Here is a 55,379-nt window from a genome sequence, read left to right on the forward strand (position 1 = left end):
CACCCTCGGGTTGGTCAGCCGCACCGGAGTCGTCCCCATCTCCGCCGAGCAGGACACTGCTGGACCCATCGCCCGGCACGTCGTCGATGCGGCGCTGCTCGTGCAGGTCATCTCCGGGCCGGACCCCGCTGATCCAGCAACCCTGGCGGCTCCTGGGCGAGAACTCAGCGGTGCGGAGCCGGAGGTCGACGCGCTGGAAGGCGCGCGGATCGGCGTGCTGACGCTGACGCCCGAGGAGTCCGTGGCCGTCGACGACGCCACCGAGGCGGTCTTCGGGACCGCGATCAAGTCGATCGAGGCCGCGGGGGCCACGCCGATCCCGGTGCGGCTGGCAAGCCAGGCCGAGATCGACGAGGGCGAGTTCCCGGCGCTGTTGGCCGAGTTCCACCGCGACATCAACGCCTATCTCGCGGCCACCCCCGGCGATCACCCGGCCGATCTCGCCGGCCTCATCGCCTTCAACCGGCAGGACTCGCTCGAACTGGTCCCCTTCGACCAGGAGACCTTCGAGCAGGCGCAGGCGGCGGCCGTCCCGGCTGATGACCCGACAGTGCGCGAGCTGCGCGACACCATCCGCACGTCAGCCCGGGCTTCCATCGACGACGCTCTGGCCCAGGGGCCCGGGCCCGAGGACGACCTCGAGGCGATCGTGGCCCTGACGAACACGCCCGGCTGGGTCACCAGGTACGAGCACATCGACGGCATCGGTGACGCGTTCGGCTACGAGTCCTCCACCCCCGCGGCGGTTGCCGGCTACCCCAGCGTCACCGTCCCGGCCGGCTTCGCCGGCCCACAGGAGGCGCTGCCGATCGGGATCTCCTTCATCGGCAGCCGATGGGAGGACGCCGCCGTGCTGGACCTGGCCCTCGACTTCGAGTCCGAGGTCGGGGCACGCCGGGCTCCGGAGTTCCTCCCCACCGTCGGAGACTGAGATCCCGGACGGACGCGGGATGCGCCATCGTCCGGAGCAGGACCCGGCCCCGGGCGCGTCGTCCGCGGGAGGCGTGCGGTGCACGGGTGATCCCACTCGTCCGGCCATCCGCTCGCGGGAGCTCCTGCCGTGCATCCGGCGGCGCCGGTCTCCCGGAAGGACGCTGCGTGCGAAGTTCTCGCCCCAGCAACGTCGGGTCGTCCAGCCGCTGCTCGACGCCGGCCTCGGTGGGAAGCAGATCGGGACCCTGGTGTCTTGGCTCGCCGTCGACACCGTCGTCGCGGACGGGTACCGCGCCGTGACCGGCGTCGGCTCCCCGGTCCCGGGTACGGCGGTGGACGTCCGGTCGGCACGGCTCCGATCGATCGACCGGATGGTCGTGTCCACCGAGGACGCCGGCGACCTCACCCCGAGCCCGTGACCGGAGGGGACGTGGAACGACACGAGGTGCTCGTCGTCGGAGGCGGCAACGCCGGCATCTCCCTGGCGGCACGACTGGTCCGCGACGGCACCCCGGGCGTCACCGTGGTGGCCCCCCAGCCGGTGCACCGCTACAAGCCCCTGCTCAACTACGTCGGCGGTGGGCAGGCGACGATGGCGGACCTGGAACGGCCGATGGCCGACGTCGTCCCCGGCGGGTGCGCGTGGATCCGCGACGCCGTCGAGGGGGTCGACCCGGTAGCCCGGACCGTGCGCACGCGGGCGGGGCGCACCCTGCGGTACTCGACGCTCGTCCTGTGCCCCGGCCTGGTGGAGGACTGGGAGGCCACTCCGGGGCTGCAGGGGGCGTACCACGACGGGTGGGCCGCCTCCACCTACGTCCCGGGCAGCGCGCCGCAGGTCTGGCCGAGGCTGGCGCCGCTGCGCGCCGGCTCCGCGCTCTTCACCGTGCCGCCGGAGCCGGCGTCCTGCGGTCCGACCGCGCTCAAGCCGCTCTTCCTGGCCTGCGACCACTGGCGGCGCACCGGTGTCCTGCCCGACCTCGAGGTCCGGCTCGTCCTCCCCGAGCGGTCCGCCGTGGGCGTCCCTGAGGCCGACGAGGTCGTGGACCGGGCTCTGGCCACCTACGGCGTCGAGGTGCTGCGCGAGGCCCGCATCGAGCGCGTGGACCCGGATGCCCACGCCGTCACGGTCGCGACCCCCACCGGACGGCGGGTGATCGACGACGTCGACGTCGCCCACGCCGTCCCCCACTACCGAGCGCCACGCTGGATCGCCGACAGCGGCCTCGCGGCCGACCCGGCACCCGGCCTGGCCGCCGTCGACCCGTACACCCTGCGGCACCGCTCGCACGCGTCGATCTGGGGGCTCGGCGATGCCGCCGCCGTGGCGACGCGCCCCTCCGGCGGAGCGCTGCGCCGCCAGATCGCGGTCCTGGCCCACAACCTGGCGGCCGACCGGAACGGGGAACCGATGCAGCGGTACGACGGGTACACGGTCGCCCCGATCACGGTGGGCCGCCGGGCGCTGGTGCTCGCCGAGTTCACCCGCGACGGCCGGCCGGCCCCGTCCGTGCCCTTCGTCGACCCGATCAAGCCCCGGCGGGTGACGTGGTGGTTCGACCGCTACGCGCTCCCGCAGGTCTACTGGCGCCGCATCCTCCGCGGGCGGGTGTGACCGCGGACCACCCCGTCGGCGAGCGCTGCCCGCCTCCTCAGCGACGTGCCGTCCCCGTGGACATCTCGGTGTCCACATCTCGTGGGCACCGACCGACGGGCTCGTCGGCTCCCGCGAAGCCGTGTGCGTGGGTGTCGAATCACCCTCGGACGCATCCCCGCCGCCCGGATGCCTCCAGCCCGCGCATCCAGGCGTCCACCATCGAGCCTCGACCCACTCCCCCACCTCGGACCTGCGGATCTCCGCGCGCAGGACCGTGTCGGCGGAGTCGCCTGGCCGTGGCGGACCCACCCCCTGCACGACGGGTCAGCGAGAGGACGGATCGCAACGATGCACTTCTGCCACCTCGGGCTGCCGGTGCGCGACCGCGACCGCAGCTTGCACTTCTACGCGACCTACTTCGCGTTCGACCAGGCCTCGGCCAGGTCCTACTCGGACGGCACGACCATCGTGCGCGATCCGGACGGGTTCGACCTGGCTCTCCACCCCGTCGCGGCCCCCTCCGCGGCACCCCGCTTCTTCCACTTCGGCTTCCGGATGGCCGACGGAGAGGCGGTCCGGGAGCTGCGCCGCCGGATGGAGTCGAACGGGGTCCCGGTGGTCGAGGAGGACGACGAACCGGACCTGGTCTCCTTCAAGTGCCTGGACCCCGACGGCTGGCGGGTGGAGGTCTACTGGGAACGGTCCTGACCCGCCCGGCAGCGAGGCGGCTCCCCGGCACCCGTGACCGAGGCCCCGCGGTCGTCGACCGCGGGGCCTCGGTCCTGTGCCTGCGTGTCCGCCGGCAGCGGCCGGAGGCGTGGCCCCCTGGACGGCTACGGCTTGATCTCGTAGACGAGGTTGAAGGGGGTCTGCGCGGCCCGGCGGAGGTGGGTGAAGCCCGCCTCGGCCACGACCTCCCGGACCGCGGCCTCACCGGCCTGCGCACCAAGCGCGTGCCCACCCGACTGCGACAGCCCGTTCGGCACGCAGAGGAACGTCGAGCCGGCGTAGTAGAGCCGGCCCACCGGGTTGAGGTTGTCCTCGACCCGGTCGGAGGCGAAGGGCTCGACGAGCAGCCACGTGCCGTCGGGCGCGAGCGCCTCGTGGATCCGCCGGGCGGCCCCCACCGGGTCGCCCATGTCGTGCAGGGCGTCGAACATCGTCACCAGGTCGTAGTCCGTGCCGCCGAAGGTCTGCGCGGTCGCCACCTCGAAGGTGACCCGGTCGCCGACCCCGGCCTCGGCAGCGTTCTTGCGCGCCAGCTCGATCGACTGGGCGTGGTAGTCCGAGCCGACGACGCTGGTACGCGGAAAGGCCTGGGCCATCAGCACCGACGTCGAGCCCAGCCCACAGCCCAGGTCGGCGACCCGCGCCCCGGCGGTCAGCTTCGCCTCCACCCCCTCCAGCGCCGGGATCCACTCCGGCACCAGGGCGGCGACATAGCCGGGGCGGAAGAACGCGTCGACCCCCACGAAGACGTCGTCGTCGTGTCGATGCCAGCCGAAGCCCTCACCGGTGCGGAAGGCCTCGGTGATCTGCCGCTCGGCCCGCAGGTACCCGAGCACGGTGAGGAACGCGGCCGGGAGGTTCGGCCCGTTCGGGTCGGCCAGGCAGAACGCCTGCTCCTCGGTGAGCGAGAACTCCCCCGTCGCAGCGTCGTAGCTCACGTAGCCCCCGGCGGCCTGACCGCGCAGCCACTCGGCGAGGTACCTGCGGGCGTACCCGGTGCGCTCGGCGAACTGCTCGTCGGTCGCCGGCCCCTCGGCCAGGGCGCGATAGAGGCCGAGCCGGTGGCCGATCACCACCAGTCCGGCCGCGCCGGTGGCCCCGGCATCCGTGACGAACTGCCCCAGGAACGCCTCCACCTTGCTCTGGTCCATCTCTGCTCTCCTCCGCTGTCCTCCCGGCTCCTGCCGGTCACGACGGACTGTCGACGGGGCCGCTGTCACGGCGCTGGCGCGCCCGAGCAGCGCGCTGGCAGGGCAGCGGGGCTTCCCGTCCCGGCACGGACGCGAGCACGCTGGCCGCGGGAGGTGGCGATGGCGGTCGGACAGGTGCCGGTGCGGGTGGAGGTGCTCGGCCCCCTGCGGCTGCTCGTCGACGGCGCGGCGGTCGACGTCCGGGGCCCCAAGCGGCGGGCGGTGCTCGCCCTCCTGGCGCTGGCCGAGGGGCGGACCGTGCCGGTGGACTCGCTGGTCGGCGCGCTGTGGCCGGCGGAGGTCCCGGAGTCGGGCCGCCAGGCCCTGCACAGCCACGTGTCCCGGCTGCGCGGACACCTCGGCCCGGCCGCGGCCCGGCTGGAGACCGTCCCGGACGGCTACCGCCTCCTGCTCGGGGACGGCGGTCTGGACGTGGCGCGGGCGCGGACGCTGCTGGCGGCGGCGCGGACCCGCCTGCCGCAGGACCCGGCCGGTGCTCTCGGGCTGCTGCGCGAGGCCCGGTCGCTCTGGCGGGGGCCGGTGCTGGCCGACCTCGCCGACGTCGCGCCGATCGCGACCGCGGCCGAGGGGTGCGTCCGCCTGCACCGTGAGGTGACCGACGCGTTGATCGGCGCCGCGATCGCCGCGGGAGAGGCGGACCAGGTCCTCGGCCTGGCCGCGGCGTCCCTGGCTGACGACCCGCTGCGCGAGCCCGCGGTCCTGCAGCTGATGGGCGCGCTGGCGGCCACCGGGCAGGCACCCGAGGCGCTGCGCACGGCGCGCGAGTACCGGCACCGGCTGGCCGAGGAGACCGGCCTCGACCCGTCCCCCGAGCTGGGCCGGCTCGAACGGGACATCGCCGGGGGCGTCGCCGGCCCGGCCCCTCGTCCCGGGCGCGGCTCCCGGGGAACCACGCGGCCCACCACCCGGTTGATCGGCCGGGAAGCGGAGGTCGTGGCGCTGCACCGGCAGCTGGAGCGCGAGCGTCTGGTCACGCTCGCCGGACCCGGGGGGATCGGCAAGACCCGGGTCGCCCTGGAGGTCGCGCAGCGCGCCGAGACGGCGGCGGTGCTGCTGCTGGCCCCGGTCACCGACCCCACCGCGGTCCCGCACGCGCTCGCGGCGGCCCTCGACCTGGAGGCGGTCCAGGGCGACGTCCTCGCGGCCTGCCTCGCCGTCCTGGGCGACCGCCCGGGCCTGCTGGTGGTCGACAACTGCGAGCACCTGCTCGACGCGGCCCGGGAACTGGTGGACGCCGTCCTCTCCGCCTGCCCGCGGCTGACCGTCCTCGCCACGAGCCGCGAACCGCTCGGCGTGGCCGCCGAGTGCGTCGTCCGGCTGCCTCCCCTGCCGCTGCCGGCCGGCGAGCGGGACCTCGCCCGGGTCCCCTCCGTGGCGGTCTTCCTCGACCGGGCCGGCCGGGTCCGCCCCGGGTGCGCGCCGAACGCCGGGGAGCTGCGCACGATCGCCGACATCGTGCACCGGCTCGACGGGATGCCGCTGGCCATCGAGCTCGCCGCCGGGCGGCTGTCGACCTTCTCCCTGACCGACCTGCGCAGCCGGTTGGCCCGCTCGCTGGACCTGCTGGGCGGCGGCCGGCCCAGCGGGGACGCCCGGCACCGGACGCTGCGGGCGACGGTCGAGTGGTCCTACCGGCTGCTCGCCGACGACGAGCAACGCCTCTTCCGGCACCTGTCGGTCTTCGTCGACGGCGTCGACCTGGAGGACGCCGAGCGGCTCGCCGCCGACCTGGGCCTGGCCGGCGACCCCGGGAGCGTCCTCGCCCGCCTGGTCGACGCCTCGATGGTCGAGGCCGACCTCGGACACGGCACCCGGTACCGCATGCTGGAGACGCTGCGGGCCTACGGGCTCGACCGGCTGGCCGCGGCCGGCGAGCAGGCGGCTGCCACCGAGCGCATGCTGCGCTGGGCGGTGGAGGTGACCGCGGAGATCGCCGCCGTCCTGACCACCGAGCGGGAGCCGGAGGCGGACGCGAAGCTCCGCCGGGAGCGCGCCAACCTCCGGGCCGCCTGGCGGTCGGCCCGGAGCCGGGGAGCCCTCGACGAGGCCGCCGCGATGGTCACGGCGCTCTACGACGCGATGACCTACCGCGACCTCGTCGAGATCCGCACCTGGGCCGAGGAGCTGGCCGCCGACCCCGCCCTGGCCGGCCACCCGCACGAGGCGCGGGTGCTCGGCACCGCCGCCGAGGCCGCCTACCACCGCGGCGACCTCGACCGGTCCGAGCAGCTCGCGCGCGCCGGGCTCGCCCGCGCGACCGACACGGCCGGGACCTGGCTGTGCCTGTCGCCGCTGTCGGTGGTCGCGCTGGCCCGCGGCGCGTACGCCGAGTGCGTGGAGCACTCCCTGGCCGCAGCCGCGGTGGCTCCCGGGGCCCGCGAGAACCTCGGGATCGCCGCGCTGGCACTGGCCTACTCGGGCGACCCGGACCGGGCGCGGGCGCTCGACGAGCGAGGATCCGCCGGCGCGGTCTCACCCTCGATGCGCGCCTGGCACGCCTACGTCACGGGGGAGATCGAGACCGCCGTCGGCCGCCGGGACCTCGCCGAGCCGCACTACGTCCGGGCCGTCGAGCTGGCCCGGACGGCGGGGGCGACGTTCCTCGTCGGCGTCGCGTCGGTGGGGCTGCTCGCGGCGCGCGCCGACGCCGGCCGGGTGCGTGAGGCGTTCCTCGGCTACCGGGAGGTCGTGGACTACTTCGCGCGGACCGGCAACTGGACCCACGAGTGGACGACGCTGCGCAACCTCGCCGACCTCCTCCGACGACTCGGCGACGAGCAGACCGCCGACGTGCTCGACGCCGCCGCCGACCGGGCCCCGGACGCCCCCGCCCGGGGTTCCCCGCCGAGGCCGTCCCCCGAGGAGGTCCCCGGCCGGGCCGCCGTCCTCGACCTGGCCCGGCGGGCCATCGAGCGCCACCTCAACCGCGCGTGACCACCGCGGCCGGCCGCTCGACCACGGGCGCCGACCGCCCACCCGCCACGAACGACTCGTCCGCGACCCACGCGGTGTAGCGGTCGATGCCCATGGCGGCGATGAGCCCGGCGGTCTGGGTCGTCTGGGCGCTCAGCGCGCGGACCTTCCGCGCGAGCACGTCCGGGGGCAGCTCCAGCTCGACCGCCAGGCACTCGGGAGGCGTGGTGACCGGGTAGCCGGGGAGGTACACGCCGAGGCTGTCGTCCAGGTCCTTCCACCGGGGCACCCGCCACTCGGGGACCGCGGAGTACAGCAGCCGGGCCCCCTCCGGGGCCGCCCGGTCGAAGGCGGCGGTGGTCCAGGCCGACACCGTTCGGTGGTCGGGGTGACCGGTGATGCCGTCCGGGCCGAACGTCAGGACCGTGTCCGGGCGGACGGCGTCGATGACGTCGCACAGCCGCCCGACCGCGTCCGTTCCGGGTACGGCCGCGCACTCCCCGTCCCGGTAGCCGAGCCAGTGGTGCTCTGTGACGCCGAGCAACGCCAGGCAGCGCGCCAGCTCGGCGGTGCGCTCGGCGGCCAGCCGGTCCGGCGGCCACGTCTCCGGGTCGGGGGTACCGAGCTCTCCGCGGGTCGCGGTCACGCACACCACGCGCTGCCCGAACCCGGCGGCGAGGGCCATCAACCCCCCGGAGAGGTATGCCTCGTCGTCCGGGTGGGCCCACACCCCGAGCACCGTCCCCAGCCCGGAGACGTCGGCGGGTCGGCGGATCGCGGGAGAGGTGGCCGGCCGGGGTTCGACGGACGGGCCGTCGGCGCCTCGGGGACGCCGGTTGCGCAGGGTCGGGTCGGTCATCGTCGTCTCCTGTTCAGCGGGAGGGTTCGGAGACTCCTAACCGGCCTTGCCACCGCGCTGTCACGGCACGGGCACGCCTGCCGGCGGTCGAGCAGGAGCCTGACAGCGCGGTGCGGCAGCCGGGGTCCAGGCTCGGGCTCGACCGCATCCACGGGCCGCATCCCGGGCCTGGAGAGGAACTCCCGATGACCGCCGTCCGCCCGCCGGCAGACACCGATCCGGCGCACCCGGCGACCTCGCCCGACCACGCCCCTCCCGGGGCCGGCGCGGCGCCGTGGCTGGTCGCCGTGGCCGCCACCACCGCCCTGGCCGTCGTGCTCGGTGTCTTCGGCACGGTCGGCGTGCTCATCGACCCGCTGGCCGACGAGTTCGGCGCGCCCCGCGCCCACCTGGTCCTGCTCTTCCCCCTGGCACTGCTCGTGCACGCGGTCACCGCACCGGTGGCCGGTGCCGCGGTGGACCGCTGGGGACCACGGCCCCTGCTGGCCGTGGCCGGGCTGGGCACGGCGATCGGGCTCCTGGCGCCGGCCATCGCCTCGGAGCTGGAGGTCGCGGTCGTCGGCTACGGGCTCGGACTGGGTCTGGCCGCGGCCGCCACCTGGGTCGCCACCACGGTCAGCGTCAGCGCGGCGTTCGACCGACGCCGATCCGCCGCGCTCGGGCTCCTCCTGGCGGGACCCGCAGCGGGTGGCACCCTGCTCGCTCCGGCGCTGACCGCACTGGTCCAGGCCCAGGGACCGCGGGTGACGTGCGCGGTCCTCGCCGCCCTCGGGGCAGGGGTCTGCGCGGTCGCGGCCGTGCTCCTGCCCGACCGCCCGCCGGGGCGGGGGGCACGGACCGCCTCGTCCTCCGGCCGCAGGTCGCGATCCGCCGCGCCGGGCCTGCGCCGCTTCTACGCAGCCGCCCTGGTGATGAGCCTGGTGGTCTTCCTCCCCGTGGTGCACGTCGTCGGCAGCGCCGTGGACCTCGGGCTCTCCGCCGGCCGGGGTGCGGCCGTGCTGGCCGTCATCAGCACCACCAGCGCGCTGGCACGACTGGGCGGTGGCTGGTGGGCCACGCCGCGGCGGCTGCCCGCGCTGTACCGCGGCAGCCACCTCCTGATGGCCGCCGGGTTGGCCGTCTGGGCCGTCACCGATGGGGTCGGGACCTTCCCGATGCTGCTCGGCTTCGCCGTGCTGTTCGGCGCGGGCTACGGCGCCTGGCTGTCCCTCGGACCGGCGGTGCTGGCCGCCACGTGCCCTCCGCAGCAGCTCGGCCGCGCGCTGGGGCGCCTGGCCGCGGCCACGGGCGTCGGAGGGGTGGTCGGACCGCTGCTGAGCGCTCCCCTGCTGCCCGGGGCGCGACTGCCCGTGCTGGCAGGTGCCGCGGTCCTCGCACTCGGCGCCGCGTCGTTGCTGACGGACGGGAGGCCCCCTCACGTGCGCGGCTCACGCCCGACCGGCTGCCTCGGCTCGTCGAGCAACGGGGTGGGCGCGCGCAGCGGCACGCAGACGGGTGCGGTGGCCGTGACCGACAGCCGGGCGCCGTCCACGACGACGGTCACCGGATCCTCGCCGCGGAGCATCGTGACCGTGGTGCCCTCCTGCGTCGTCTCGACGCGCAGCAGCCTCCCGCGCCAGGTGACCCGGTAGGCGGTGCGCGAGAGCGAGGCCGGCAGCAGCGGCGCCAGCTCCAGGTCCTCGTGGTCCTCGCGCAGTCCGCCCAGACCGGCGACGAACGCCAGCCAGCCGCCGGCCACGGAGGCCATGTGCAGCCCGTCGGCGGTCCCGCCGGTGACGTTGCGCAGGTCCACGAGGGCGGCCTCGCGCAGGTAGCGCAGGGCGAGGTCGGGGTGCTGCGCCTGGGCGCACACGACCGCCTGGACGGCGGCCGAGAGTGAGGAGTCCCGGACGGTGCGGGCCTCGTAGTACTCGAGGTCGCGGGCCACCTCCTCGGCGGTGAACTCGTCCCGGCACCACCACAGCGCCTGCACGAGGTCGGCCTGCTTGAGCACCTGCCGCCGGTAGAACGTGGCGTAGTGCTGGTGCTCCTGGACCGGGTAGGCGTCGCGCTGGTCCTCGAACGGCCACTCCCGGTAGGTGGTGAAGTTCGCGTTCGACGGGTGCACTCGCAGGCCCTCGTCCCACGGCACGTGCACGGCGTCCGCCGCGGCCCGCCAGGCGGAGGTCTCGGTGGAGTCCACCCCGAGCTCCGCGGCGCGCTCCTGGTGTCGCCGGCACGCGTCGGCGGCGCGCCGGAGGTTGGCCCGGGCCATGAGGTTGGTGAAGACGTTGTCGTCGACCACCCCGGTGTACTCGTCCGGCCCGGTCATGCCGAACAGGTGCCAGCCGCCGGCCGCGTCCTCGTGGCCGATCGACATCCACAACCGGGCCGTCTCGACGAGCACCGCCAGACCTCCCACGGAGGCGAGGTCCCGGCCCGTGACGTTCTGGTAGAGCCAGAAGGCGCGGGAGATGTCGGCGTTGACGTGCATCGCCGCCGTGCTCGCCGGCCAGTACGCGGAGACCTCGGGCCCGCTGATCGTGCGCCACGCGAAGGCGGCCCCCGCCAGTCCCAGCGTCGCGGCGCGCTCCCGGGCGGAGTCGAGCGTGCCGGAGCGCCACCGCAGGAGGCGGGCCGCCGCGTCCGGGCGCAGCAGCGTCAGGGCGGGCAGGACGAACCCCTCGACGTCCCAGAAGGTGTGGCCGCTGTAGCCCATGCCGGTCAGGCCCTTGGCGCCGATGGGGGCCTGCGAGATGCACGCGGCGGAGCAGAACAGCTGGAAGACGGCGTAGCGCAGCGCCTGCTGGAGCTCGGGATCGTCGTCGACCTCCACGTCCGCCGTCGTCCACAGCTCGTCGAGCGCGGCACGCTGGGCGGCGAGCAGTCCGTCCCACCCCAGGTCGAGGGCGGAGCTCACGGCTGCCGAGGCCTCCGCGAGGACGGAGTCGGACCCGGCGTCGTAGGACCAGCTGTACCCGAGGGCCTTGACGATCGTGAGGCTCTGCCCGGGGAGCAGGTCGGCCGCGGCCGTGACGACGACGTGCTGTTCGTCGACGGAGGAGGTGACCCGCCCGCCGTCGACCTCGTGGCCGACCGCGGCGGCGATCGTGATGCCTGATCGGCGCGTCCGTTCCACCAGGGCGCCACCGTGCTCGGAGCGGATCTGGGCGCGCGGCTCGAAGGCGTCGTCCAGGCACTCCGCGACGCGCGGGTCGTCGTTCTCCACGCCCGTGGGGGTGACCTCCCCCGCGGCGAGCTCGGACCGCACGACGACGTGCGCGGGCCCGTCCACCGCGCGGACCTCGTACCGCACCGCGCACACCGACCGCTCGACGAGGGAGACGAGCCGCTGCGAGGACACCTCCATCGTCGTGCCCGACAGCGCGGTCCAGCGCACGCGGCGGTCGAGCGTGCCGGCGCGCAGGTCGAGCGTGCGCTCGTGGACCTGCGGCCGGACCTCGCGCACGTCGAGCGGCAGACCGTCGACCAGCAGGCGCAGCGGCGTGCCGTCGGCGACGGTGAGCAGCGCCTGCCCCTCCTGGGGGTGCCCGTAGCCGCCCTCGGGATAGGACAGCGGATGGGTCTCGTGCACCCCGGACAGGTAGGTGCCGCGCATGCCGGAGGGCTCGACCTCGTCGAGCGTCCCCCGGATCCCGAGGTAGCCGTTGCAGAGGCTGAAGAGGGACTCGGTGACGGCGAGCGTCCCGGGATCCACGTGCGGCTCGCGGACCAGCCACGGAGCGGTGTCCAGTCTCGGGGCGGTCACCGAGGCCCTCCCTTCGTCGCAGATGGGTCAGGCCGCCCGCGGCGTCCCGCTCCCCCGTCCTACCGGTCGGGACGCCGCGGCGCGATCCGTGAGGGGTGTCGGGACGCCGGCGGGCCCGCCGTGCCAGGGTCGGGACGTGAGCTCCGCAGACGTGGCCACCCGCCGGGCGCAGGCGGTCGCGGCCGCGGTCGCTGCGGGGCGCCAGGCAGGCCTCGACGTCATCGAGCCGCGGCGTCCTCCACGACGTCTTCTCCGTCGTCGTGCACCTGGCACCGGCGCCCGTGGTGGTGCGGGTGCCCACCGTGCTGCCCCGCACCGTCCGCGCCGACCCTGCCGGTCAGGTGACGCAGATGGCCACCGAGCTCGGCCGTCGCCGGTTGGCTGGCCGAGCGGGGCTTCCCGGTGGTGCGCCCGGCCGTGGGTGCACCAGGGGCAGGCGATGACCGCGTGGCAGTTCGTGGAGGTGGTCCTCCTGCCCACGGCCGGCGGACCGGTGGCCGCCGACCTCCAGCACGTGCACCTCGGGCTGCGCGAGTGGGACCTCACCGGGGCGCCCCCGGCCGTGCGCACGGGGTACGTCACCGAGGCGGAGCGGCTGGGGCTGCCGCCGCTGGACGAGGCGCTCACCGCCGTCGCCGAGCGGGGCCGTGACCTGCAACTGCTCGCCGTCCTGCCGCTGGACGTCGAGCTGACCGGCCCGCTCGACGGCCTGACCCCGCTGGTGGAGGCCTGGCGGGCCAAGCCACCGCTGCCTGAGCGCCGGCCTCCGCGCCGGCGGGTACGGTCCCGGGCTGCACCAGCGCAGCGGGGAACGTCCGACCCGCTGCCGGTCGCGGACCCGACGGAGGGCTCAGCGGCCGGGTGACCCGAGGAAGCGGATCACCGGCTGCAGCCAGTCGCTGAGCCCCTGGTCGGTCTCCACTGCGCTCGCCCCCACCCGGATCCACCCCTCACCCATGGAGCGCCCCGTTCCCATCTCGGCACGGGAGGCATGGGGACGCTCGAGCAGTGTGGCGTCCTCCGCCGGGTCGACCCGGACGAGCAGGCTGCCGTCGCGGTGCACGGCAACCGCCATCGCGTCGTCCGCCATGACCGCGGTGACGCCGAACATGCGCACCTCGCGCAGTCGCTCGTGCGGGAGGGCGTGCGTGACCCGGTCGAGCAACCGGCGCGCTGGGTCCGGGGACGCCTCGGCCCGCGGACGCGCGACTGCCCCGGCGGCTGCGGGCGGCTGGTCGAGCGGTGGACCCACGGCGTCGGGCGGCATGGGGCCAACCTCTCAGCGGACCCGTGCCCCGGCAAGGAGGGGCGGTGCCGGCCGTGTGCGTGTGCACCGAGGCGGGCGTGTCGCATGCCGACCGGGCCGGTCGGGCATCACCCGGGGGTGAAGACCGCTGTGGTCGCCGTCCTCGGCGGCGTGCTGACCCTCGCCGGCATCGCTCTGCTCGTCCTCCCCGGTCCCGGCTTCGTGCTGGTCGCCGCCGGCCTGGCCGTGCTGGCCACCCGGTTCTCCTGGGCGCAGAAGCCGTTGGACTACGCCAAGGACAAGGCGCAGCAGGGTGTCGAGGAGGTCGCGAAGAGCCCGTGGCGGGCGGCCGGGGCGGTGCTGGCCGCGCTGGTGCTCGTCGCGATGGGCGTGCTCGCCCTCATCGGGGTGGACCTGCCGTTCGTGAACGCGTTCACCGCCGTCGTGCTCATCCTCTCCGGGCTCTTCCTGATCGGGACGGTGCTCTTCGCGCGGCGCCAGGAGAAGCTGCAACGAGCCCGGGCGCACCGCCCGCCCGGCGAGCGCGGCACGGCCGGCGCCTACCGGGCCGCCTCCCACGGCGACTGACCGGCGGCCCCTGGGGTTCCCATTCGTCCAAGCCGACCGGGGCAGGTCGCTGCGATCGTGTCCCCGTGGTCGATCGAGTCGTTGCCTACGCGGACGGAGACGACCCCGCTGCGTCCCGGGACTTCTACGTCGAGGTCCTGGGCTTCAGGGTCGCGATGGAAGACCCCGTCCTCGGCCTGTCCTCGCCGACGAACCCCTCCGCTCAGGTCCTCGTCCCCCCGCGGGGCATGGAGGACCCTCCGCCGCGCTTCGGGGTGGACGTCGGCGACCCCGCGGCGGTGGACGCCGCGCACGCCGAGGCGGTGCGCCGCGGACTGCGCGTCGTGTACCCGCTCCGCACCGAGCCGTGGGGCGTGCGCCGCTTCTTCGTGGAGGACCCCGGCGGCACCGTGGTCAACGTGCTCGCCCACGTGCGCTGACCCGATCCGGTCCGCCGCCGGCCGCGGGTCCCCGCCGGTTCCGCCACGGCAGCTCCCGGTGGCCCGCGTGGCGCGCGCCGCTGCTCCCTACGCTCGACCCTGCCACGCCTGACCGGATGGAGACCCATGCCCGTCGTTTCGCGCTTCTCGACGACCCCCGTCAAGGGCACCGCCCTCCACCACCCGACCGGCCTGACGCTCACCCGGAACGGCGTCGAGGACAACCGGCGGTTCTACCTCGTCGATGCCCGGCACCGGCTGGTCAACGGCAAGCAGCACGGGCCACTGGTGCGGCTCACCGCGCAGTACGACCAGCAGCGGGGACACCTGTCCCTGCAGGTCCCCGGTCGCGAGCCTTTACGGGGGACGACGACCGATCTCGGCGATCCGGTCGTCACCGACTTCTACGGCCGCGAGGTGGCCGGTCACCTGGTGACCGGCCCCTGGTCGGCGGCCCTCACCGAGTTCGTCGGCGAGCCGGTCCACCTGGTCGCCGCCGACACCCCCGGCGACGCGGTCGACGTGCACCCGGTGACGCTGGTCTCCTCGGCCACCATCGAGCACCTGCGCAGCGTCACGCCCGGTGGCGAGCGGTTGGACCACCGGCGCTTCCGGATGCTCGTCGAGGTGGACGGGTGCGGGGTGCACGAGGAGGACACCTGGGTGGGCCGGCGGGTCCGGCTGGGCGGGGCGACGGTCCGGGTGGTCGGCCCGGTCCCCCGCTGCGTGGTCACCAACGAGGACCCCGACAGCGGAGCGGTCGACTTCAGCACCCTCAAGGCCATCGCGCGCTACCGCGGCGAGCTGGCGACGGACCTCACCACTCCGGTCGCACACCTCCCGGACAACGGCGCGGTGATCTTCGGCGTGTACGCCACCGTGGAGGACCCGGGACCGGTCGGCGTCGGCGACCGCGTCGAACCGGTCGCGGCGGAGGCGACCGTCTCCTGACCGTCACTCCGTCCGCGCCCCTGCGGGGGGTGCGGACGGAGTGCACGGCGCTCCTCCCCGGAGCTCCGCTCGTCGCGTCAGGGAGGTGCCGGGCCGCTGGGGATCAGGCGGCCGTCGCGCGGGCGGCCTCGTCGATCAGCTGCGCGACGACGTCGGGACGGGACACGGTCACGGCGTGGGAGGCGTCCACCTCGACGACGTGCGACGACGCCCGCTCGGCCATGAACCGCTGGGCCCGGGCCGGGACGGCCAGGTCCCGCAGCGTGACGAGGGTCCAGGACGGGATGGTCGTCCAGGCCGCCGTCCTCGCCTCGTCCGCCAGCGCGTCGCCGGTGATCGGCCGCTGTGTGACGGCCATCAGCTCGGCGACGTCCGTCGGCACGTCCGCGGCGAAGACCGCCGGGAACTGCTGCTGGTCGATGTAGAGGTCGTCGACGGTCTGCCCGCCGGGACCGCGGACGGGTACCGGGCGCAGCGCCGGCCCGAGCTCGTTGCCGGGGTACTTCCCGGCCAGCTCGGCGGTGCTCTCCCCTGCCTCGAGCAGGAAGCTGGCCACGTACACCAGCGCCGCCACGCGCGGGTGCCCGTCGGCCGCCTCGCTCATCACGCTGCCGCCGTAGGAGTGGCCGGCGACGACGATCGGCCCGTCGACGCCGTCCAGGACGTCCCGCAGGAGATCGGCGTCGCCGTGCAGAGCGCGCAGCGGGTTGGCCACCCCGATCACCGGATAGCCGTCCCGCCGGAGCCGGGCGATCACGCCGTTCCAGCTCGACGAGTCGGCGAAGGCCCCGTGCACGAGCACCACCGTGGGCTTCGCGTCCGTGCGGGGCTCTTGCGTGCTGCTGGTCATCGGCTCTCCCTCTCGGTCAGCGGCCGTCAGGGGGCGATGACGAGCTCCGCGATGAGCCCGCCGTCCATCGTGAAGCGGTAGTGCAGCTCGGCGACGCCGCCGGGGAAGTCGCCCTCCAGGCGGTTGGTGGCCACCCAGCGCGCGTCGTCGACGTGCTGCGCGCCGATGAGCTCGGTCGTGTACGAGAACTCGGCTCCGGCGTTCCGCAGGAACCCGCGGATCTCGTCGGTCCCCCGGAAGGCCTGTCCCTGGTCGACGACCACGGCGGTGGGGGTGAAGGCGCGGATGGCGGTGTCGACGTCGCGGGCCACGTGGGCCGTGAGGAAGCCGCGGATCGTGGCGGGGAGTTCGCCGGGGTGGGTGCTGGTCGGTGTGGTCATGCCCCGACGGTGCGGCCTCCCGTGCCGGGAGGGTCAAGCACTGGACCCTCCCCCCGGGGGGGGGGGGTGCACAGTGCTCCGGTGCTGGCGATCGGCGAGTTCTCCCGGCTGACCCACCTGAGCGTGCGCACCCTGCGCCGCTACCACGACGCCGGCCTGCTCGAGCCCGCGGCGGTGGACCCCGCCAGCGGCTACCGGTACTACACCGCGGACCAGATCCCGACCGCCCAGGTCATCCACCGCCTCCGCGAGCTCGACGTCCCGTTGCCCGACGTCCAGCGCATCCTGCGCTCCCCCGACCCGGGGACCCGTGGCGCCCTCGTCGCCGACCACCTGCAGCGACTGGAGTCCGAGCTCGACCGCACCCGCGCGGCGGTCGCCTCGCTGCGGCGGCTGCTGCGGCCCGAGCCGGCCCCCTTGGCCGTCGAACTGCGTGCCGTGGCGGCGACCACGGTGGCCGGGGTGGAGGACGACGTGGAGCACGACCACGTCCTCGACTGGTATGCCGGCGCCATGGCCGAGCTCGACGCCGTGGTGAGGGAGCCGACCGGTCCCCCCGGCGGGCTGTACGACAACGCGCTGTTCGAGACCGGCCACGGGCACGTGCTCGTGTACCGGCCGACGGCGCACCCCCCGCGGAGCGGCCGGGTGCACCCGGTGACCCTGCCGCCCGTCGAGCTGGCCGTCGCCACCCACGTCGGCGAGCACGACGACATCGACGTCACCTACGGCGAGCTCGGCACCTGGGTGGTGGCCAACGCGCTCGCCGTGGCCGGGCCGGTGCGGGAGAGCTACCTGGTCGGCCCCCGGGACACGGCCGAACCGGGCGCCTGGCGCACCGAGATCGGCTGGCCCGTCTTCCGGGTGGCCCCGCGCTGAGCCGACGCGGAGTCGCCCCTCCAACACAGCTCGGGAGCACGCGGCCACACGAGAGCCGCAGGGACGTCAACCCTCGACCGGGGCGCACGCGATGCGGCCGCCCGCGTCGCCGGTGTTCCGGGTCATCTCGTCCGGCCCGTCGGGCGCGTAACGCTCGGGGATGTTCGCGTGGTTGTCGCTGAGGGCGTGCACCATCGCCGCGGTGCCGTCGTCGTCGGCGAGGTCGGCGAGGGTCACGGCATCGGTGACGACCGTGAGTGATCCGGCGCCCGACTCGGTGACGTACAGGGCGGGGAGGTCGCCGGGGTGCTCGCCGTGGTCGGACTCCCCGGCACCGATGTGGCCGCCTGCCGAGAGGAAGTCCCCCATCATCGACGGGTCGGACGGGTTCGCGCTGTCCGGCTCGCACACGCCGATGGCGTGCAGGTGGAACCCGTGGAAGCCGGGTGGAAGGCCGGACACCCGTACCGACACCCGCGTGCCTCCCTCCACCTCCGCCACGTCCACGGTCCCGACCTCCGTGCCCGCGGGGTCGACCAGCGTCGCGGTGAGCCCCTCGCTGCCGGCCTGGGTCTCCTCGGCGCCGGCCGCGGAGTCCGCGCCCTGCGTCTCGGCACCTCCGCAGCCCGCGACGAGGGTGATCGCACACGCGGAGACGAGGGGGATGGCGAGCGCTCGCGGCATGAGTTCCTCCTGACTGTCGACCCCCGGCTGGCGATGGCGGCCGGCGATGGCGCCGGAGCGGCCCGGCCCCGCTCCAGCCGCGGGGCGGGCCAGAGCGCACCGCGAAGGCTCCCCTGCCGCGTGGGGTGACGACAGTCGCCCACCCCCCGTCCCGTCGCATCTGCCGGTCGCGGAGGCTCCCAGCGGCGAGGTCGTCACCCGTCGTGACGACGAGCGCCGGCGCGGCGGAGGGAACGAGCCCGCCGTGGCGCGCTGACGCCGCTCGTCCTCGGCCGCGGCCACGGGCGCGCCTCACCGGCCCGCAGGCGGCACCTGGGGCGAAGGGGCGGCGGCGCGGCCAGGTCGAACAGCGGGGTGAGTCCGGAGAGCTCGAGCACCCGCGAGAACCGGCGCGTGGCACGCCGGATCTGCGCCGCGCGGCCCTCGGCACGGGCGCTCTGCGCCCACCGCGCCAGGAAGGTCAGCCCGGCGGAGCCGATGGGGGCCAGCCCGTCCACGACGACGGCGAGGACCCGCAGCCGGTCCACCGCGTGCTCACAGGCGAACCGCTGCAGCACGGGGCGTCCACCTCACCGGTCAGGTGCAGCACGTGGCCACCGGCCTCGACCTGCACCGTGATCCACCCGGTCGGCTCGTCGGCCTGGTCCCACCCCTGCTCACTCCGCGAAGGGCGCCGGTTCGGGGCCTGCCGCGGCGGAGCGCCGGACGGGAAGGCGGCGGCGCCCGGTGCGGACACCCGGGCGAGCCGCCCGCAGCTGGTCGCTCGTGCGGCCGCGGACAAGGGCCCCAGCTCCTGGGCCTCGACGACCGCCTCGAGCTGGGAGCGGATCCGGGTGAGGACGTCGATCATCTCGGCGAGCGAGCCGTCCTCCGGGAAGAGGGCCGACGCGCCGGCCTGGGTGGCGCGCACCACCCACTGCGGGTCCCGGTGGGCGGTGACCACGGCGATGACGGCGCCAGGGGCGACCTGACGGAGCCGCCGGGCGGCGACAGCCCGTCCTCGCGCGGCATCTGGATGTCCATGACGACCACGTCCGGCTGCGTCCGCTCCGCCAGGGAGACGGCCTGGGCGGCGGAGGTCGCCGTGCCCACCACGTCCATCCGCCCGCCTGCAGGGCGATGGCCGGCATCTCGGCGAAGGCGCTGGTGGTCGTCGACCACCAGCACCCGGGTGGAAACGGGAGCGAGCGGGGCGTCGTGCCGGTCGAGAGGCCGGCCGCATCGCGCGGCAGGCCCGCCACCCCGGCGCGCCCGCCGTCCGGGCGCACACCGTGGACGCCGAGGGCCGCCGACCCGACCCGCCATCCCGGCCCGGTTTCTTGACCAGCTCAAGGAACGGGGGTGAAGATGCCGGGGTGCCCGACACCGCAGACCTGGAGCGCACACTGCGCGCGGCGGGTCTGCGGGTCACCCGACCGCGCCTCGCGGTGCTGGAGGCCGTCCGTGCGCAGCCGCACCTCGACACCAAGTCGCTGATCAGCGCGGCGCGTGCCCGTCTCGGTGCGGTGTCGCACCAGGCGGTGTACGACGTGCTGCACGCGCTCGTGGACACCGGCCTGGTTCGGCGCATCCAGCCGGAGGGCTCCGACGCCCGCTACGAGGCGCGGGTCGGCGACAACCACCACCACCTGGTCTGCCGCGACTGCGGCGCCATCGCCGACGTCGACTGCGCCATCGGCGCCACCCCCTGCCTCACCCCGTCTGCCGACGCCGGCTTCGTCATCGACGAGGCCGAGGTCGTGTTCTGGGGACGCTGCCCGTCCTGCGCGGCCAGCCGTCCCCCCGCCCCCCGCACCACACAGAGAGGCACGTCGTGACCAACGAAGTCGACAAGATCCAGAGCGAGAGCACCAGCGAGAGCGAGAACCCGGCGATCCCGTCGCCGGAGGCGAAGACCGACCGCCGGCCGCGCACCAACCGCGACTGGTGGCCCAACCAGGTCGACCTGTCGGTGCTGAACAAGCCCTCGAAGGACTCCGACCCGCTCGGTGAGGACTTCGACTACGAGGCCGAGTTCGCCAAGCTGGACGTCGAGGAGCTCAAGGCCGACCTGCGCACGCTCATGCGCACCTCCCAGGACTGGTGGCCGGCCGACTGGGGCCACTACGGCCCGCTGTTCATCCGCATGTCCTGGCACGCGGCCGGCACCTACCGCATCGCCGACGGCCGCGGTGGCGGCGGCCAGGGCGCCCAGCGCTTCGCCCCGCTCAACAGCTGGCCGGACAACGCCAGCCTCGACAAGGCACGGCGCCTGCTGCTCCCGATCAAGCAGAAGTACGGCCGCAAGCTCTCCTGGGCCGATCTGCTCGTGCTCGCCGGCAACGTGGCGCACGACGACATGGGCCTGCCGACGTTCGGCTTCGCCTTCGGCCGCGAGGACACCTGGCAGCCCGAGGAGGTCTTCTGGGGTCCGGAGGACACCTGGCTCGGCGACGAGCGCTACGCGGGCGACGAGCCGCTCAACCTGGACGAGGGCCCGCTGGCCAACGTCACCATGGGCCTGATCTACGTCAACCCCGAAGGCCCGAAGGGCAACCCCGACCCGATGGGTTCCGGGCACGACATCAAGCAGACGTTCCGCCGGATGGGCATGACCGACGAGGAGACCGTCGCGCTGATCGCCGGTGGCCACACGTTCGGCAAGACCCACGGCAACGGCGACCCCTCCCTGCTCGGCCCCGAGCCCGAGGGCTGCCCGGTGCACGGCAACGGCCTCGGGTGGCAGAACCCGCAGGGCACCGGCAAGGGCGCCGACACCATCACCAGCGGCCTCGAGGGCGCCTGGACCCCGACGCCGACCCAGTGGGACAACTCCTACTGGGAGACCCTGTTCGGCTGGGACTGGGAGCTCGTCACGAGCCCGGCGGGCGCCAAGCAGTGGCAGCCGAAGAACCCCGAGGCGCAGGAGCTGGTCCCCGACGCGCACATCGAGGGCAAGAAGAACCCGCCGATGATGTCGACCGCCGACATGGCGCTGCGGGTCGACCCGGAACTGCGCGCGTACGCCGAGCGCTTCCGCGACGACCCGGAGTACTTCGCCGACCAGTACGCCCGCGCCTGGTTCAAGCTGCTGCACCGCGACATGGGCCCGAAGGTCCGCTACCTGGGACCGGACGTGCCGGCCGAGGACCTGATCTGGCAGGACCCGGTCCCGGCCGTCGACCACGAGCTCGTGGGTGAGGCCGAGATCGCCGACCTCAAGCAGCGCCTGCTGTCCTCGGGCCTCACCGTGTCGCAGCTCGTGCACACCGCCTGGTCGGCTGCGGCGTCGTTCCGCAGCACCGACAACCGCGGTGGCGCCAACGGCGCCCGGATCCGCCTCGAGCCGCAGATCGGCTGGGCGGCCAACGAGGGCGTCCGCGACGTGCTGCCGGTGCTGGAGCGCGTCAAGGCCGAGTTCGAGCAGACCGGGAAGAAGGTCTCGCTGGCCGACCTCATCGTGCTCGGCGGCAGCGCCGCGGTCGAGAAGGCCGCCGCGGACGCCGGCGTCCAGGTCACCGTGCCGTTCCACCCGGGGCGCACCGACGCCTCGCAGGAGCAGACCGACGTCGACAACTTCCGCTGGCTGGAGACGCGGGCCGACGGCTTCCGCAACTGGATCGCCCCGGGCAGCAAGATCTCCCCGGAGACGCTGCTGGTCGACAAGGCCTACATGCTCTCGTTGACTCCGAAGGAGATGACGCTGCTCGTCGGCGGCCTGCGGGTCCTGGGTGCCAACACCGGCGGCGTGCCGCACGGCGTGCTCACCGACCGGCCCGGCGTCCTGTCGCAGGACTTCTTCCGGAACCTGCTCGACCTGGGCATCTCGTGGTCCACGTCGGCCGAGGCCGAGGGCGTCTACGAGGGCCGGGACGCCGGTGGCACCGTCGTCCGCACCGCCACCGCGGCCGACCTGGTGTTCAACTCGAACTCGATCCTGCGCGGGATCGTCGAGGTGTACTCGGCCGACGACGCACAGGAGAAGTTCGTCCAGGACTTCGTCGCCGCGTGGGTCAAGGTCATGGAGCTCGACCGCTTCGACCTGCGGTAAGCACCCCCTGTTCGGACGCCCCGGACCGCTCTCCGCGGTCCGGGGCGTCCGCGCCTCCCGGGGGCCCGGTCACGGCGTCCCGCGGCCGAGTCGGACCTGCCCCTGCCAGGCGAGGCCGGATCCGAAGGCGTCTCGCAGGATCGCCCTCGCCGTGGCCGGGTCCTCGGTGGCCGCGGTCGAGCAGAGGACCGTGCCCGGGGCCGCCACGACTGGGCCCACTCCCGGCCGGCTCGTCGACGGGGGTCGTCGTCCCAGACCCGGGAGCGGTGCGGCGGCAGCCCGACGAGGCGGGACGGGGTCGTGTTCACGGGCGTCCCCTCCCGGGGTGCGGCGCCTACGTCCGGCGCCGGGCCTCCGCCGGCGAGTGCCCGTACCGACGGCGGTAGGCGGCGGCCAGGCGGCTGGCGCTCGAGAACCCCCACGTGGCGGCCACCTCGCTGACGGTGCGCGTGGGGTCGGCCACCAGGTCCGCGTGCGCCCGCTGGAGTCGGACGCCGACCAGGTACTCGGTCGGCGTGCAGCCCAGCCACTGGCGGAACCCCTCCTGCAGCCGGCGCACGCTGGTGCCGGCCACGGCCGCCATCTCGCCGGCGGTCCACGGTCGGGCCGGGTCGTCGTGCAGGCGGTCGACGACCCGCTTGACCGTGCGCGGCTGCGCGACCGCGGCCCGGCCGCCGTCAGGACAGCTGATGAGCAGCAGACCCGCCGCCAGGGCGCCGGCGAGCTGGTCGCGGACCACCGGCGTGTCCGCGAACGGGTCCGGCGCGCGCAGGTGCGCCGACAGGCCGGCCACGAGCTGTCGCCACACGAGCCCCTGGCCGGAGCTGAGGTCCAGCTGCTCCGGGAGCGGGACGCGGGGGCTCACCCGGTCGCCGGCGAGGACACGCTCGGCCTCGCGCTCGAGGAAGGCGCTGTCGAACTTGACGCCGACGACCGTGCAGGTGGCGTCCCAGTGGCTGATCAGCGACGGCGTGTCCGCTCGGAACACCGTGGCCTGACCGGGCAGCGAGGTCACCCGTCCGTGCCGGCCCCGGCTCTCGATGTGCCCGGTCAGCGGGGCGTTCACCTCGTAGGCGCGGGGGTAGTCGCACTCGATCGCGACGTCGGCCCCCCACCCCACGTGCCCGACCAGGACCGTCCCCAGGTCGAGGGTGCGCAGCGTCAGCCGCGGCTCTGAGCCGCCGCCCAGCCGGCGCAGCTCGTGCGGGAAGTACGCCTCCGCGACCACGCGGGAGGCCTGACCCCAGTCCGAGGGCCCGCGACGACGCTGTCCGGACACGCTCCGAGGTTACCCGGGCCACCGCGGGCCCTGAGACGGCGATCACAAGGCCGCCGCGCGATCGGTGCCACCGTCGCGCGATGTGTGTCGTGGCTCACCAGCGGCCGATCTAGCTTTCCGGCCAGCCACGGTCCGCCGTGGAGCTGACCGCAGTCCGGAGGAGACCTCATGACGATCACCGAACAGCCCGGCGCCGCAACGGGGCAGCGCGACCTGTCCTGGCTCGACGACGTCACGATGACCGAGCTGGAGCGCAACCCGTACCCGACCTACGAGCGGCTCCGCCGCGAGGCGCCGCTGGCCTTCGTCCCGGTCCTCGGCTCCTACGTCGCCTCCACCGCCGAGGTGTGCCGGGAGGTCGCGACGAGCCCCGACTTCGAGGCCGTGATCACCCCGGCCGGCGGCCGGACGTTCGGCCACCCGGCGATCATCGGGGTGAACGGCGACATCCACGCCGACCTCCGCTCGATGGTCGAGCCGGCGCTGCAGCCGGTGGAGGTCGACCGGTGGATCGACGACCTGGTGCGCCCGATCGCCCGCGGGTTCCTGGAGCAGTTCGAGGACGCCGGCCGCGCGGAGCTGGTCTCCCAGTACTGCGAGCCGGTCAGCGTGCGGGCCCTCGGCGACCTGCTCGGCCTCCAGGACGTCTCCTCCGACCAGCTGCGCGACTGGTTCCACAAGCTCAACCGGTCGTTCACCAACGCGGCGATGGACGAGAACGGCGAGTTCGCCAACCCGGAGGGCTTCGCCGAGGGCGACGCCGCCAAGGCCGAGATCCGCGCGACCGTCGACCCGCTGATCGACCGCTGGATCGTCGAGCCCGACGACAGCGCGATCTCGCACTGGCTGCACGACGGCATGCCGCCCGGGCAGACCCGCGACCGCGAGTACATCTACCCGACGATCTACGTCTACCTGCTCGGCGCGATGCAGGAGCCGGGCCACGGCATGGCCTCCACCCTGGTCGGGCTGTTCAGCCGGCCCGAGCAGATGGAGGAGGTCGTCGACGACCCGACGCTGATCCCCCGGGCCATCTCCGAGGGCATGCGGTGGACGTCGCCGATCTGGTCGGCCACCGCCCGCATCTCCACGAAGCCGGTCACCGTCGCCGGCGTCGACCTCCCCGCCGGGACCCCGGTGATCCTGTCCTACGGGTCGGCCAACCACGACACCGACCGCTACGAGGCGCCGACCGTCTACGACCTGCACCGCCCGCCGCTGCCGCACCTGGCCTTCGGCGCCGGCAGCCACGCCTGCGCCGGCATCTACTTCGCCAACCACGTCATGCGCATCGGCCTGGAGGAGCTCTTCGAGTCCATCCCCGTCATGGAGCGCGACACCGGCGAGGGCGTGGAGTTCTGGGGCTGGGGCTTCCGCGGCCCGACGAGCCTGCACGTCACCTGGGAGGTCTGAGATGACCCTCGCTCCTGGGACCGCCGCCCCTGAGCAGACCCACGCCGTCACCGTCGGCGACCGGCGCGTCGAGTGCGGTCCCGACCAGTCCCTGCTCGACGCGTGCCTGCGGGCCGGCGTGTGGATGCCCAACTCCTGCAACCAGGGGACCTGCGGCACCTGCAAGCTGCGCGTCCTCGACGGTGAGGTCGACCACCGCGGATCACCGGCCGACACGCTCACCGCCGAGGAGCGGGCGGCCGGCCTGGCGCTGGCCTGCCAGGCCACCCCCCGCGGCGACACCGTCGTCAGCCCTCCGACGGCCGACGGTCCCGTGCGCGGCACGCACGCGCTGCGCGACCTGGTGGCCACCGTCCTCGACGTGGAGGACGTCGCCCGCGACACCCGCCGGCTGCTGCTGGGTCTCGACGAGCCGCTGGCGTTCTCCGCCGGGCAGTACGTCGAGCTCGTCGTCCCGGGCAGCGGCGTGCGGCGGCAGTACTCCCTGGCGAACACGCCCGAGGAGGACAAGGTCCTCGAGCTGCACGTGCGCCGGGTCCCGGGGGGCGCCGCCAGCGACCGGTGGCTGTTCGGGTCGGTCGCCGTGGGCGACCGCGTGGAGCTCACCGGCCCGCTCGGGGACTTCTGCCTGCCCGACGAGGCCGACGACGCGGGCGAGCCCATGGCCTGCGTCGCCGGCGGGACCGGCCTCGCCCCGTTCGTCGGCATCGTCCGGACCGCCCTCCAGCGCCGTCCCGACCGCGAGGTCGTGCTGTACCACGGGGTCCGCCGTCCCGAGGACCTCTACGACCTCGACCGCCTCGCCGAGCTGGCGAGCAGGCACCCCGGCTTCCGGTTCGTGCCCGTGCTGTCCGAGGGGCCGGCGGACGGCGCGGCGGGCCACCGGGCCGGCTTCCCGACCGACGCCTTCGTCGACGACGTGGCGAGCGCCCGCGGCTGGTCGGGCTGGCTGTGCGGCCCGCCGGCGATGGTCGAGGCCGGGGTCAAGGCCTTCAAGCGCCGGCGCATGGCACCCCGACAGATCCACCGCGAGAAGTTCACCCCGGCCGACGCGCTGGCCACGGGGGCCGCGGAGCCCCCCGCCCCTCCCGACGACGGCCCGGCGCGGGCCGCCGCCACTCCCCCCGCCTCCTGAGGAGAACCCCGTGACCATCGTCGAGCACGTCAGCCCCACCGCGGCCGGCTCGGGCGCCAACGCCACGGCGTCCTTCCGGACCACCGCGCAGTACCACGCGGGCTCCGCCGCGGTCTCGCCGGAGCGGGTCAGCACCGTGGCCGAGGCCGTCCTGCAGGGCGTGCACGCCGCCATCCGCGAGCACGACGTGACCTATCCGGAGTTCCAGGCCGCCAAGGCCTGGCTGATCGAGGTCGGCGAGGGCGGCGAGTGGCCGCTGTTCCTCGACGTGTTCGTCGAGCACGTCGTCGAGGAGGTCGCCGCCCGCACCCAGACCGGCACCAAGGGCAGCATCCTCGGCCCCTACTACCTGCCCGGCCAGCAGCGTCTGCCGGCGCAGGCCACCCTGCCCATGCGGGAGGACGAGGCCGGCACGCCGCTGGTGTTCAGCGGGCAGGTCCGCGACGTCGACGGCACCCCGCTGGCCGGCGCCGAGGTCGACATCTGGCAGGCCGACGACCAGGGCTACTACTCCGGCTTCGCCCCGCACCTGCCCGAGGGCAACCTGCGCGGGGTCGTCGTCACCGACGACGCGGGCCGCTTCGAGATCCGCACCGTCCAGCCCGCGCCCTACCAGATTCCCACCGACGGGCCCACCGGCAAGCTGATCGAGGCCGCCGGCTGGCACCCGTGGCGTCCCGCGCACCTGCACCTGCTGGTGCGGGCGCCCGGGCACCGCACGATCACCACGCAGCTGTACTTCGCCGGCGGCGAGTGGGTCGACAGCGACGTGGCCGAGGCGACCAAGCCCGAGCTGGTCCTCGACCCGCACGACGCCGGCGACGGCACCCGGGCGGTCACCTACGACTTCGTCCTCGAGCCCGCCGTCTGACCGCTCCGTGCCCGGGCCGTGCGGCGGTGGCGCCGCACGGCCCGGGCTCCGGCCCCTGCGGTCGCGGACCGGGACCGCTCCGGGTGGCCGCGGTCAGGCCACGGAGACCGACTCCAGCTGCGGCTTGACCTCGCTGACGAACAGGTCCAGCGAGCGCCGCGCCTCGTCGAAGGTCATGTCCCCGGTCGGCAGCATCAGGACGACCCGGTCCACCATCCCCGACGCCAGGAAGCCGGCGAACCGCTCGGTGATCTGCTGCGGGGTCCCGGCACCCAGGCCGATCGACATCTCCAGCCCGGCGAGGATCGCCTTCAGGGGGGCCATCACCGCGTCCCGCTCGTCGTCGGTGATCACCACGGAGTCGAACCGGTGGGCCGACACCGTGCGCCGGCCCAGGCCGTCGGCTCCGCGGCGGGCGATCGCGACGGCCTCCTCCTCCCGGTCGGCCAGGGCGAGCAGCATCGAGCAGGCCACCTGCGGCTTCGAGCCGGGACCGTCCAGGCGGATGCGCTCACCCCGGTGCGCGTCCCAGCTCGTCACGTACTTCTCGTACGACTCCGGGTCGATGGGGCCGGGCCACATCAGGCTCATGCCGTACCGACCGGCCGTCTCGGGGCTGCCCGGGTACCAGAACGGGATGTGCTCCTGGAACGGCCGGGTGGACATCGGCATCGTCGGGAAGTCGTGGTACCGGCTGTGCTCGCTGGAGATCTCACCGGTCCGGAGCGCATCGGCGATGATCCCGAGCGTGTCGACGAACCGCTCCCGGGCGTCGCGGTGACTGCTGCCGTGCCAGGCGTGCTCGGCCGGCACGGCACCCCGCCCGACCCCGTACTCCAGCCGCCCCTCGGTGAGCTGGTCCACCACGCACATGTCCTCGATCAGCGAGACCGGGTGGTGCATCGGCAGCAGCTTCACCATCGGCCCCATGCGGATGTCGGTGGTGACCTGTGAGGCCGCCGCGACCACGAGGTCCTGGTTCGGCGCCAGGGACAGGTCGGTCCCGTGGTGCTCGGCGAAGTGCACGCTGGCGAACCCGGCCTGGTCGGCCGTCCGGACGAGCTCGAGGCGGTCGCGGAGCAGACGGTGCGTGGGCGTGCCCGGGATGCCCTCGATGTGGTCGAACAGTCCGAAGGTCGGGATCGTCATGTGGTCTACCTCACTCCTGGTCGTCGGTCCGGCGAGTGTGCCATCCCGGGCGGACAACTGTCCGCGACGACCCGAGCCGGTTTCGGCGATGACTCCTCCCGCCCACCTCGGTCGGAACAGGTGGGCCGAGCAGCCGACCGCAGAGAAGCGATGAGGACCTTGCACTTCGGCCTCCGGGTGGCCGACCGCGAGCGGTCGCTGGCCTTCTACACGGCGCTCGCCTACGAGGTCGTCGGTGAGGTGCCGGAGACCGGTCTCGGGCACCCCGGCGGCGCGCGCAAGGCGGTCTTCCACGACGGCGACGGCAACGAGGTCGGCCTCGGCGAGGTGCCCCCGCAGGGCTGAGCCCCCACGTGCGGGACGTACCGGTCCCCGGACCACTGCGTCCCGCGACGTTCGACCAGGAGCCGACCCTCCACAGGAGCTCTACCCGCGGTGCACCCCCACGGCACCGACGGCGCCGCGGAGGCCGACGCAGCCGATGCACCCCACGCAGCCGACACAGTCGACGCAGGCGATGCAGGCCACGCACGCGGCACAGCCGACGTTGGCCAGGCCGGCGAGGATGCCGGCGCTGCCGACGACGCCGGCGCTGAGAGCGACACCGGCGCTGCCGACCACCCCGGCGCTGGCGACGACGCCCGAGCTCATCGCGACGCCGGCGCTCGCCACGGTGGCCGCGCTGCCGACGACGCCGGCCGATGCGGCGCTGCCGGCACTGCCGACGACGGCCGCGCTGTGCGCGGTGCCGGCGCTGCCGACGACGGCGCTGCTGCCCGTGGTCGCGACACTGCCGACCGGCGCCGCCCCGGCCGGCGGCTCGCCACCCCGGGCCTCGGTGTCTGTGGCCACGGGTCGGGGCGTGCGGATCTCCTGCGACATGGCTGCGCCTCCTGGGTCGGTGCCGACGCCCTGGACCTGGCCACGAACGCCCCTGGACCCGGTCGGGGCCGTCGCCGGCACCAGCGTTCTGCGCGGCGGCGCAGCGGCAAGAGCCGGCGGTCCGGGGCCCGAGGTCTCGTGCCCCCTCGGCCCCGGGCGAGCGGGTGGCCGGTGTCGGTCAGTCGGCGACGGCGGCCGCGCCCTCCCCCAGCGCGTCGGTCAGCAGGGCGACGAGCGCCTCGAGCTGCACGTCGGCCGAGGAGGCGACCTCCTCGTCCGACCCGTCCAGCGCCCGGGCGGCGAGTCCGGCCTTGCTGTCGATGAGCCCGGCGATCCGCGCGTCGAGGGTCTGCGCGGCGATGATCCGCCACGCGGTGACCGGCTCGGTCTGGCCGATGCGGTGGCTGCGGTCGATGGCCTGGGTCTGCTCCGCGTCGGTCCAGGACAGCTCGGCGAGCACGATGTTCGAGGCGACCTGCAGGTTCAGGCCCACCCCGGCGGCGGTCAGGGAGCAGACCGCGACGGCGACGTCGGAGTCCTCCACGAACGCGTCGATGTTCCTCTGCCGCACCGACGGGGTCTGGTCGCCGCGGATCGACGAGAAGCGCACCCCCTGCCGGGCGAAGGCCTCCTCGGCGGCGTCCATCACGTCCACGTGCTTGGCGAAGAACACCACCTTGCCCGCGCTGCGGGCCAGCTGCGCCGCGTAGTCGGCGGCCAGACCGGCCTTCGCCTGGCCGATGCGCCGCATCATGCTGAAGACGTTCTCGCCGGTGGTCGTCGTCGCGTCCTTCAGCTCGGCCTTGGCCACCCGGCGCACGAGGTCGGCGTCGATGCCCTCGACGACGGCGTCGGACGGGCGGCCGGCGAGCACGCTCTCGTAGCGCGCCACCATCCGGCGGGCGAGGTCGCGCTCGGCCGCCCTGATCGACCGGCCGGCCGGCCCGTCCAGCTCGACGGGGAGGTCGGCGATGCGGCGGGCGGGGATGTCGGCGGCCACGTCGACCTTGCGGCGCCGGACGATGCCGCGGTCGATGACGCACCGGCGGGCGGCGGCGTAGAACCCGGGGTCGGCGGGCGTCAGCCCGGTCTCCTCCAGCGCGTCCATGAGGTCCCCGAGCGGCTTGCTGTCGTCGATCCAGCCGAGGAACTGCCAGATGGCGCGGAAGTCCTCGATGTCGTTGATCAGCGGGGTGCCGGTGAGGGCCATCAGCAGGGGCCGCGCGGTGCGGGCGCGGATGCGGTCGGAGAGCTCGAGCACGTGCTGGGAGCGCTGGCTGCTCTTGTTCTTGATGAAGTGCGCCTCGTCGACGACCATCCCGCGGAAGCCGAAGTCGCCGAGCCAGCCCACGTGGCGGTCGAGCACCTCGTAGTTGACGACGACGATGTCGGCGAACCCGTCGACCGTGTCGCCGTTGCCCTGGACGACGGTCGCCGGGCGGTGCGGCGTCCAGAGGTCGGCCTCGCGCGCCCAGTTGGTCTTGACGACGTTCGGGACGACGACGAGCAGCGGATAGGCGTCGGCCGCCTCCGCGGCGAGCAGCGCCTGGGCCGTCTTGCCCAGACCGGGCTCGTCGGCGAGCAGGAACGTCCGGTGGCCGGCCGCGGCCGCGGCGACGAGCTCGGCCTGGTGGCGCATCAGCTCCTGGCCCTTCGGCGCCCGCAGCGAGGTGGGCACGGGCAGCGCCATGCACGCCGAGTCCCCGCTGCCGGCGCGCTCGAAGGCGCTCAGCAGCGGGGCGATGAGCTCCCAGCCGGCCAGGCGGCGCGGACGGGAGGGGCGCTGCACCACCGCGGAGTAGTCGGGCGCCAGGAACGGGTTGGCGAGCTGCCGGGAGATCACCGACTGGGGCACGGCACGGCGCTCGGGGGCAGCGGGCGCCGGCGGAGCCTCCGCCGGCGGGGCCTCCTCGGCGGCCGGCTCGATGCCGGCGGCCTCGAGCAGGTCGCGCTTGAGCGACCGGGCCGCGTCGGAGACGACCGCGTCCTCGGCGAGCAGCGCCAGCAGGCCGGCGTCCCGGACGGCGGTCGTGGCGAGGATGGTGGCGATGCCGTCCAGGCGCTTGAGCTGCTCGGTGCGGTGCCCGTCGCTGCCGCCGGTCCCGGCCAGGACGCGGGCGCGCTCGTCCCGCAGCAGCAGGGCGACGGCCTGGAACTTCGTGCGCACGGCAGGCGTCACACGGCCGCGCTGGGCGGCCGCCTCGACCTCACGGACGGTGCGGGCGAGCACCGAGACGACGTCGCCGCGCGAGCGGACCCGTCGCTGGTTCCGCGGGGTGCTACGGCGAGCGCCCGTGTGGCGCTGGCCTGGTCGAGCCACAGACTCCTCCTCTGGTCGCCGGGCGCGATCGCCGCGGCAGCATGCCGCACCGTCCCCGGACGGGCGGTCGAGGCCCCGACCGGAGCGCCCGGTCCGCCGGACGCCCAGCCGGCTCGCGGCTCTCCGGGAACGGACGCCGCCAGCCCGGTGGGCCTCTCACGGGGACCCGGAGCCGCCGGCGGGTCGGGTGGTGACCACGGCGGGGGACGTCGTCGTCGGACGAACGGCCCCGGTCCGGTGGTCGGTGCCTCGCCCCTGTCAACGCGTGTGCAGGCCCATGATTCCCGACCCGCCCCCGCTCGGCACCCCCGGACACGCCCGGGGCGTCCGGCGGCGCGGACGGATGATGCCGGCATGACCCGCATCGCGATCCTCCACCCGGGACAGATGGGCGCGGCCGTGGGCCGCGCCTTGGTCGGCGCCGGGCACGACGTCGGCTGGCTGCCCGCGGACCGGGGTGCCGGCACCCGCCGGCGCGCCCTCGAGGCGGGTCTGCGGGAGCTGCCCGACCTCGGGGACCGGGAGGTGGTCCTCTCCGTCTGCCCGCCGGCGGCGGCCCTCGACACCGCCCGGGCGGTCGCCGGGTTCCGCGGGGTGTACGTGGACGCCAACGCGATCAGCCCCGCCACGGCCGGCGAGGTCGCCGCGGTGGTCCGGGACGGCGGCGCCACCTACGTCGACGGTGGCATCGTCGGGCCGCCCCCGGCGCGGGCCGGGTCCACGCGCCTGTACCTGTCCGGGCAGCACGCGGCCGCGGTCGCCGAGGCCTTCCGGGGGACGCCGGTCGAGGCCGTCGTGCTCGACGGCGGGAACACGGCGGCGTCGGCGCTGAAGATGACCTATGCGGCCTGGACGAAGATCACCGCGGCGCTGCTGGTCAGCGTGCGCCGCGCCGCCGGGGACCTCGGTGTCGAGGAGGCGCTGGTGGCCGAGTGGGCCCGCTCGCAGCCGGACCTGGCCGACCGGCACGCCGCCGCGCTGCACGCCGCGGAGCGGAAGGGCTGGCGCTGGGAGGAGGAGATGCGTCAGATCGCGCGCACCCTCGCCGGGACCGGCGAGCCCGCCGGGTTCGCCGAGGCGGCGGCCGAGCAGTTCAGCCGGTGGCCGCGGCCCGCGGACGACTGATCCGGCGTCGAGCTCTCCGACCGTGTCCGCCGCTACGCGCTCCGTCCCGGCACGTCCGCTGCGCTACCGGTCGCTGCTCGCCGTGGTCGCCGTGCTCGCCGCGACCCTGCCGGCCGCGGTCGCGGTGGCGCCCGGGGGCCCGCAGCTCACGGTGATGACGCAGAACACCTACGTCGGCACGGGCCTGACCGACACCTTCGCGGTGTCGTCGTGGCCGGAGCTCGTGGCGGCGGTGAGCCAGGACTGGGCCAACGTGCTCGCCAACGACGTCCCCACGCGGGCCGGGGCGCTCGCCGACGAGATCGCGCGGGTCCGTCCGGAGGTCGTCGGCCTGCAGGAGGTCACGCTCTGGCGCGACCAGACGCCCAGCGACGTCCGCACGCACCCCGCGCCGAACGCGACCCGTGTGGCCTTCGACCACCTGGCGCTCCTCCTGGACCGGCTGCGCGCTCGTGGCCTCCCGTACGTCGCCGTGGCCACGTCGACGAACGCCGACGTCGAGGCGCCGCGACTCGAGCCCGGCACCGGCCTGGTCGACCTGCGGGTCACCGACCGTGACGTGCTCCTGGTGCGGGCCGACGTGGCGGCGCGGGTCAGCGACCCGAGGCACGGCCACTACGCCGCCGAACGCCGCCTGCCCTTCCTGACCGGTCCGGTCAGGAACACCCGCGGCTGGACCTCGATCGACTACCGGGTCGGCCCGAGGACGTCGGTGCGGATCGTGAACACCCACCTCGAGGTCGGCGGCCCGGGATCGGGCCCGGTCCAGGAGCGGCAGGGCGACGAGCTCCTGGCGATCGTCGCCGCGAGCCCCCACCCGGTGATCGCGCTCGGCGACTTCAACGCACCGGCCGACGGCTCCGCCACGGACACCTACCGCGACCTGACCGCGGTGCTCGACGACGCGTGGACCGCGGTGCGGCCGGGCGACCCCGGGCCGACGTGCTGCCAGGGGGAGCTGCTCGCCGATCCGGTCGGGCGCGAGGGGGTCCGGATCGACCTCGTGCTCACCTCCGGGGACCTGACGGTGACCGGGGTGGCGCGCACCGGCGACCAGCCGTTCCGCTCCTCCCCGCCCCCGGTGTGGGCCTCCGACCACGTCGGCGTGACCGCGCGGATCGCCGTCCGCGGGCGGCTGACACCCACCCGGTGACCGCCCGTCGCACGCCTCAGGAGAGCAGGAGGACCAGCAGCACCGCGTTCAGGGCGAGGATCACCGCGGTCACGACGACGGCGACCGCGGTGGTCCCGCGCCGGTTGACCAGCTCGCCCATGACGTCGCGGCGCCGGGTCAGCAGCAGCAGCGGCACGAGCGCGAACGGGATCCCGAAGGACAGCACCACCTGGGACACCACCAGCGCCCGGGTCGGGTCGACCCCGAGCGCCAGGACCGCCAATGCGGGGGCCATGGTCAGCGCCCGGCGGAGGAACAGCGGGATCCGGCGCCGCAGGAAGCCGTCCATGATCACCTGGCCGGCGTAGGTGCCGACGCTGGACGAGGCGAAGCCCGACGCCAGCAGCGCCACGGCGAACAGCAGCGCGGCCGTGCTGTCGATGCCGAACCCCTCGTAGGCCCCCTCGAGGGTGTTGCGGCCGAGCGACGACCCGGCGAACAGGGCGGCCGCGACCAGCAGCATCGCCACGTTGACCAGCCCGGCCAGGCCCATCGCCACGGTGACGTCGAGCCGCTGCGCCCGCAGCGCCGCCAGCCGCTGCCGGACCGTCGTGGCCTCGACGGTCTCGGAGACCAGCGCCGAGTGCAGGTAGATGGCGTGCGGCATCACGGTGGCGCCGAGGATGCCCGCGGCCAGCACCAGGCTGCCGACGTCGTCGAGGCGGGGCACCAGCCCGCCGGCCGCCGCCCCCGCGTCGATCTCCGCGCGCGGCACGAGCAGCAGGAAGGCGAGGACGATCAGGCCGAAGTAGGCGGTCACGAGGCGGGCGAAGCGCCGGTCCCCCGGCGCCTGGACGGCGAGCAGCAGGAAGGCCCAGGCGCCGGTGATCAGCCCGCCGGTGAACAGGTCCAGCCCGAAGAGCAGGTTCAGCGCGATCGCGCCGCCGACGATCTCGGCCAGGTCGGTCGCCATCGCCACCAACTCGGCCTGCCCCCACAGCCCCAGGACGACGGGGCGGGGGTACTGCCTCCGGCAGTGCTGCGGCAGGGACATCCCGGTGGCCAGCCCGAGCTTGGCCGACAGGCTCTGCACGAACATCGCCATGACGTTGGCCAGGACGATCACCCACAGCAGGAGGTAGCCGTACTCGGCGCCGGCGGAGACGTTGGTCGCGAAGTTGCCGGGGTCGACGTAGGCGATCGCGGCGACGAACGCCGGACCCAACAGCGCGAGCCGGCGCCGGCGCGTGGCCCGCACCGCCCGTTCCTGCTCCAGCACGCCGACCCCCCATGCGCCGCGACAGCCGTGCTGCGGAACCGCAATGGTGCGGAACGGCACTGACCGCGCCCAACCCCCAAAGCAGAGGGACGGCGGGCGACCGAGGCCTCAGCGGCGCCCCGGTGCGGGCTCCTCCACCGCCCGGTCCGGGACGACGTGCACGGCGGCCTCCTCGGCGGAGGCCGCTCCCCCGTCGATCCCCTCGTCGAAGGCCTCCAGGTCCGGCGCGGGGTCCGGGGCCGAGCCGGTGCCGGCGTCGGTCTCGGACAGCCGGCCGGCCCGCTGGTCACCGACCTCGTCGTCGCGGAGCTCCCCCTCGCCCCCGGGGAGGTCGCCCACGTCGTCGGCCGGCTCCTCGTCGCCGGTGGCGTCGGGCAGCTCCCGGGCGAGCCGCCCGTCCAGGCTCTCGCCCTGCTCGGCCTCGAACGCCGTCGTCCCCCAGTCGTCCACCGCCCACGGGCGGTCCTGCGGGACGTACCCGAGCTGCAGCACGTCGTCGGTGCTGACGTCCTCGAGGACGTCCTCCGGTTCCAGGCGCAGCGACGCCTCGCGGGCGTCGTCGCCGGAGTCGCCGGGGCTCCCGTGTCGCATCGGGTCCCCCTCCCTCGGGGTACGTGCAGCGCCAGTCTGCCCGGACCGCCGGAGAGGTGGGGTCCTCCCGCGGCTGGGAGCATCGGCGGGGTGTGCACGGTGGTGGTCCGGTGGGCCGAGGGCGCGCCCGTGGCGGTCCTCGCCCTGCGCGACGAGCTGACCAGCCGCGCGTTCGACGACCCCGGCGCCTGGTGGCCGGGGTCCCCGGACGTCGTCGGCGGCCGGGACCGCACCGCCGGGGGGACGTGGTGCGCCACCCGGGTCGCCACCGGCGTCACCGCGCTGGTGCTCAACCGGCCGCAGAAGCGCCAGGCCGACCCGGGCGCGCCCAGCCGCGGCGTCCTGCCGCTGCTCGCCGCCGTGCACGAGGAGGACTGGCTCGGGCAGGTCCGGCTCGACGGCATGGCCAGCTTCCTGCTCGTGCTGGCCGCGCCGGACCGCCTGCTCACCTGGGACTTCGACGGGGCCGGGCTGTCGTCCGCGCAGCACCCCGCGGGCACGTGGATGGTGACGTCCGGGGGCCCGGAGGACCGCAAGGCCGACCGCTTCCTCCCCGACTTCCGCGCGGCGGGGTTCCCCGACGGCTGGCGGCGGCTCACGGCGAAGGAGCCCCCGCGCGACGACCCCGGCGCGCTGGTGGTGCGGCACGAGCAGGACGGGCTGGTCTACGCGACCGTCTTCGGCCAGCTCATCGAGGCCGCACCGGGACGTCTGCACCTGGAGCACAGCCGGCGGCCGTGGACCGGCGAGCCCTGGGAGGTCCTCGACGTCGGCTGACCACCGGCCGGCCCGCGCGCACCGGGGACGGGCACGCACGGGCCGGCCGGTGCGCCGTCAGGCGGCGGCGCGCTCGACCGCCCCGAGGCCGGCCGGCTCCAGCGCGGCGGCGACGAGCCCGGCGACGTCGCCGACCAGTCGGACCTCCAGCCGGTCGCGGACCTCGGCGGGGACGTCGTCCAGGTCGGGCTCGTTGCGGGCCGGCAGGAACACGGTGGTCAGGCCGGCGCGGTCGGCGGCGAGCAGCTTCTGCTTCACCCCGCCGATCGGCAGCACCCGGCCGGACAGGGTGACCTCGCCGGTCATCCCGACGTCGGCCCGCACCGGCCGGCCGGCGGCCAGCGACGCCAGCGCCGTGACCATGGTGACCCCGGCGCTGGGCCCGTCCTTCGGCACGGCACCGGCCGGCACGTGCAGGTGCAGCCGCTCCTGCAGCACCGCCGGATCGATCCCGAGCTCGGCGGCGTGGCCGCGCGCGTAGGACAGCGCGATCTGCGCCGACTCCTTCATCACGTCGCCCAGCTGACCGGTGACGGTCAGCCCCGGCTCCCCGTCGACGGCGGTCACCTCGATGAAGAGGACGTCGCCGCCGGTGCCGGTGACCGCCAGGCCGGTCGCCACGCCGGGGACGGCGGTGCGCTCGGCCGTCTCCGGCGTGAACCGCGGCCGGCCCAGGTAGCCGCGCAGGTCGGCCGCGGTGACGTGCAGCGGGGCCGCCGACGGGTCCCGGGCCAGGGTCGCCGCCGCCTTGCGCAGGACCCGCGCCAGCGCCCGGTCCAGCTGGCGCACGCCGGCCTCCCGGGTGTGCTCGGCCGCGATCGCCCGCAGCGCGTCGTCGCCGACCGTCACCTCCTCCGCCGTCAGCGCGGCCCGCTCCATCTCCCGCGGCAGCAGGTGGCCGCGGGCGATGGCCACCTTCTCGTCCTCGGTGTAGCCGTCGAGCTGGAGGAACTCCATCCGGTCCAGCAGCGGCTGCGGGATCGTGTCGACGACGTTGGCCGTCGCCAGGAACAGCACGTCGGACAGGTCGAGGTCCAGGTCGAGGTAGTGGTCGCGGAAGGTGTGGTTCTGCTCGGGGTCGAGCACCTCCAGCAGCGCCGCCGCGGGGTCGCCGCGGTGGTCGCTGCCGACCTTGTCGATCTCGTCGAGCAGTACGACCGGGTTCATCGAGCCGGCCTCGCGCAGCGCGCGGACGATCCGGCCGGGCAGCGCGCCGACGTAGGTGCGCCGGTGGCCGCGGATCTCGGCCTCGTCCCGCACGCCGCCCAGCGCGACCCGGACGAACCGGCGGCCGAGCGCCCGGGCGACGGACTCGCCGAGGCTGGTCTTGCCGACCCCGGGCGGGCCGACCAGCGCCAGCACCGCGCCGGAGCCGCGGCCGCCGACCAGCTGCAGCCCGCGCTGCGCGCGGCGGGCCCGCACAGCGAGGTGCTCGACGATCCGGTCCTTGACGTCGTCGAGGCCGTGGTGGTCGGCGTCCAGGACCGCGCGGGCGGCGGCGACGTCGTCGTCGTCCGGCGTCCGGACGTTCCAGGGCAGGTCGAGGACGGTGTCCAGCCAGGTGCGGATCCAGCCGCCCTCGGGACTCTGCTCGCTGGTCGCCTCCAACCGGTCGATCTCGCGGAACACGGCGGTGCGCACCTGCTCGGGCAGGTCCGCGGCCTCGGCGCGGGCGCGCAGGTCCGAGCCGCCGTCGCCGTCCTCGCCGAGCTCCTTGCGGATCGCGGCCAGCTGCTGGCGCAGCAGGAACTCGCGCTGGGACCTCTCCATCCCCTCGCGGACGTCGTCGCGGATCTGCTCCGAGACCTGCATCTCGGCCAGGTGCGCGCGGGTCCACGCGACCAGCCGTTCCAGCCGCGCGTCGACGTCGGTGGTCTCGAGCAGCTCGAGCTTGCGACGGGCGTCGAGGTACGGGGCGTAGCCGGCCAGGTCGGCCAGCGCGCCGGGGTCGGTCACCCGCGAGACGGTGTCGATGGTCTGCCAGTTGCCGCGGGTCCGGAGCACCGAGACGACGAGCGTGCGGTACTCACCGGCCAGCTCGGCGGTGCGGTCGGTGGGCGCGCCGTCGTCGACGGGCGTGGCCTCGACCCACAGCGCCGCCCCGGGGCCGGGGACGCCGGTGCCGATCCGCACCCGGGCGGTGGCCCGGACGATCGCGGCCGGCTCGCCGGTGGGCAGCCGGCCGACCTGCTCGAGCGTGGCCAGCACGCCGGAGCCGCTGTAGACGCCGTCGAGGCGCGGGACGACGAGCAGGCGCCTGCCGGCCGAGGCGACCGAGGCGTCGACCGCCGCCTGCTCCTCGCCGTCGAGCGGAACCGGCAGGACCATGCCGGGGAGGAGGACGGCGTCGTCGAGGGGCAGGACGGGCAGACGAAGGGCTTCTGCCATGGGGATGTCACTTCCTGAGGTTGAGTGTCCTCCACTCAACTCCTGGCGGGCCCCGTTGCTTCCCCCACTCGTGGGCGCCGGCGACCCCGCATCGAGGGCTCATTCCTGTCGTACCCGGGGGCCACCCTGAGCGTGTCCGGATCGCACCGCCGGGATCGCGATCGCAGACCGCGGCCACCGCACCGGCGGCCCCAGGGAGGAGGCGAGGACGAGATGAGGACCTACGACCCCGCCGACCGCATCGTGTACGTCCACCTGGCGCAGGACCCCGCCGCTCCCCCGGCGCCGCCGGCAGCCCGCGACGAGTGCCACCGGCTGCCGGCCGGCTACGCGAACACCTCCCTCGCCGCCCGGCTCGGCGGACCCCGCGCGGCCGGGACCCGTCCGGCGCTCGTCGTCCTCCCCGGAGGGTCGGCACCGGCCGACGGCCCTGCCCCCGCCGTCCCCGCGCTGCGCCTGGCCCGGTAGCCGGCCCGGCCGGGACGCCGGGTCAGGCGAACTGGCCGGGCTGGTAGGAGCCGCCGGGGGTACCCGCGATCACGTTCAGCCGGTTGTAGGCGTTGATCACGGCGATCTCGGTGATCAGGGCCGCCAGCTGCTCGTCGTCGAAGTGCTTGCGCGCGGCCTGCCAGGCCTCCTCGCTGACACCGGTGGCGGCGTCGGCGATCCGCGTGCCCTCCTCGGTGAGGGCGAGGGCGGCGCGCTCGGCCTCGGTGAAGACCGCGGCGTCCCGCCACGCGGCGACCAGGTTCAGCCGCACCTGGGTCTCCCCCGCGGCCAGGGCGTCCTTCGTGTGCATGTCGGTGCAGAAGCCGCAGCCGTTGATCTGGCTGGCGCGGATCCGCACCAGTTCCCGCACCGTCTCGGGCAGCGGCGCCTCGCCGGCGACCTGGGCCGCGGCGTTGAACTTCCGGGCGAACCGCATCACGAGCGCGGAGCCCTGCAGGTCGAACCTCGTGTCCATGGTGTTCTCCTTCCTCGGTCGCCTGCTGTCAGGGAGCGCAGGCCGTGGAACTCCCGCGGGCGTGCCGAGGAGGCCGTCCGCGACGCCGAGGAGCCGAGGTCGCAGCTCCTCGGACACCGCGGCCGCGTCCTCGACCGACCGGGTCGTCCCTGGATCGCTCACCTCATGAGGACGACGCAGGGCCGCGACGTGTGACGTGCCCGCCGACCGGGCTCCCGGCTGCCCGGGCGGGACCGACGACGACAGGCGCGTCGCCGCACGCCCCGCAACGCGCCGGTGAGGGGAACCATCTCCCCACGACGGTGGACGAGCAGGAGGTCGCCATGTCCGATCACTCCAGGTCCGATCACGCCCGCACGACGGCTCCGACCGGGATGCCGGTCCTCGGCCGGGGTAAGCACCGCAGCCCGGCCCGGGGCGCCTGCTTCATGGAGTACACCTCGCTGCTGGCCGGCGAGACCTTCACCGACCGCCCCCGGTGCGTGGACAACGAGCTGGCCACCGTGCTGCGGGGCGCCAACGACCAGCTCTCCGACGGCCAGCGGCACGTGCTCGTGCCCCTGCTGGGCCGGGCGATCGGCCTGGTGGTGGAGCGTCCCCCGGCAGTGGGCAGGTGGCGGGTCTCGGCCACGGAGTGGCGGCGGCACCGCGAGGCGGCCCTCCGCCACCGCGCGCGCACGGCACGGCTCAGGCGCGCGGTCGCCGTCCGCTTCACGCGGGCGCTGGGGGTGCCCTCCGCACGCATCGACGACGTGTGGTCGAGCTGGGGCCAGGAGGTCTCCTGGCTGTTCTGGGACCTGATGAGCGAGCCGGCGCTGCCCCGCCGGTCCGAGGAGTACGTGCACCGGCTGGTCGACCGGCTGCACCTGCTGCACGCCTGCTACGAGCAGGCCATGGACGACCTGGGTCTGCCGCGCCCGGCACGCGAGGACGACCGCGCCGCGGCGCCCGGGGCCCGGACCCCCGCGCACGCCACCGCTCCCCCCTCTGCGACGGCGGGAGGCTGACGCCGCTGCCCCGGGCTCGCGCCCCGGCTGCTGCGCTCCTGTTGTTGCGCGGCGACGCGCACCGGTCTGTGCTGGAACCACTCCGGCCCGGAGCACGTCCCGAGGGAGGTCCCGATGTCCCGCACCGCCGGCACCGCCCAGGTCTCGTCCGTCCGTCGCGTCATCGTCGCCAGCCTCGTGGGCACCTCCCTCGAGTGGTACGACTTCTTCATCTACGGCACGGCCGCCGCGCTCGTCTTCAACCAGATCTTCTTCCCCAGCTTCGACCCGCTGGTCGGCACGCTGCTCGCGTTCACGACGTACGCGGTCGGGTTCGTGGCCCGGCCGCTGGGCGGGATCGTCTTCGGCCACTACGGCGACAAGCTCGGCCGGAAGAACGTGCTCGTGGTCACGCTGCTGATCATGGGCATCGCCACCTTCCTGATCGGCGTGCTGCCCACCTACGGGTCCATCGGCGTGTGGGCCCCGGTCCTGCTGGTGGCGATGCGCTTCCTGCAGGGCCTCGGGCTCGGCGGCGAGTGGGGCGGCGCGGTCCTGATGACGCTGGAGTCCGGCGCCCCGCACCGGCGCGGGCTCAACGCCAGCTGGCCGCAGGTCGGGGTGCCCATCGGGCTGCTGCTGGCCAACGGGGTGCTGGCGCTGGTGGGCGCGGTGACCTCGGACTCGGCGTTCATCGACTGGGGGTGGCGGATCCCGTTCCTGCTCAGCGGCGTGCTGGTGCTCGTCGGGCTGTGGATCCGGCTGACGATCGCCGAGAGCCCGCTGTTCCGCGAGGTGCAGGAGCACGACGCCGAGGTCAAGGCCCCGATCGTCGACGTCCTGCGCCGGTACCCGAAGCGGGTGCTGCTCGCGATCGGCGCGCGGATCGGCGTCGACGTGGCCTTCTACACCTTCATCCTGTTCGTCACGACGTACGTCGCGACGTACCTGGGGCTGCCGAGCAGCTACGCGCTCAACGCGGTCCTCATCGCCGCCGCGGTGCAGGTGTTCCTCATCCCCTGGTTCGGCGTGCTGTCGGACCGGTTCGGACGCCGACCGGTGTACCTCTTCGGCGCGGTCGGCGCCGCGATCTGGGTCTTCGCGTTCTTCGCCCTGCTCGACACCGGCCGCTTCGCGCTGATCGTCCTCGCCACGGTGGTCGCGCTGTTCTTCCACGCCGCGATGTACGGCCCGCAGGCCTCGTTCATCGCCGAGCTGTTCCCGACCAGGGTCCGCTACACCGGCGCCTCCATGGGCTACCAGCTGGCGGGGATCCTCGGCGGCGCCCTCGCCCCGATCATCTCGGTGGCCCTCATCGACCGCTACGACACCTCGCTGGCGGTCTCCCTCTACGTGGTGGCGGTCCTCGTCCTCACCGCGGTCTGCGTCCTCCTGGCGCCGGAGACCGCGCGGACCGACCTGCACGCCGACCCGGCCACCACGGGCCCGACGGAGCGCGCCACCCGCTGACCCACGCCGCCCGGCTCAGGGCGCCACCGGCCGGGACCGACCCCGCGCGCCCGCGGGAGACCCCCGGTCCACGGGTGGAGGGCGGCCGTGCGGCGTGTCCGGTGTCGGCCGCGCGTGACGTTCGGCTCTGACCGGGCCCCGGACGGCGTTCCTACGCTGGCCGGGCGGGCGCCGCGGTGCGCGGCCGTCGACGTCCTCGGGCGCCGGGGCGACACCGTGGAGCGGCCGGAACGGAGGTCCCCGTCCCCGTCCACGGAGGAAGACCATGCGGATCGTCGTCATCGGCGGCACCGGGCTCATCGGGTCGAAGGTCGTCACGCTGCTCACCGCCCAGGGGCACGAGGCGATCGCGGCCTCCCCCGCCACGGGCGTCGACACCCTCTCCGGCCGGGGGCTGGCCGAGGTCCTCGACGGCGGGCCGGTCGTGGTCGACGTGTCCAACTCCCCGTCCCTCGACGAGGCGGCGGCCCTGTCGTTCTTCACCACCTCGACCCGCACCATCCTCGCCGCCGAGGCCGCCGCGGGGGTCACCCACCACGTGGCGCTGTCCGTGGTAGGGGTCCGCCGCCTGTCGGGGAGCGGCTACCTGCGCGCGAAGATCGCCCAGGAGGACCTCATCGAGAGCGGGCCGGTCCCCTGGTCGATCGTGCACGCGACGCAGTTCTTCGAGTTCCTCTCCGGCATCGCGCAGGGGGCCACCCTCGACGGCACGGTCCGGCTGGCCCCCGTGCTGGTCGCGCCCATCGCCGCCGAGGACGTCGCGGCGACCGTCGCTCGGACCGCTGTCGGCGCCCCGATGACGGCCACCGTCGAGGTGGCCGGGCCGGAGGAGTTCCGCCTCGACGAACTCGTCGCCCGCCTGCTGCGCGCGCACGGCGACCCCCGCGAGGTGGTGGCCGATCCCGGCGCCCGCTACTTCGGCGCCCCCGTGGACGAGCGGACCCTCCTGCCGGAGACCGGCGCGCTCCACGGCAGCACCCGGTTCGAGGACTGGCTGCGCCAGTCGGCGGGCGTGCGGACCTGACGCCGGTGCGGTTCCCGGCGCACTGACGCGGCCGCCGTCACGGCTTCCGGGTCGCCGCCTGCTCCGCCGTCGCCTGCGGGCGCCGAGGCGTGGGGAGGCCCGCCGCGGCCTCTGCCACGGCCTCGAGCGCCGTGCCGATCACCTCGGTCACGACGTCCGGCCGGGAGATGAGGATCGCGTGCGAGCCCTCGAGCTCGACGATCCGCGCGCCGGCCCGCTGGGCCATGGAGCGGACGACGTCCGTCCCCACGGTCAGGTCGCCGGTGGTGACCACCGCCCAGGACGGCAGCCGCTTCCAGGCCGGGGGCCCCGAGAGGTCGGTGAAGGCGGCCTCGGCGATGGGCCGCTGGGTGGCGGCCAGCACGGCCGTCTGCTCCACGGGCAGGTCCGCCGCGAAGGCCTCGTGGAACCTCGCCGGGTCGACGCCGAACTCCGTCGCCGCCTGCCCGTCCGGGCCGGTCGGGTACCGGCGGGGCACGAGCGCACTGTCGAGCACGCTGTCCTTGGAGCCGCTGGCCACCGCGCCCAGGGCCTCGCCCTCGTCGGGGGCGAACGCGGCCACGTAGACCAGGCCGAGGACGTTCGGGGCGCCGGTCGCGGCGTTGGTGATCACCGCTCCGCCGTAGGAGTGGCCGACCAGCAGGACGGGGCCGTCGATCTGGCCGAGGACGGACGCGATGTACGCGGAGTCGGCGGCCAGCCCGCGCAGCGGGTTGGGCGGTGCCACCACCGGGTGGCCGCGCTGCTGCAGCGCCGCGATGACGCCGCTCCAGCCGGCGGCGTCGGCGAAGGCGCCGTGCACCAGAACGACGGTGACGTCGGTGGGAGAGGTGGGACGAGACATCTGCACTCCTCGGGAGGTGCCGCTCCGAGGCACTCAAGACCGTGCGCCCGGCCCGCGCCTCATCCCCGACGGATGACCGCCGCCGAGCCCGGTGCACCGACCAGGTCCCCGCGGCCGGGAACGGTCAGGCTTCGGGGCTCACGCCGGCACGCGGACCGGCGGGTCCTCCCCCGCCTCGGGCTCGGCGACGATCCACGCGGTGCGTCCGTGGATCGGCGGGGTCTTGGTGCCGTCGGTGAACCACACGACCACTCCCCCGTGCGCCCGGCAGTGCGCGCGCACCACGCGGACCCGGCCGCCCTGCCGGCTCCTGGCCGGCCGGACCAGCGGGAGGCCGAAGTCGCTGCCGACGACGTCGGTGGTGAGGACGGGCTCCCCCGCGGGCAGGGAGGACGTGGAGACGGTGACCGCGGGCACCGGCGGCACAGGCCGGGCCGGGGGCTCCACGCCGCGGTGGACGGCGGCGCCGCGGCTCTTCCCGCACACGCAGCGCCAGGCGACCTCGCCGGCGGCTCGGCTGAACGGGTGGGCGGACGTGGAGACGGGGGTCATTCGGGGCCTCCTCGGGATCGGGGCCGGGTGGTCGACCAGCGGATCGAACGTGTGTTCGATCCTAGGCCGTCCGGGGCGTCCCCGGCACTCAGTCCGGCTGGGTGCCCTTGCGGGTCACGCGGATCGTCTGCGGGCTGCGGGTCCGGCGCGTGGGGACCACCTCGCCGAGCTCGACCAGCCGCTCGACCGCGGCGTCCTTGTCCACCTGCGTGCGCAGGCCGCCGCCGGACCACTCGCAGTGCAGGTCGTCGGCCGGACCGGACCGGCCGCGCAGCCGTTCCCGCGCGTACTCCTTGTGGCGCCGGGCCTCGCTCTCCGCGGCCCGCCAGGCGTCGTAGTCGTGCACCGCGCCGACGTAGTCCGCGTCGGTCACCGTGAGGCGGGACTGGCGGGACACCTCGCCCTCGGTCTCCGGGTCCACCGGCGGGCCCCAGCACAGGTCGAGGAACGGGCACCAGTCGCACATGGCGTCCACCCCGGGCCCGAACCCGTCCCGCGGAACGGCCTCGGCCCCGTCGTCCTCGACGGTGGCGTAGACGTCGGTCAGCCACATGATCGCCTCGGCGGTCAGCGACGGGTCGGCGTCGGCCTCGAAGACGACGTCCTCCCCCGAGTCGCGGGACAGGTAGCGCAGACGCAGTCCGTCGACGTCCTGCCCGGTGCCGGCCTCCAGTCGGCGGTCCGCGGTCTGCCCGGTGCGCAGCAGCCAGGCGTAGACCGCGACCTGGAACCAGTGCCGGACCGGGACCCCGCGGGTGAGGACCCGCTCGAAGCCGAACCGGGACGTCGTCTTGAGGTCCTCGACGACCGGGGCGTGCCACCAGTCGCAGCGCCCCTTGACCTGCTCGCCCTGGAGGCGGACCTCGGTCAGGCCGCCGTACTGGCGGCGCAGCGCGCGCAGCACGCCGCGGTGCAGTTCGGTGCCGATGAAGGCCTGCAGTCCGGTGCGCGGGTTGGTCGGACGGCGGCGGGCGATGCGGTAGGCCGCCCGCCGCCGGCACTCGCCGAGCTCGGAGGCGCCGATCATCCGCTGCCGGGAGCGGGCCCGCCGGCTGTCGAGGTCGCGGACCGCGGCGGCCAGGCTGGGGGCCGCCCGTCGGTCGGCGGCGCTGGGACGGGCGGGCAGGACGGCGGTCATCGCGGCGTCCTCGGGTCGGGGGTGGTGGGGGGGGGGGGGGGGGGGGGGGGGGGGGGGCGCGGGGGGGGGGGGGGGGGGGGCGGGGGGGGGGGGGGGGGGGGCCCCCCCCCCCCCCCCCCCCCCCCCGGCGGTGTCGGTCACGCGATCTCCTGCTGGCCGGCCAGGCCGGCCCGCTGCGTGGCGATGACCTCGCGCACGAGGGCGGTGAGCCGCTTGGTCGCCACCTGCTCGACCGGCCGGCCGAAGCGGGCGCCGATCTCCTCCCCGGTCACGCCCAGGGTCTCCAGGCTCGCCAGCACGCCCCGGCGGGCGGCGTTGAGCCGGCGCTCCCGCGGGTCGTCCGGGGTCGGCGAGGCCTCCAGCAGCGGGTTGGCCGTGGTGGCCTCCTGGCCGGCGTCCGGGCGGGCGGCCGCGGCGGCAGCGCGGGCGGCCTCGACCACCGCGGCCGGCGTCGTGGGCGCGGGCGGAGCGGCCGGGGCCCGGCGGCGCCCCGCCGGGTGGGCCTTCATCGACGCCTCGATGAACTCCTCGTGCCGGGCCTGGACCAGCTCGCCGACGGTGTACGAGCCGCCGGGGGTCGGCACCTCGACCTGGAGCAGCCCGGCGCGGTTGGCCGCACCCCAGACCTCGCGCAGCTCGTCGTCGTCCGCGGCGTCGCCGATCCGCGCGACCAGGTCGGCGACGTCGGGCTCGTCCCGTCCGCCGGCCCGGGGAGCCGGGCGGCCGGCCGCGGCCTCCTCGGTCCGCTCGTGGTCGAGCAGCCCGCCGCCGTGGAAGGCGACGAGGTCGCGGACGTGCGCGGTGCCCGGGTCGCACCGGAGCGCGTCGAAGACCAGCCACTCCAGCAGCCGGCCGGTCGCCGCCGGGTCGGTGACCTCCTTGGCCGGGTCGGTGTTGGGCTTGATCCCGACGTGCACGCTGCGGGCGCCGACCAGCAGCGGCCGCCGTCCCCGGCGCAGCCGCATCCACACCGTCGCCGCGTACGGGAACTCCCGGTGGGTCTGCACCGACCAGGTCTTCTGCCCCTCGACCGGCCGGCCGTTGGCGTCGACCTCGGTGACCTCCTTGCCCCGCGCGGTCACGACGACGATGCCGGGGAAGGTCAGCAGCTCGGTCTGCAGCTTGCGCCAGCGGGAGCCGGCGTCGTTCCAGAGGTTCTGGCTGATGGTGATCTCGGCGTTGGGATCGCGCTTGAGCAGCTCGCGGTTGCGCGTCGACTTCGAGGCCCGGTCGCTGGCCCAGTCCTTCAGGCCGTCCCAGATCGCCGAGCCGGTGTCGATGCCGAGCACCACCGGCGGCTCACCGGCGTCGGCGGCTCGGCGGGCCTCGGCCTTGACCGCCTGGACGGCGGACAGCACCGCGGCGTAGGAGCCGTCGTGCTCGACGAGCTGGTACTTCGCGCCGGGGACCGCGCCGTACTCGTCACCGGCGCCCTCGTTGAGGTCGATCCAGTACAGGGCGCCGATCCTGTCACTGCTGCTGAACTGGGCCAGGGCCCAGCTCTTGCCCGCCTTCTCCTCGCCCTCGAGGAGGATGCACGGCCACGGGACGCGACCGGTGGGCTGACGGGTCTTGAGGCCGGAGACGGCCATGGTGGACTCCTTGTCGACATGGGGAAGATGTCGACCCGAACGCTAGAAACGGGTGCCGACACATCTCGGCGGCTCCGCGCAAGCACATCGCGGCGTCGGTGACGAAATGCCAGGTCACGGGTCCGCCCGGCGTGTCGGCCGTTCGCTGTCGGCGTAATCCGGCACAGGCCGTCGGCGCGGCGGTCACGCGTGCCGGTCTCGCGCGAATCTGCTGGTCAGACGCCGGAAAGTGTCAGACCCCGCCCGTACGTTCGGCCCATGACGCGGATCGGTGGACGGCAGTCGGTGGAGGGGCTCCTCCTCGACTGGTCGCTCGCCGTGCCGCTGCCCGACCGCGCGCTGCCGGTGGCCCTCCTCAGCCGGGAGCAGAAGGCCGCCGAGTTGCAGCGGGTACAGGCCCGCCGCGCCCGGGATGCCGCCTACGAGGCCGAGCTGGTGATGGGCCTGGCCGACGACACTCCCGACACGTTGGATCCGCTGCCGGGGACGCCGGGTGCGCGCAGCCGGTCGTGGGCGCCGGACACCGAGTTGCCGGGGGTGTCGGAGTTCCTCGCGCCGGAGCTGGCGGTGGTGCTCAACTGCGGCCGGGGCACCGCCGCGCACCTGGCGCACCGGGCGTGGGTGTACCGGGAGAACCTGCCGGGCACGCGGGCGGCGCTCGCGGCCGGGGAGCTGGACGAGGCGCGGGCGAAGGTGCTCGCCGACGTGCTCGCGCACACCAGCGCCGACATCGCCCGGGTGATCGAGGCCCGGCTGCTGCCCGAGGCGGCCGGCCTGTCGACAGGGCGGCTGCGCAACCGGGCGCTGGCGCTGTTGCTGGAACTGGACGCCGACGCCGTCGACGCCCGCCGCAGGGACGCCCAGCGGTCCGCCGACGTGCGGAGTTCTCCCTCGCACCTGGAGGGCATGGCCACGCTGGCCGCCGGCCTGCCCGCCGACGAGGCCGCCCTGGCCGCGCTGGAGGGCAGTGCGGCCATCCCCGGCGCGGTCGACGGGCTGCCGATCACCGCCGCGCACGTGCGCGAGCTGCTCGCCCGGATCGGCGCCCTGGGATTGCGCGCGCCCGAGGGCGGGTCGCTGACCTTCGCGCTCACCGACGACCACGGGCGGCTGCTGGCCACCGCCGGCCCCGACCAGCTCCGGCGCCTGGCCCGCCGCGGCTGCCCGGAGCATCCCGCCGGCGACTGCGGCTGCCCGGTGCTCGGCCGCCCGCCGGCCACCGGCGCCTACACCCCCACCGCCGCCCAGTCGGTGTTCATCGAGGTCCGCGACTGCACCTGCCGCTTCCCCAACTGCGGCCGGCGGGTGGGCTGGGCCGACCTCGACCACGTCGTTCCGCACGCCTGCGGCGGACCAACCGACTGCGCCAACCTGTGCTGCCTGTGCCGCTCCCACCACCGGCTCAAGACCTTCGCCCGCGGCTGGCACTGCGCCCTGGACGACGACGGCACCCTGCAGGTCACCACCCCGACCGGCGACACCCGCACCACCCGACCACCCGGCCTGCGACCACCGACACCCGAGCCACCGGTGCCACCCCCGGCACCACCACCGTCGACCGAGAGCCCCCCGCCGGACGACGATCCACCACCCTTCTGACCTGGCCTGCGGATCTCGCGGGTGACCACTCCCTGGAGGCGGCGGAGGCCTCGTGCAGCCGGGCGCTGTGTCGCCCGACGGCGGAACGCGGGCCGCCGATGCTGTGGGTCGCGGCGCACCCGAGCAACGTCGGCGACGTGCAGCAACGGTTGGACGCCCAACGCTTGGTGCACCACGGCTCTAGGCTGGGCCGGTGACGACCGGCCAGACACCCCAGCCACTGCCCGCCTCCGAGGACGTGCTCGCCCTGGACCGGCAGGTCTGCTTCGCCCTGGCGGTGGCCGCCCGCAACGTGATCGCCGTCTACCGGCCCGTGCTCGAGCCGCTCGGCCTGACCCACCCGCAGTACCTCGTGATGCTGGCGCTGTGGCAGCACGGGTCACTGTCGGTCAAGGCGCTCTCCGGCCTGCTGCAGCTGGATCCCGGCACGCTGTCCCCGCTGCTCAAGCGGCTGGAGGCGGCCGGGCTGCTGCGCCGGGAGCGGGATCCGAAGGACCAGCGGAATCTGGCGCTGGCGCTGACCGACGAGGGCGTGGCGCTGCGGGAGCAGGCGGAGCGGATCCCCGCCGGCATCGTCGAGCGCCTGGGCCTGCCGGTGGAGAAGCTGATGGAGCTGCACGGCGTGCTCACCGAGGTGATCGCGGCCGCGCAGCAGGCGCTGAGCAGTCCCGCCACCGAGGACACGGCGGACTCCCCTGCCGTCACGGTCGCCTGACTGCTCCCCCACCACCCCGCCGGCTGTTGGATGCCTAACAGTTAGTGCCCCAACCCTTTGCGGGCTTACCATTCCGGTGCACCATCGAGGTGTGCCCGTCAGCGAGCAGGAGCGCCCAGCCGCCATGACCTCCCCCACCGCGGAGCCCGGCCGGCCGGCCGAGCCCGTCGTCCGACCGGCTCCGCACCGCTGGCTCTGGTACGCCCTCGGCGGGGGCCTGCCCGAGCGCCACCGCGGCTGGGTGCTGCACGACACCACCACCGGCACCTGGGGGCTGCGGCACGTCGCCCGCATGCTGGTGCAGATGTCGATCCCGATCGCGCTGATCGTGGTCTTCCTGCCGGCTCCGCTGGGGCTGCGCGCGGCGGTCGCCGGCGGCGGCATCTTCCTCGGGCTCATCTACTCGCTGGCCTACATGCCCGAGACCACCGAGAACCGGGTCGTGAAGGCCGGCTACCCGGCGGGAACCGCCACCGCCGTCCGCGAGCGGGCCGCCCGCGAGCGGGACCTGCGGGACAGCGAGCGCCGCCGGGCCGCCAACGCCAGGCGCGCCGCCCGCTACCGCGACCGCCAGGGCCACTGACCGGCCGGGCCGGCTGTCCGGACCTCCTCCCAGGAGCTCGGCGGGCGGGACACCGCCGTCCGGCTGGCCGACCGCTCCTCCGCAGGCGTCGGCGGACCCCGCGACCGCCCTCAGGGACGGCGCGACTCGCTCCCGGCGACCAGCGGTGGATTGCCGGGGTGATCGCGCCGACGGATCATGGCCGGCATGGCCCGCCACACCGTCCGGGTTCCGCTCCCTCGGCCGTCCGTGGCAACGGCGTGACCCGGCCGCAGGCAGCGGTCGACTGGCCCCTGCTCCTCCTGGGCGTCGTGGGCACCGTAGGCGCAGTCACCGCGCTGACCCAGGACGCGTGGCTGTGGGGAGCCGTCATCGTCCTCGGGTCGATCGTCGCCGAGTTGCTGGTGGTCCTGGCCCGACGCCGGCGAGCGCGACGCGCACAGACCCGGTGACCACGGGCGCCGCACGTCCTAGTCCTCGATGACGTCGAGCCCCTGCTCCCGCAGCAGCGCCAGGTGGTCCAGCATCCCCTTCACGACCTCCGGGTCGTGGCCCGCCCAGTCGTCCACCTCGCCGACGACACGCAGCGGATGGCGGGTCCGGTAGGACTGCGTGGGGTTGCCGGGGAACCTCTTGTTCGTCACGTTCGGGTCGTCCTCGAAGGGCCCCAGGGGCTCCACGACGTAGATGCGTCCCCGCTCACTACTCCCGGCCAACGCGGTCGCCAGCTCCGCCCCCCAAGCGGCGGTGTCCACGAGCGCGGTGAAGTAGATGTGGTTCGACACCCGGCCCGCCTGGAAGTTCGAGCCGAAGCCGGGGACCAGCTCGTCGCCGACCTCGAGCGCGGACCTCGTCCCGTGGAAGAAGGGGCCCCCGATGCGCGCGCAGTTGTCGTAGGTCACGGGGACGTGGGTGCCGCTGTCCTCGCCCATCGCCGTCCTCTCCTCGGACACCGCGGCCGGCCGCGCCAGGCGACGGCCCCCACCGCACCGCCACCGTAAGAGGCGCCCAGGGCGGACCACTCCGGGGACGCCGGAGCCGGCGCTAGTCGCCGCCCGGCCCGACGGCCAGCGGGACCCGCGCGGGGTCGGTGCGGGGCCGTCCGCCGCGGAGGCGGTGCGCCAGGGCGGTGTGCCGGCGGCCGGAGCCGGTGGCCCGCACCGCCTGGCCCAGCGCCCGCGGGGAGCCGACGAGGACGACGAGCCGCTTGGCCCGGGTGACGGCGGTGTAGAGCAGGTTGCGCTGCAGCATCATCCACGCGCTGGTGGTCAGCGGGACGACGACGCAGGGGTACTCACTCCCCTGCGAGCGGTGGACGGTGACGGCGTAGGCGTGCACCAGCTCGTCGAGCTCGCCGAAGTCGTAGTCGATGGCCTCGTCCTCGTCGGTGACGACGGTGAGGGTCTGCGCGACCGCGTCGATGGCGGTGACGACGCCCTGGGTGCCGTTGAAGACCCCGTGCGCGCCCTTGTCGTAGTCGTTGCGGATCTGGGTGACCTTGTCCCCCACCCGGAACACCCGGCCGCCGAACCGCTTCTCGGCCCGGTCCGGCCGCGCGGGGGTGAGCGCCTCCTGCAGCAGCTCGTTGAGCGCCGCGGCGCCGGCCGGCCCGCGGTGCACCGGGGTCAGCACCTGGACGTCGCGGCGCGGGTCGAGGCCGAACCGGGCCGGGATCCGGCGGGTGACGACGTCCACGGTGAGCCGCGCGGCCTCCTCGGCGTCGTCGGTGCTGAACAGGAAGAAGTCGTCGAGACCGCGGACCTGCGGAGGGGCGCCGGTGTTGATCCGGTGCGCGTTGGTCACCACCCCCGACCGGCTGGCCTGCCGGAACACCTGCGTCAGGCGCACGTGCGGGATCGGCGTGCCCTCGGCGAGCAGGTCGCGCAGCACCTCGCCGGCGCCGACCGAGGGCAGCTGGTCGACGTCGCCCACCAGCAGCAGGTGCGCGCCCGGTGGAACGGCCCGCACCAGCTTGTTGGCCAGCAGCAGGTCAAGCATCGAGGACTCGTCGACGACCACCAGGTCGGCCTGCAGCGGCCGCTCCCGGTCGAAGGCGGCGTCCCCGCCGGGGCGCAGCTCCAGCAGCCGGTGCACCGTGACCGCCTCGACGCCGGTCAGCTCGGTGAGCCGCTTCGCCGCCCGGCCGGTCGGCGCGGCCAGCACGACCCGCGCGCCCTTGGCCGCCGCGAGGGTGACGATCGAGCGCACGGTGAAGCTCTTGCCGCAGCCGGGGCCACCGGTGAGGACGGCGACCTTCTCGGTCAGAGCCAGGCGCACCGCCTCCTGCTGGCCTCCAGCGAGCTCCACGCCGGTGCGCCGGTGCAGCCAGGCCAGCGCGGCGTCCCAGTCCACGGTCGCGAAGGCCGGCAGCCGGTCGGTGTCGGCGCCCGCCAGCCTCCGCAGCCCCGCGGCCAGGGAGACCTCCGCCCGGTGGAAGGGGACGAGGTAGTACGCGACCGTGTCGGGCTCCCCGTCCGCACCGGGGAGCTCCTCGCGCATCACGCCGTCCTCGGCGACCAGCAGGGCCAGGCAGTGCCCCACCAGGTCGGCCGGGACCTGCAGGATCTCCACCGCCCGCGCGACGAGTTCGGTCTCCGGGAGGAAGCAGTGCCCCTGCCCGGTCGCCTCCGAGAGGACGAACTGCAGCCCCGCCTCGACCCGCTGGGTGCTGTCGTGCGGGATGCCCACCGCGGCGGCGACCGTGTCCGCCGTTCGGAACCCGATGCCCCACACCTCGGCGGCCAGGCGGTAGGGCTCGGCACGGACGACGCCGATCGAGGCGTCGCCGTACTGCCGGTAGATGCGCACGGCCAGCGAGGTCGAGACGCCGATGCCCTGCAGGAAGACCATCACCTCCTTGATGGCCCGCTGCTCCTCCCAGGCCGCGGTGATCAGCCGGGTCCGCTTGGGACCCAGGTTCGGCACCTCGGCCAGCCGCTCCGGCTGCTCCTCGATGACCTGGAGCGCGTCGGTGCCGAAGTGGTCGACGATCCGCTCGGCCAGCTTGGGGCCGATCCCCTTGACCAGCCCCGAGCCCAGGTAGCGACGGATGCCCTGCACCGTGGCGGGCAGCACGGTGGTGTAGTCCTCGACCTGGAACTGCCGGCCGTACTGGGGGTGCGCCCCCCACCGGCCCCGCAGCCGCAGCGTCTCCCCCGGCTGGGCGCCGAGCAGCGAGCCGACCACGGTGACCAGGTCACCACCGCGCCCGGTGTCCACCCGGGCCACGGTGTAGCCGGTCTGGGCGTTGGCGTACGTGATCCGCTCCAGCGTCGCCTCCAGGACCGCCCCGGTCCGCACCTCCCCCACCTGCACCTGCCGTCCCCTCGCCCCGTCCCCTCGCCGCCGCGCCGTCCGGCGGGCGATGGTGCCACCGCCCGGGGACAGTTCCGGGGTCCTGCCCGGGACCAGGGCGCTCGGTCGGGCCGCGGGAAGTGTCAGCAGGTGCTCGTAGCCTCGCGGCGCTCGCCCGAGCGAGGCACCGACGACACGGAGGACCGGATCATGGCCGGAGACACAGTCATCACCATCATCGGCAACCTGACCAGCGACCCCGAGCTGCGCTTCACGCCCTCGGGAGCGGCGGTCGCCGACTTCACCATCGCGTCCACGCCGCGCACGCTGGACCGCCAGACCCAGGAGTGGAAGGACGGCGAGGCGCTCTTCCTGCGCTGCAGCTGCTGGCGGCAGATGGCCGAGAACGTCGCGGGGTCCCTCACCCGCGGCTCGCGGGTCATGGCCCAGGGGCGCCTCAAGCAGCGGTCCTTCGAGACCAAGGAGGGCGAGAAGCGCACCGTCGTCGAGCTGGAGGTCGACGAGATCGGCCCGTCGCTGCGGTACGCGACGGCGTCGGTCGCCAAGGTCTCCCGGTCCGGGGGTGGAGCCGGCGGCGGCTCCGGCGCGGGGGACGGTCGCGTCGAGGGCGGGCGGGGCGGCTCGCCGGATCCGTGGGCGACGCCCGTCGGCGGCGGCAGCGAGGAGCCGCCCTTCTGAGCCCCGGTGCCGGCGGCACCGCGTCCCGGGAGGACGGCGGTGCCGCCTGCGCGGGCCGGAGGCCGTCCCGAGCGCTCGTGGGGGGATGTCCCCCGCCGCAGGACGGGGGCCCGCGCCGGTGGTCCGGGGGCTGGCTCGACCGCGCCCGACCTCGCGCGGGCCGATCCTGGTGCCCGAGAGAACGACGACCAGGAGGCTCCCGATGAACACCTACGACCCGTCGGACCGCATCCTGTACGTCCACCTGTCCGGACCGGCCGACGCCCGCTCGGCTCCCGTCGACAGCACGACCTCGTGCACCTCGCTGCCCTCCGGGTACGCCAACCAGTCGCCGCACACCCGGCTGCAGCGCCGCACCGCGCCCCTCCGCCCGACCCCGGCGCGACGCCCTCCGCTCACCGCGTGACGGCTCCCCACCGCTCGGCCCGCACGACCGTGGGCTGAGGAGGTCCCGCACACCGCACAGATCCCCGTCGGGAGCCGGCGCGCTCCGGGCGATCCTCCGAACACCCGGCATCCTCGTCCGAGACAGCACGAGAATGCCGGGTGCGCCGTTCTGCGCCGAGTGGGACGCCATTTCCTCGCGCCACCGCCGCGCGCGGGGAGAATGGCGGGCGAAAGCACTCACCGCCATCACCCAGAATCGCGCCAGACGGCGGAGATGCCATTCCCCGCACCGGCCGTCGCCATTCCCGGCGAGAACGTCCTGATTCCGCTGCGACGGCGGAGGGAGTCGCGGGGATCAGGCGACGGGCACCAGCCGGCGCACCGGGGCCTCACCGGCCGGCGGCTCGAGGAGGGCCCGCGCCCGGTCCCGCAGCGTGGCGATCGACCCGAGGTCGGCATCGACGCCGGCGATCTCGTCCGCCGCGCGACGGGCTCCCTTCGCGGCCGTGCCCGCCGCGTCGAGCCGCTCGGACAGGGAGCGGAGGTGGGTGCTGACCACGGCGGAGGTGGCGGTCTTCAGCCGGCTCTGCAGCACCCGCTGGGTGTCGCGCACCTGCTTGGCCAGCACGAGCTGGTGGTCGTCGAGGAGGGCCCGGACCATGGCGCGGGCTTCGCTGCGCCGCCGCTCGAGCTGACGCCGGCGGTCCCCGAGGAGCGCGGCGCCACCGGTCGCCAGCGCGCCGAGCACGGCGGCCGCGGCGATCACCCAGCCCGGCAGCTGCACGCCCATCAGCCGGGAGAGGACGAAGGTCATCATGATGCCGCCGTAGCTGGGCATCACGACCCTGAGCAGGCGGAAGGCGAGGGACTGCCCGCCCAGGACCGGCGGCGTGTGCGGACGGAGGTCGGCGACCAGCTGCGCACCCGGCAGCACCGGCGGCGTCGGGACCTCCGGGGCAGCCAGTCCCAGCTGTCCGGAGAGCCGCGTGGCGACGGCGCGGGCGTCGTCGTACAGCCGGCCGAGGATCCGGTCGGCCTCGTACACCAGGCGCCCCCGCAGCCAGCTCTCCAGCTCCGCGCCGTGCCGGCCGGGATCGCTCGACACGATCGTGGTGTCGGCCTCGGCCTGCAGCGCGCGGGTGGACATCCGCACCTCGAACTCCAGGTCGGAGCCGAGGGCGGCGAAGCCCTCCCCCAGCACGGCCGACCACGC

54 protein-coding genes and 1 pseudogene (2 of these 55 running past the window's edge) are annotated in these 55,379 nt (G+C 75.1%); 30 read left to right on the forward strand and 25 right to left on the reverse strand.

What is annotated here, in order from left to right:
* The 4 genes from ACI789_RS17325 to ACI789_RS17340 form a co-directional block, all read left to right on the forward strand.
* Positions 1-931 carry the 3' portion of an amidase family protein gene (locus ACI789_RS17325; RefSeq protein ID WP_457010608.1) on the forward strand. It extends 710 nt beyond the left edge of the window, so 931 of the gene's 1,641 nt are visible here — the last part of the coding sequence; its start codon lies off the left edge, out of view; the stop codon is at positions 929-931.
* Positions 932-1,181: 250 nt separating this feature from the next.
* The gene (locus ACI789_RS17330; RefSeq protein WP_457010609.1) at positions 1,182-1,352 is read left to right on the forward strand and encodes a hypothetical protein; all 171 of its coding nucleotides are present in this window, start codon (positions 1,182-1,184) and stop codon (positions 1,350-1,352) included.
* 11 nt (positions 1,353-1,363) lie between these two features.
* Positions 1,364-2,548, forward strand: a complete 1,185-nt coding sequence (locus ACI789_RS17335) for an NAD(P)/FAD-dependent oxidoreductase (protein WP_457010610.1) — start codon at positions 1,364-1,366, stop codon at positions 2,546-2,548.
* 330 nt (positions 2,549-2,878) lie between these two features.
* Positions 2,879-3,238: a VOC family protein gene (locus ACI789_RS17340; protein ID WP_457010611.1), complete on the forward strand. Its 360-nt coding sequence runs from the start codon at positions 2,879-2,881 to the stop codon at positions 3,236-3,238.
* Between the two features lie 125 nt (positions 3,239-3,363).
* Here the strand turns inward: ACI789_RS17340 and ACI789_RS17345 are convergent, their stop codons facing one another.
* The gene (locus ACI789_RS17345) at positions 3,364-4,410 is read right to left on the reverse strand and encodes a class I SAM-dependent methyltransferase (protein ID WP_457010612.1); all 1,047 of its coding nucleotides are present in this window, start codon (positions 4,408-4,410) and stop codon (positions 3,364-3,366) included.
* A 159-nt stretch (positions 4,411-4,569) separates the two neighbouring features.
* On the opposite strand from ACI789_RS17345, the gene ACI789_RS17350 reads away from it, so the two are divergent.
* A complete protein-coding gene (locus ACI789_RS17350) occupies positions 4,570-7,404 on the forward strand; it encodes a BTAD domain-containing putative transcriptional regulator (RefSeq protein WP_457010613.1) in 2,835 nt (944 codons plus the stop codon).
* On the opposite strand, the gene ACI789_RS17355 is transcribed toward ACI789_RS17350, so the two are convergent.
* The gene (locus ACI789_RS17355; RefSeq protein WP_457010614.1) at positions 7,391-8,242 is read right to left on the reverse strand and encodes a PIG-L deacetylase family protein; all 852 of its coding nucleotides are present in this window, start codon (positions 8,240-8,242) and stop codon (positions 7,391-7,393) included. The two genes, ACI789_RS17350 and ACI789_RS17355, sit on opposite strands and share 14 nt — an antisense overlap.
* 185 nt (positions 8,243-8,427) lie before the next feature.
* On the opposite strand from ACI789_RS17355, the pseudogene ACI789_RS17360 reads away from it, so the two are divergent.
* Positions 8,428-9,603, forward strand: a pseudogene (locus ACI789_RS17360) (MFS transporter); the annotation flags it as partial.
* A 53-nt stretch (positions 9,604-9,656) separates the two neighbouring features.
* Here the strand turns inward: ACI789_RS17360 and ACI789_RS17365 are convergent.
* Positions 9,657-11,990, reverse strand: coding sequence for a glycoside hydrolase family 65 protein (locus tag ACI789_RS17365; RefSeq protein ID WP_457010615.1), 2,334 nt, complete (start codon positions 11,988-11,990; stop codon positions 9,657-9,659).
* 439 nt (positions 11,991-12,429) lie between these two features.
* Here ACI789_RS17365 and ACI789_RS17370 point away from each other — a divergent pair, with 439 nt between their 5' ends.
* Positions 12,430-12,855: a hypothetical protein gene (locus ACI789_RS17370; protein WP_457010616.1), complete on the forward strand. Its 426-nt coding sequence runs from the start codon at positions 12,430-12,432 to the stop codon at positions 12,853-12,855.
* Here ACI789_RS17370 and ACI789_RS17375 read toward each other — a convergent pair.
* Positions 12,841-13,257, reverse strand: a complete 417-nt coding sequence (locus ACI789_RS17375; RefSeq protein ID WP_457010617.1) for a TfoX/Sxy family protein — start codon at positions 13,255-13,257, stop codon at positions 12,841-12,843. The genes ACI789_RS17370 and ACI789_RS17375 overlap by 15 nt on opposite strands.
* Before the next feature lie 117 nt (positions 13,258-13,374).
* Between ACI789_RS17375 and ACI789_RS17380 the strand changes: the two genes are divergently transcribed.
* The 3 genes from ACI789_RS17380 to ACI789_RS17390 all read left to right on the forward strand — a co-directional run bounded on the left by ACI789_RS17380 (position 13,375) and on the right by ACI789_RS17390 (position 15,194).
* Positions 13,375-13,824, forward strand: a complete 450-nt coding sequence (locus ACI789_RS17380) for a PGPGW domain-containing protein (protein ID WP_457010618.1) — start codon at positions 13,375-13,377, stop codon at positions 13,822-13,824.
* Between the two features lie 65 nt (positions 13,825-13,889).
* Positions 13,890-14,243, forward strand: a complete 354-nt coding sequence (locus ACI789_RS17385; RefSeq protein ID WP_457010619.1) for a VOC family protein — start codon at positions 13,890-13,892, stop codon at positions 14,241-14,243.
* A 126-nt stretch (positions 14,244-14,369) separates the two neighbouring features.
* Positions 14,370-15,194, forward strand: coding sequence for an MOSC domain-containing protein (locus ACI789_RS17390; protein WP_457010620.1), 825 nt, complete (start codon positions 14,370-14,372; stop codon positions 15,192-15,194).
* 103 nt (positions 15,195-15,297) lie between these two features.
* Here ACI789_RS17390 and ACI789_RS17395 read toward each other — a convergent pair whose 3' ends face one another.
* Together ACI789_RS17395 and ACI789_RS17400 are read right to left on the reverse strand one after the other, a co-directional pair.
* Entirely contained in the window at positions 15,298-16,044 is a 747-nt protein-coding gene (locus ACI789_RS17395; RefSeq protein WP_457010621.1) for an alpha/beta fold hydrolase, read from the reverse strand.
* A gap of 26 nt (positions 16,045-16,070) precedes the next feature.
* Positions 16,071-16,424 (reverse strand): nuclear transport factor 2 family protein, encoded by a 354-nt coding sequence (locus ACI789_RS17400; RefSeq protein WP_457010622.1) that lies wholly within the window; start codon positions 16,422-16,424, stop codon positions 16,071-16,073.
* Positions 16,425-16,505: 81 nt separating this feature from the next.
* On the opposite strand from ACI789_RS17400, the gene ACI789_RS17405 reads away from it, so the two are divergent.
* Positions 16,506-17,303, forward strand: coding sequence for a MerR family transcriptional regulator (locus tag ACI789_RS17405; protein ID WP_457010623.1), 798 nt, complete (start codon positions 16,506-16,508; stop codon positions 17,301-17,303).
* A gap of 66 nt (positions 17,304-17,369) precedes the next feature.
* Here ACI789_RS17405 and ACI789_RS17410 read toward each other — a convergent pair whose 3' ends face one another.
* From ACI789_RS17410 to ACI789_RS17425, 4 genes are all read right to left on the reverse strand, one after another.
* Entirely contained in the window at positions 17,370-17,987 is a 618-nt protein-coding gene (locus tag ACI789_RS17410; RefSeq protein WP_457010624.1) for a superoxide dismutase family protein, read from the reverse strand.
* 194 nt (positions 17,988-18,181) lie between these two features.
* Positions 18,182-18,544 carry an STAS domain-containing protein gene (locus ACI789_RS17415; protein ID WP_457010625.1) on the reverse strand — a complete coding sequence of 121 codons (363 nt, stop codon included), beginning with the start codon at positions 18,542-18,544 and terminating at the stop codon, positions 18,182-18,184.
* Positions 18,448-18,930: a hypothetical protein gene (locus ACI789_RS17420; protein WP_457010665.1), complete on the reverse strand. Its 483-nt coding sequence runs from the start codon at positions 18,928-18,930 to the stop codon at positions 18,448-18,450. The genes ACI789_RS17415 and ACI789_RS17420 overlap by 97 nt, the downstream gene beginning before the upstream one ends.
* A complete protein-coding gene (locus tag ACI789_RS17425; RefSeq protein ID WP_457010626.1) occupies positions 18,834-19,292 on the reverse strand; it encodes a response regulator transcription factor in 459 nt (152 codons plus the stop codon). The genes ACI789_RS17420 and ACI789_RS17425 overlap by 97 nt, the downstream gene beginning before the upstream one ends.
* A 50-nt stretch (positions 19,293-19,342) precedes the next feature.
* On the opposite strand from ACI789_RS17425, the gene ACI789_RS17430 reads away from it, so the two are divergent.
* A complete protein-coding gene (locus ACI789_RS17430) occupies positions 19,343-19,804 on the forward strand; it encodes a Fur family transcriptional regulator (protein ID WP_457010627.1) in 462 nt (153 codons plus the stop codon).
* Complete coding sequence (katG, locus tag ACI789_RS17435; RefSeq protein WP_457010628.1) at positions 19,801-22,017, forward strand: catalase/peroxidase HPI; 2,217 nt, start codon at positions 19,801-19,803, stop codon at positions 22,015-22,017. Before ACI789_RS17430 ends, katG begins: the two co-directional genes overlap by 4 nt.
* A 334-nt stretch (positions 22,018-22,351) precedes the next feature.
* Here the strand turns inward: katG and ACI789_RS17440 are convergent, their stop codons facing one another.
* Positions 22,352-23,296: an AraC family transcriptional regulator gene (locus tag ACI789_RS17440; RefSeq protein WP_457010629.1), complete on the reverse strand. Its 945-nt coding sequence runs from the start codon at positions 23,294-23,296 to the stop codon at positions 22,352-22,354.
* Between the two features lie 168 nt (positions 23,297-23,464).
* On the opposite strand from ACI789_RS17440, the gene ACI789_RS17445 reads away from it, so the two are divergent.
* The 3 genes from ACI789_RS17445 to catA are packed head-to-tail and all read left to right on the forward strand — an operon-like array spanning position 23,465 to position 26,715.
* On the forward strand, positions 23,465-24,709 hold the full coding sequence (locus tag ACI789_RS17445; protein ID WP_457010630.1) for a cytochrome P450: 1,245 nt from the start codon (positions 23,465-23,467) through the stop codon (positions 24,707-24,709).
* Position 24,710: 1 nt separating this feature from the next.
* A complete protein-coding gene (locus tag ACI789_RS17450) occupies positions 24,711-25,844 on the forward strand; it encodes a 2Fe-2S iron-sulfur cluster-binding protein (RefSeq protein WP_457010631.1) in 1,134 nt (377 codons plus the stop codon).
* Between the two features lie 10 nt (positions 25,845-25,854).
* A complete protein-coding gene (gene catA, locus ACI789_RS17455; protein WP_457010632.1) occupies positions 25,855-26,715 on the forward strand; it encodes a catechol 1,2-dioxygenase in 861 nt (286 codons plus the stop codon).
* Between the two features lie 93 nt (positions 26,716-26,808).
* Here catA and ACI789_RS17460 read toward each other — a convergent pair whose 3' ends face one another.
* Complete coding sequence (locus ACI789_RS17460) at positions 26,809-27,864, reverse strand: LLM class flavin-dependent oxidoreductase (RefSeq protein WP_457010633.1); 1,056 nt, start codon at positions 27,862-27,864, stop codon at positions 26,809-26,811.
* Between the two features lie 150 nt (positions 27,865-28,014).
* Here ACI789_RS17460 and ACI789_RS17465 point away from each other — a divergent pair, with 150 nt between their 5' ends.
* Complete coding sequence (locus ACI789_RS17465) at positions 28,015-28,209, forward strand: VOC family protein (RefSeq protein WP_457010634.1); 195 nt, start codon at positions 28,015-28,017, stop codon at positions 28,207-28,209.
* Between the two features lie 81 nt (positions 28,210-28,290).
* Here the strand turns inward: ACI789_RS17465 and ACI789_RS17470 are convergent, their stop codons facing one another.
* Entirely contained in the window at positions 28,291-28,716 is a 426-nt protein-coding gene (locus tag ACI789_RS17470) for a hypothetical protein (protein WP_457010635.1), read from the reverse strand.
* Between the two features lie 208 nt (positions 28,717-28,924).
* On the reverse strand, positions 28,925-30,976 hold the full coding sequence (locus tag ACI789_RS17475) for a DEAD/DEAH box helicase (protein ID WP_457010636.1): 2,052 nt from the start codon (positions 30,974-30,976) through the stop codon (positions 28,925-28,927).
* A gap of 444 nt (positions 30,977-31,420) precedes the next feature.
* Here ACI789_RS17475 and ACI789_RS17480 point away from each other — a divergent pair, with 444 nt between their 5' ends.
* Complete coding sequence (locus tag ACI789_RS17480; RefSeq protein WP_457010637.1) at positions 31,421-32,191, forward strand: DUF1932 domain-containing protein; 771 nt, start codon at positions 31,421-31,423, stop codon at positions 32,189-32,191.
* Positions 32,192-32,213: 22 nt separating this feature from the next.
* Positions 32,214-33,344, forward strand: a complete 1,131-nt coding sequence (locus tag ACI789_RS17485) for an endonuclease/exonuclease/phosphatase family protein (protein ID WP_457010638.1) — start codon at positions 32,214-32,216, stop codon at positions 33,342-33,344.
* A gap of 16 nt (positions 33,345-33,360) precedes the next feature.
* Here ACI789_RS17485 and ACI789_RS17490 read toward each other — a convergent pair whose 3' ends face one another.
* Together ACI789_RS17490 and ACI789_RS17495 are read right to left on the reverse strand one after the other, a co-directional pair.
* Entirely contained in the window at positions 33,361-34,584 is a 1,224-nt protein-coding gene (locus tag ACI789_RS17490; RefSeq protein ID WP_457010639.1) for an Nramp family divalent metal transporter, read from the reverse strand.
* A gap of 108 nt (positions 34,585-34,692) precedes the next feature.
* Positions 34,693-35,175, reverse strand: a complete 483-nt coding sequence (locus tag ACI789_RS17495) for a DUF5709 domain-containing protein (protein WP_457010640.1) — start codon at positions 35,173-35,175, stop codon at positions 34,693-34,695.
* A 90-nt stretch (positions 35,176-35,265) separates the two neighbouring features.
* Here ACI789_RS17495 and ACI789_RS17500 point away from each other — a divergent pair, with 90 nt between their 5' ends.
* Complete coding sequence (locus ACI789_RS17500; protein WP_457010641.1) at positions 35,266-35,952, forward strand: NRDE family protein; 687 nt, start codon at positions 35,266-35,268, stop codon at positions 35,950-35,952.
* 57 nt (positions 35,953-36,009) lie between these two features.
* Here the strand turns inward: ACI789_RS17500 and lon are convergent, their stop codons facing one another.
* On the reverse strand, positions 36,010-38,340 hold the full coding sequence (gene lon / locus ACI789_RS17505) for an endopeptidase La (protein WP_457010642.1): 2,331 nt from the start codon (positions 38,338-38,340) through the stop codon (positions 36,010-36,012).
* Positions 38,341-38,553: 213 nt separating this feature from the next.
* On the opposite strand from lon, the gene ACI789_RS17510 reads away from it, so the two are divergent.
* The gene (locus ACI789_RS17510) at positions 38,554-38,808 is read left to right on the forward strand and encodes a hypothetical protein (RefSeq protein ID WP_457010643.1); all 255 of its coding nucleotides are present in this window, start codon (positions 38,554-38,556) and stop codon (positions 38,806-38,808) included.
* Positions 38,809-38,830: 22 nt separating this feature from the next.
* Here ACI789_RS17510 and ACI789_RS17515 read toward each other — a convergent pair whose 3' ends face one another.
* A complete protein-coding gene (locus ACI789_RS17515; protein ID WP_457010644.1) occupies positions 38,831-39,304 on the reverse strand; it encodes a carboxymuconolactone decarboxylase family protein in 474 nt (157 codons plus the stop codon).
* Positions 39,305-39,627: 323 nt separating this feature from the next.
* Between ACI789_RS17515 and ACI789_RS17520 the strand changes: the two genes are divergently transcribed.
* The 3 genes from ACI789_RS17520 to ACI789_RS17530 all read left to right on the forward strand — a co-directional run bounded on the left by ACI789_RS17520 (position 39,628) and on the right by ACI789_RS17530 (position 42,784).
* Positions 39,628-40,311, forward strand: coding sequence for a hypothetical protein (locus tag ACI789_RS17520; RefSeq protein ID WP_457010645.1), 684 nt, complete (start codon positions 39,628-39,630; stop codon positions 40,309-40,311).
* 114 nt (positions 40,312-40,425) lie between these two features.
* Positions 40,426-41,760, forward strand: a complete 1,335-nt coding sequence (locus ACI789_RS17525) for an MFS transporter (RefSeq protein ID WP_457010646.1) — start codon at positions 40,426-40,428, stop codon at positions 41,758-41,760.
* 265 nt (positions 41,761-42,025) lie between these two features.
* Complete coding sequence (locus ACI789_RS17530) at positions 42,026-42,784, forward strand: SDR family oxidoreductase (RefSeq protein WP_457010647.1); 759 nt, start codon at positions 42,026-42,028, stop codon at positions 42,782-42,784.
* Positions 42,785-42,821: 37 nt separating this feature from the next.
* On the opposite strand, the gene ACI789_RS17535 is transcribed toward ACI789_RS17530, so the two are convergent.
* The 4 genes from ACI789_RS17535 to ACI789_RS17550 form a co-directional block, all read right to left on the reverse strand.
* Positions 42,822-43,628 carry an alpha/beta fold hydrolase gene (locus ACI789_RS17535; RefSeq protein ID WP_457010648.1) on the reverse strand — a complete coding sequence of 269 codons (807 nt, stop codon included), beginning with the start codon at positions 43,626-43,628 and terminating at the stop codon, positions 42,822-42,824.
* 138 nt (positions 43,629-43,766) lie between these two features.
* Complete coding sequence (locus ACI789_RS17540; protein ID WP_457010649.1) at positions 43,767-44,180, reverse strand: hypothetical protein; 414 nt, start codon at positions 44,178-44,180, stop codon at positions 43,767-43,769.
* 88 nt (positions 44,181-44,268) lie between these two features.
* On the reverse strand, positions 44,269-45,318 hold the full coding sequence (locus ACI789_RS17545; RefSeq protein WP_457010650.1) for a PD-(D/E)XK nuclease family protein: 1,050 nt from the start codon (positions 45,316-45,318) through the stop codon (positions 44,269-44,271).
* Positions 45,319-45,455: 137 nt separating this feature from the next.
* Positions 45,456-46,910, reverse strand: coding sequence for a hypothetical protein (locus ACI789_RS17550; RefSeq protein WP_457010651.1), 1,455 nt, complete (start codon positions 46,908-46,910; stop codon positions 45,456-45,458).
* Between the two features lie 258 nt (positions 46,911-47,168).
* Here ACI789_RS17550 and ACI789_RS17555 point away from each other — a divergent pair, with 258 nt between their 5' ends.
* From ACI789_RS17555 to ACI789_RS17570, 4 genes are all read left to right on the forward strand, one after another.
* The gene (locus ACI789_RS17555; protein ID WP_457010652.1) at positions 47,169-48,509 is read left to right on the forward strand and encodes an HNH endonuclease signature motif containing protein; all 1,341 of its coding nucleotides are present in this window, start codon (positions 47,169-47,171) and stop codon (positions 48,507-48,509) included.
* 193 nt (positions 48,510-48,702) lie between these two features.
* Positions 48,703-49,224, forward strand: coding sequence for a MarR family winged helix-turn-helix transcriptional regulator (locus ACI789_RS17560; RefSeq protein ID WP_457010653.1), 522 nt, complete (start codon positions 48,703-48,705; stop codon positions 49,222-49,224).
* Between the two features lie 124 nt (positions 49,225-49,348).
* Positions 49,349-49,807, forward strand: coding sequence for a DUF5313 family protein (locus tag ACI789_RS17565; protein ID WP_457010654.1), 459 nt, complete (start codon positions 49,349-49,351; stop codon positions 49,805-49,807).
* A 290-nt stretch (positions 49,808-50,097) separates the two neighbouring features.
* Positions 50,098-50,238, forward strand: a complete 141-nt coding sequence (locus ACI789_RS17570; protein ID WP_457010655.1) for a hypothetical protein — start codon at positions 50,098-50,100, stop codon at positions 50,236-50,238.
* 18 nt (positions 50,239-50,256) lie between these two features.
* Here the strand turns inward: ACI789_RS17570 and arr are convergent, their stop codons facing one another.
* On the reverse strand, positions 50,257-50,718 hold the full coding sequence (gene arr, locus ACI789_RS17575) for an NAD(+)--rifampin ADP-ribosyltransferase (protein ID WP_457010656.1): 462 nt from the start codon (positions 50,716-50,718) through the stop codon (positions 50,257-50,259).
* A 112-nt stretch (positions 50,719-50,830) separates the two neighbouring features.
* The gene (recD2, locus tag ACI789_RS17580) at positions 50,831-53,086 is read right to left on the reverse strand and encodes an SF1B family DNA helicase RecD2 (protein ID WP_457010657.1); all 2,256 of its coding nucleotides are present in this window, start codon (positions 53,084-53,086) and stop codon (positions 50,831-50,833) included.
* 204 nt (positions 53,087-53,290) lie between these two features.
* Here recD2 and ACI789_RS17585 point away from each other — a divergent pair, with 204 nt between their 5' ends.
* Both ACI789_RS17585 and ACI789_RS17590 read left to right on the forward strand, forming a co-directional pair.
* Positions 53,291-53,779, forward strand: coding sequence for a single-stranded DNA-binding protein (locus ACI789_RS17585; protein ID WP_457010659.1), 489 nt, complete (start codon positions 53,291-53,293; stop codon positions 53,777-53,779).
* A gap of 202 nt (positions 53,780-53,981) precedes the next feature.
* The gene (locus ACI789_RS17590) at positions 53,982-54,185 is read left to right on the forward strand and encodes a hypothetical protein (protein WP_457010660.1); all 204 of its coding nucleotides are present in this window, start codon (positions 53,982-53,984) and stop codon (positions 54,183-54,185) included.
* 336 nt (positions 54,186-54,521) lie between these two features.
* On the opposite strand, the gene ACI789_RS17595 is transcribed toward ACI789_RS17590, so the two are convergent.
* Positions 54,522-55,379: the 3' portion of a hypothetical protein gene (locus tag ACI789_RS17595; RefSeq protein ID WP_457010661.1), read on the reverse strand. Its footprint extends 333 nt past the window's final position; only the last 858 of its 1,191 coding nucleotides appear in the window; the start codon falls outside the window, past its right edge; it ends in the stop codon at positions 54,522-54,524.

The organism is Geodermatophilus sp. SYSU D00965, assembly GCF_054050075.1.

Excerpts from the sequence above, each read along its gene's own strand:
- ACI789_RS17450 (WP_457010631.1), top strand. The coding sequence starts at position 24,711 with ATGACCCTCGCTCCTGGGACCGCCGCCCCTGAGCAGACCCACGCCGTC.
- ACI789_RS17425 (WP_457010626.1), bottom strand. The coding sequence starts at position 19,292 with ATGGCGGGTCGGGTCGGCGGCCCTCGGCGTCCACGGTGTGCGCCCGGA.
- ACI789_RS17345 (WP_457010612.1), bottom strand. The coding sequence starts at position 4,410 with ATGGACCAGAGCAAGGTGGAGGCGTTCCTGGGGCAGTTCGTCACGGAT.
- ACI789_RS17355 (WP_457010614.1), bottom strand. The coding sequence starts at position 8,242 with ATGACCGACCCGACCCTGCGCAACCGGCGTCCCCGAGGCGCCGACGGC.
- ACI789_RS17540 (WP_457010649.1), bottom strand. The coding sequence starts at position 44,180 with ATGACCCCCGTCTCCACGTCCGCCCACCCGTTCAGCCGAGCCGCCGGC.
- lon (WP_457010642.1), bottom strand. The coding sequence starts at position 38,340 with ATGGCAGAAGCCCTTCGTCTGCCCGTCCTGCCCCTCGACGACGCCGTC.
- ACI789_RS17585 (WP_457010659.1), top strand. The coding sequence starts at position 53,291 with ATGGCCGGAGACACAGTCATCACCATCATCGGCAACCTGACCAGCGAC.
- ACI789_RS17390 (WP_457010620.1), top strand. The coding sequence starts at position 14,370 with ATGCCCGTCGTTTCGCGCTTCTCGACGACCCCCGTCAAGGGCACCGCC.
- ACI789_RS17565 (WP_457010654.1), top strand. The coding sequence starts at position 49,349 with ATGACCTCCCCCACCGCGGAGCCCGGCCGGCCGGCCGAGCCCGTCGTC.
- ACI789_RS17545 (WP_457010650.1), bottom strand. The coding sequence starts at position 45,318 with ATGACCGCCGTCCTGCCCGCCCGTCCCAGCGCCGCCGACCGACGGGCG.
- ACI789_RS17515 (WP_457010644.1), bottom strand. The coding sequence starts at position 39,304 with ATGGACACGAGGTTCGACCTGCAGGGCTCCGCGCTCGTGATGCGGTTC.
- ACI789_RS17535 (WP_457010648.1), bottom strand. The coding sequence starts at position 43,628 with ATGTCTCGTCCCACCTCTCCCACCGACGTCACCGTCGTTCTGGTGCAC.
- ACI789_RS17590 (WP_457010660.1), top strand. The coding sequence starts at position 53,982 with ATGAACACCTACGACCCGTCGGACCGCATCCTGTACGTCCACCTGTCC.
- ACI789_RS17350 (WP_457010613.1), top strand. The coding sequence starts at position 4,570 with ATGGCGGTCGGACAGGTGCCGGTGCGGGTGGAGGTGCTCGGCCCCCTG.
- arr (WP_457010656.1), bottom strand. The coding sequence starts at position 50,718 with ATGGGCGAGGACAGCGGCACCCACGTCCCCGTGACCTACGACAACTGC.
- ACI789_RS17525 (WP_457010646.1), top strand. The coding sequence starts at position 40,426 with ATGTCCCGCACCGCCGGCACCGCCCAGGTCTCGTCCGTCCGTCGCGTC.
- ACI789_RS17445 (WP_457010630.1), top strand. The coding sequence starts at position 23,465 with ATGACGATCACCGAACAGCCCGGCGCCGCAACGGGGCAGCGCGACCTG.
- ACI789_RS17480 (WP_457010637.1), top strand. The coding sequence starts at position 31,421 with ATGACCCGCATCGCGATCCTCCACCCGGGACAGATGGGCGCGGCCGTG.
- ACI789_RS17410 (WP_457010624.1), bottom strand. The coding sequence starts at position 17,987 with ATGCCGCGAGCGCTCGCCATCCCCCTCGTCTCCGCGTGTGCGATCACC.
- ACI789_RS17520 (WP_457010645.1), top strand. The coding sequence starts at position 39,628 with ATGTCCGATCACTCCAGGTCCGATCACGCCCGCACGACGGCTCCGACC.
- ACI789_RS17510 (WP_457010643.1), top strand. The coding sequence starts at position 38,554 with ATGAGGACCTACGACCCCGCCGACCGCATCGTGTACGTCCACCTGGCG.
- ACI789_RS17465 (WP_457010634.1), top strand. The coding sequence starts at position 28,015 with ATGAGGACCTTGCACTTCGGCCTCCGGGTGGCCGACCGCGAGCGGTCG.
- ACI789_RS17495 (WP_457010640.1), bottom strand. The coding sequence starts at position 35,175 with ATGCGACACGGGAGCCCCGGCGACTCCGGCGACGACGCCCGCGAGGCG.
- ACI789_RS17375 (WP_457010617.1), bottom strand. The coding sequence starts at position 13,257 with ATGCCGCCCGACGCCGTGGGTCCACCGCTCGACCAGCCGCCCGCAGCC.
- ACI789_RS17530 (WP_457010647.1), top strand. The coding sequence starts at position 42,026 with ATGCGGATCGTCGTCATCGGCGGCACCGGGCTCATCGGGTCGAAGGTC.
- ACI789_RS17370 (WP_457010616.1), top strand. The coding sequence starts at position 12,430 with ATGACCGCGTGGCAGTTCGTGGAGGTGGTCCTCCTGCCCACGGCCGGC.
- ACI789_RS17400 (WP_457010622.1), bottom strand. The coding sequence starts at position 16,424 with ATGACCACACCGACCAGCACCCACCCCGGCGAACTCCCCGCCACGATC.
- ACI789_RS17555 (WP_457010652.1), top strand. The coding sequence starts at position 47,169 with ATGACGCGGATCGGTGGACGGCAGTCGGTGGAGGGGCTCCTCCTCGAC.
- ACI789_RS17460 (WP_457010633.1), bottom strand. The coding sequence starts at position 27,864 with ATGACGATCCCGACCTTCGGACTGTTCGACCACATCGAGGGCATCCCG.
- ACI789_RS17550 (WP_457010651.1), bottom strand. The coding sequence starts at position 46,910 with ATGGCCGTCTCCGGCCTCAAGACCCGTCAGCCCACCGGTCGCGTCCCG.
- ACI789_RS17395 (WP_457010621.1), bottom strand. The coding sequence starts at position 16,044 with ATGACCAGCAGCACGCAAGAGCCCCGCACGGACGCGAAGCCCACGGTG.
- ACI789_RS17340 (WP_457010611.1), top strand. The coding sequence starts at position 2,879 with ATGCACTTCTGCCACCTCGGGCTGCCGGTGCGCGACCGCGACCGCAGC.